This window comes from Planotetraspora mira (assembly GCF_016863275.1).
In the GTDB taxonomy this organism is placed as follows: domain Bacteria; phylum Actinomycetota; class Actinomycetes; order Streptosporangiales; family Streptosporangiaceae; genus Planotetraspora; species Planotetraspora mira.
On record NZ_BOOO01000019.1, the window covers coordinates 282,406 to 324,944 of the forward strand.

44 protein-coding genes and 1 pseudogene (1 of these 45 running past the window's edge) are annotated in these 42,539 nt (G+C 68.8%); 26 read left to right on the plus strand and 19 right to left on the minus strand.

The features are described 5' to 3' along the window. Nucleotides 1-671, plus strand: the 3' portion of a protein-coding gene (locus Pmi06nite_RS19320; protein ID WP_239114020.1) for a carbohydrate ABC transporter permease. Its footprint begins 256 nt before the window's first position; 671 of the gene's 927 nt are visible here — the last part of the coding sequence; its start codon lies beyond the left edge, outside the window; the stop codon is at nucleotides 669-671. A 2-nt stretch (nucleotides 672-673) separates the two neighbouring features. Next, a complete protein-coding gene (locus Pmi06nite_RS19325; protein ID WP_203954438.1) occupies nucleotides 674-1,570 on the plus strand; it encodes a carbohydrate ABC transporter permease in 897 nt (298 codons plus the stop codon). Between the two features lie 222 nt (nucleotides 1,571-1,792). Here the strand turns inward: Pmi06nite_RS19325 and Pmi06nite_RS19330 are convergent, their stop codons facing one another. The 3 genes from Pmi06nite_RS19330 to Pmi06nite_RS19340 form a co-directional block, all read right to left on the minus strand. After that, entirely contained in the window at nucleotides 1,793-2,416 is a 624-nt protein-coding gene (locus Pmi06nite_RS19330; protein ID WP_239114021.1) for an HAD-IA family hydrolase, read from the minus strand. Between the two features lie 99 nt (nucleotides 2,417-2,515). After that, on the minus strand, nucleotides 2,516-3,169 hold the full coding sequence (locus Pmi06nite_RS19335) for a response regulator (protein ID WP_203954439.1): 654 nt from the start codon (nucleotides 3,167-3,169) through the stop codon (nucleotides 2,516-2,518). A 4-nt stretch (nucleotides 3,170-3,173) separates the two neighbouring features. Then, nucleotides 3,174-4,250 (minus strand): HAMP domain-containing sensor histidine kinase, encoded by a 1,077-nt coding sequence (locus Pmi06nite_RS19340; RefSeq protein ID WP_308442509.1) that lies wholly within the window; start codon nucleotides 4,248-4,250, stop codon nucleotides 3,174-3,176. A 120-nt stretch (nucleotides 4,251-4,370) separates the two neighbouring features. Here Pmi06nite_RS19340 and Pmi06nite_RS19345 point away from each other — a divergent pair, with 120 nt between their 5' ends. The 3 genes from Pmi06nite_RS19345 (at nucleotide 4,371) to Pmi06nite_RS19355 (ending at nucleotide 7,160) form a co-directional block, all read left to right on the plus strand. Further along, nucleotides 4,371-4,979, plus strand: coding sequence for an SPFH domain-containing protein (locus Pmi06nite_RS19345; RefSeq protein ID WP_203954440.1), 609 nt, complete (start codon nucleotides 4,371-4,373; stop codon nucleotides 4,977-4,979). Nucleotides 4,980-5,154: 175 nt separating this feature from the next. Then, nucleotides 5,155-5,613: a CBS domain-containing protein gene (locus Pmi06nite_RS19350; protein WP_203954441.1), complete on the plus strand. Its 459-nt coding sequence runs from the start codon at nucleotides 5,155-5,157 to the stop codon at nucleotides 5,611-5,613. A 260-nt stretch (nucleotides 5,614-5,873) separates the two neighbouring features. Further along, nucleotides 5,874-7,160: an ArsB/NhaD family transporter gene (locus tag Pmi06nite_RS19355; protein WP_203954442.1), complete on the plus strand. Its 1,287-nt coding sequence runs from the start codon at nucleotides 5,874-5,876 to the stop codon at nucleotides 7,158-7,160. A gap of 38 nt (nucleotides 7,161-7,198) precedes the next feature. Here the strand turns inward: Pmi06nite_RS19355 and Pmi06nite_RS19360 are convergent, their stop codons facing one another. Further along, nucleotides 7,199-8,224, minus strand: a complete 1,026-nt coding sequence (locus Pmi06nite_RS19360) for a LacI family DNA-binding transcriptional regulator (protein ID WP_203954443.1) — start codon at nucleotides 8,222-8,224, stop codon at nucleotides 7,199-7,201. 267 nt (nucleotides 8,225-8,491) lie between these two features. Between Pmi06nite_RS19360 and Pmi06nite_RS19365 the strand changes: the two genes are divergently transcribed. The 5 genes from Pmi06nite_RS19365 to Pmi06nite_RS19385 all read left to right on the plus strand — a co-directional run bounded on the left by Pmi06nite_RS19365 (nucleotide 8,492) and on the right by Pmi06nite_RS19385 (nucleotide 14,682). Further along, on the plus strand, nucleotides 8,492-9,769 hold the full coding sequence (locus tag Pmi06nite_RS19365; RefSeq protein WP_203954444.1) for an ABC transporter substrate-binding protein: 1,278 nt from the start codon (nucleotides 8,492-8,494) through the stop codon (nucleotides 9,767-9,769). Beyond that, nucleotides 9,766-10,683: a carbohydrate ABC transporter permease gene (locus tag Pmi06nite_RS19370; protein ID WP_203954445.1), complete on the plus strand. Its 918-nt coding sequence runs from the start codon at nucleotides 9,766-9,768 to the stop codon at nucleotides 10,681-10,683. The genes Pmi06nite_RS19365 and Pmi06nite_RS19370 overlap by 4 nt, the downstream gene beginning before the upstream one ends. After that, the gene (locus Pmi06nite_RS19375) at nucleotides 10,680-11,486 is read left to right on the plus strand and encodes a carbohydrate ABC transporter permease (RefSeq protein ID WP_203954446.1); all 807 of its coding nucleotides are present in this window, start codon (nucleotides 10,680-10,682) and stop codon (nucleotides 11,484-11,486) included. The genes Pmi06nite_RS19370 and Pmi06nite_RS19375 overlap by 4 nt, the downstream gene beginning before the upstream one ends. A 38-nt stretch (nucleotides 11,487-11,524) precedes the next feature. Beyond that, the gene (locus tag Pmi06nite_RS19380) at nucleotides 11,525-13,474 is read left to right on the plus strand and encodes a glycoside hydrolase family 127 protein (RefSeq protein WP_239114022.1); all 1,950 of its coding nucleotides are present in this window, start codon (nucleotides 11,525-11,527) and stop codon (nucleotides 13,472-13,474) included. A gap of 278 nt (nucleotides 13,475-13,752) precedes the next feature. After that, nucleotides 13,753-14,682 carry an NAD-dependent epimerase/dehydratase family protein gene (locus Pmi06nite_RS19385; RefSeq protein WP_203954448.1) on the plus strand — a complete coding sequence of 310 codons (930 nt, stop codon included), beginning with the start codon at nucleotides 13,753-13,755 and terminating at the stop codon, nucleotides 14,680-14,682. Between the two features lie 75 nt (nucleotides 14,683-14,757). On the opposite strand, the gene Pmi06nite_RS19390 is transcribed toward Pmi06nite_RS19385, so the two are convergent. Next, the gene (locus tag Pmi06nite_RS19390; RefSeq protein WP_239114023.1) at nucleotides 14,758-17,616 is read right to left on the minus strand and encodes a discoidin domain-containing protein; all 2,859 of its coding nucleotides are present in this window, start codon (nucleotides 17,614-17,616) and stop codon (nucleotides 14,758-14,760) included. Nucleotides 17,617-17,859: 243 nt separating this feature from the next. Between Pmi06nite_RS19390 and Pmi06nite_RS19395 the strand changes: the two genes are divergently transcribed. After that, nucleotides 17,860-18,909, plus strand: coding sequence for a LacI family DNA-binding transcriptional regulator (locus Pmi06nite_RS19395; RefSeq protein ID WP_239114024.1), 1,050 nt, complete (start codon nucleotides 17,860-17,862; stop codon nucleotides 18,907-18,909). A gap of 34 nt (nucleotides 18,910-18,943) precedes the next feature. Here the strand turns inward: Pmi06nite_RS19395 and Pmi06nite_RS19400 are convergent, their stop codons facing one another. Both Pmi06nite_RS19400 and Pmi06nite_RS19405 read right to left on the minus strand, forming a co-directional pair. Beyond that, nucleotides 18,944-19,642, minus strand: coding sequence for a phosphatase PAP2 family protein (locus Pmi06nite_RS19400; RefSeq protein ID WP_239114035.1), 699 nt, complete (start codon nucleotides 19,640-19,642; stop codon nucleotides 18,944-18,946). Between the two features lie 2 nt (nucleotides 19,643-19,644). Beyond that, nucleotides 19,645-20,367, minus strand: coding sequence for a phosphatase PAP2 family protein (locus Pmi06nite_RS19405; RefSeq protein ID WP_239114025.1), 723 nt, complete (start codon nucleotides 20,365-20,367; stop codon nucleotides 19,645-19,647). 127 nt (nucleotides 20,368-20,494) lie between these two features. Between Pmi06nite_RS19405 and Pmi06nite_RS19410 the strand changes: the two genes are divergently transcribed. Further along, a complete protein-coding gene (locus Pmi06nite_RS19410; RefSeq protein WP_203954451.1) occupies nucleotides 20,495-21,388 on the plus strand; it encodes a diacylglycerol/lipid kinase family protein in 894 nt (297 codons plus the stop codon). Between the two features lie 32 nt (nucleotides 21,389-21,420). Here the strand turns inward: Pmi06nite_RS19410 and Pmi06nite_RS19415 are convergent, their stop codons facing one another. Next, nucleotides 21,421-22,623, minus strand: coding sequence for an MFS transporter (locus Pmi06nite_RS19415; RefSeq protein ID WP_203954452.1), 1,203 nt, complete (start codon nucleotides 22,621-22,623; stop codon nucleotides 21,421-21,423). 103 nt (nucleotides 22,624-22,726) lie between these two features. Between Pmi06nite_RS19415 and Pmi06nite_RS19420 the strand changes: the two genes are divergently transcribed. Then, nucleotides 22,727-23,326, plus strand: coding sequence for a TetR/AcrR family transcriptional regulator (locus Pmi06nite_RS19420; protein ID WP_203954453.1), 600 nt, complete (start codon nucleotides 22,727-22,729; stop codon nucleotides 23,324-23,326). A 19-nt stretch (nucleotides 23,327-23,345) separates the two neighbouring features. Here Pmi06nite_RS19420 and Pmi06nite_RS19425 read toward each other — a convergent pair whose 3' ends face one another. Continuing rightward, entirely contained in the window at nucleotides 23,346-24,182 is an 837-nt protein-coding gene (locus tag Pmi06nite_RS19425) for a class I SAM-dependent methyltransferase (RefSeq protein WP_203954454.1), read from the minus strand. A 76-nt stretch (nucleotides 24,183-24,258) separates the two neighbouring features. Here Pmi06nite_RS19425 and Pmi06nite_RS19430 point away from each other — a divergent pair, with 76 nt between their 5' ends. The 7 genes from Pmi06nite_RS19430 (at nucleotide 24,259) to Pmi06nite_RS19460 (ending at nucleotide 30,047) form a co-directional block, all read left to right on the plus strand. Next, nucleotides 24,259-24,891, plus strand: a complete 633-nt coding sequence (locus Pmi06nite_RS19430) for a TetR/AcrR family transcriptional regulator (RefSeq protein ID WP_203954455.1) — start codon at nucleotides 24,259-24,261, stop codon at nucleotides 24,889-24,891. A 140-nt stretch (nucleotides 24,892-25,031) separates the two neighbouring features. Next, a complete protein-coding gene (locus tag Pmi06nite_RS19435; RefSeq protein WP_203954456.1) occupies nucleotides 25,032-25,313 on the plus strand; it encodes a metal-sensitive transcriptional regulator in 282 nt (93 codons plus the stop codon). A 25-nt stretch (nucleotides 25,314-25,338) separates the two neighbouring features. Further along, nucleotides 25,339-25,551: a heavy-metal-associated domain-containing protein gene (locus Pmi06nite_RS19440; protein ID WP_203954457.1), complete on the plus strand. Its 213-nt coding sequence runs from the start codon at nucleotides 25,339-25,341 to the stop codon at nucleotides 25,549-25,551. Then, the gene (locus Pmi06nite_RS19445; RefSeq protein ID WP_203954458.1) at nucleotides 25,548-26,477 is read left to right on the plus strand and encodes a DUF8832 domain-containing protein; all 930 of its coding nucleotides are present in this window, start codon (nucleotides 25,548-25,550) and stop codon (nucleotides 26,475-26,477) included. The genes Pmi06nite_RS19440 and Pmi06nite_RS19445 overlap by 4 nt, the downstream gene beginning before the upstream one ends. A 27-nt stretch (nucleotides 26,478-26,504) precedes the next feature. Beyond that, complete coding sequence (locus tag Pmi06nite_RS19450) at nucleotides 26,505-28,757, plus strand: heavy metal translocating P-type ATPase (protein WP_203954459.1); 2,253 nt, start codon at nucleotides 26,505-26,507, stop codon at nucleotides 28,755-28,757. A 164-nt stretch (nucleotides 28,758-28,921) separates the two neighbouring features. Further along, nucleotides 28,922-29,383: a hypothetical protein gene (locus Pmi06nite_RS19455; protein ID WP_203954460.1), complete on the plus strand. Its 462-nt coding sequence runs from the start codon at nucleotides 28,922-28,924 to the stop codon at nucleotides 29,381-29,383. Between the two features lie 262 nt (nucleotides 29,384-29,645). Next, the gene (locus tag Pmi06nite_RS19460; RefSeq protein ID WP_203954461.1) at nucleotides 29,646-30,047 is read left to right on the plus strand and encodes a hypothetical protein; all 402 of its coding nucleotides are present in this window, start codon (nucleotides 29,646-29,648) and stop codon (nucleotides 30,045-30,047) included. An 81-nt stretch (nucleotides 30,048-30,128) separates the two neighbouring features. Here the strand turns inward: Pmi06nite_RS19460 and Pmi06nite_RS19465 are convergent, their stop codons facing one another. From Pmi06nite_RS19465 to Pmi06nite_RS19475, 3 genes are read right to left on the minus strand one after another with little or no spacing between them, the layout of a single operon-like run. Then, a complete protein-coding gene (locus tag Pmi06nite_RS19465) occupies nucleotides 30,129-30,323 on the minus strand; it encodes a ferredoxin (protein ID WP_308442510.1) in 195 nt (64 codons plus the stop codon). Further along, the gene (locus tag Pmi06nite_RS19470; RefSeq protein ID WP_203954462.1) at nucleotides 30,320-31,243 is read right to left on the minus strand and encodes a pyridoxamine 5'-phosphate oxidase family protein; all 924 of its coding nucleotides are present in this window, start codon (nucleotides 31,241-31,243) and stop codon (nucleotides 30,320-30,322) included. Before Pmi06nite_RS19470 ends, Pmi06nite_RS19465 begins: the two co-directional genes overlap by 4 nt. Before the next feature lie 58 nt (nucleotides 31,244-31,301). Further along, entirely contained in the window at nucleotides 31,302-31,754 is a 453-nt protein-coding gene (locus Pmi06nite_RS19475; RefSeq protein ID WP_203954463.1) for a VOC family protein, read from the minus strand. 139 nt (nucleotides 31,755-31,893) lie between these two features. Here Pmi06nite_RS19475 and Pmi06nite_RS19480 point away from each other — a divergent pair, with 139 nt between their 5' ends. Further along, entirely contained in the window at nucleotides 31,894-32,487 is a 594-nt protein-coding gene (locus tag Pmi06nite_RS19480; protein ID WP_239114026.1) for a CGNR zinc finger domain-containing protein, read from the plus strand. Between the two features lie 99 nt (nucleotides 32,488-32,586). On the opposite strand, the gene Pmi06nite_RS19485 is transcribed toward Pmi06nite_RS19480, so the two are convergent. After that, nucleotides 32,587-32,982, minus strand: coding sequence for a VOC family protein (locus tag Pmi06nite_RS19485; protein WP_203954464.1), 396 nt, complete (start codon nucleotides 32,980-32,982; stop codon nucleotides 32,587-32,589). A gap of 100 nt (nucleotides 32,983-33,082) precedes the next feature. On the opposite strand from Pmi06nite_RS19485, the gene Pmi06nite_RS19490 reads away from it, so the two are divergent. Both Pmi06nite_RS19490 and Pmi06nite_RS19495 read left to right on the plus strand, forming a co-directional pair. After that, nucleotides 33,083-33,469 (plus strand): winged helix-turn-helix transcriptional regulator, encoded by a 387-nt coding sequence (locus tag Pmi06nite_RS19490; protein ID WP_239114027.1) that lies wholly within the window; start codon nucleotides 33,083-33,085, stop codon nucleotides 33,467-33,469. Nucleotides 33,470-33,581: 112 nt separating this feature from the next. Beyond that, nucleotides 33,582-34,337 carry a sporulation protein gene (locus tag Pmi06nite_RS19495; protein WP_239114028.1) on the plus strand — a complete coding sequence of 252 codons (756 nt, stop codon included), beginning with the start codon at nucleotides 33,582-33,584 and terminating at the stop codon, nucleotides 34,335-34,337. 46 nt (nucleotides 34,338-34,383) lie between these two features. On the opposite strand, the gene Pmi06nite_RS19500 is transcribed toward Pmi06nite_RS19495, so the two are convergent. Together Pmi06nite_RS19500 and Pmi06nite_RS19505 are read right to left on the minus strand one after the other, a co-directional pair. Further along, on the minus strand, nucleotides 34,384-35,013 hold the full coding sequence (locus Pmi06nite_RS19500; protein WP_203954466.1) for a DUF899 domain-containing protein: 630 nt from the start codon (nucleotides 35,011-35,013) through the stop codon (nucleotides 34,384-34,386). 149 nt (nucleotides 35,014-35,162) lie between these two features. After that, nucleotides 35,163-35,957, minus strand: a complete 795-nt coding sequence (locus Pmi06nite_RS19505) for an SDR family NAD(P)-dependent oxidoreductase (RefSeq protein ID WP_203954467.1) — start codon at nucleotides 35,955-35,957, stop codon at nucleotides 35,163-35,165. 90 nt (nucleotides 35,958-36,047) lie between these two features. Between Pmi06nite_RS19505 and Pmi06nite_RS19510 the strand changes: the two genes are divergently transcribed. Further along, nucleotides 36,048-36,998, plus strand: a complete 951-nt coding sequence (locus Pmi06nite_RS19510; RefSeq protein WP_203954468.1) for a LysR family transcriptional regulator — start codon at nucleotides 36,048-36,050, stop codon at nucleotides 36,996-36,998. Nucleotides 36,999-37,085: 87 nt separating this feature from the next. On the opposite strand, the gene Pmi06nite_RS19515 is transcribed toward Pmi06nite_RS19510, so the two are convergent. Next, entirely contained in the window at nucleotides 37,086-37,895 is an 810-nt protein-coding gene (locus Pmi06nite_RS19515; protein ID WP_203954469.1) for an MBL fold metallo-hydrolase, read from the minus strand. 138 nt (nucleotides 37,896-38,033) lie between these two features. After that, nucleotides 38,034-39,491 (minus strand): FAD-dependent monooxygenase, encoded by a 1,458-nt coding sequence (locus Pmi06nite_RS19520; RefSeq protein WP_203954470.1) that lies wholly within the window; start codon nucleotides 39,489-39,491, stop codon nucleotides 38,034-38,036. Nucleotides 39,492-39,587: 96 nt separating this feature from the next. Between Pmi06nite_RS19520 and Pmi06nite_RS19525 the strand changes: the two genes are divergently transcribed. Then, a complete protein-coding gene (locus Pmi06nite_RS19525; protein ID WP_239114029.1) occupies nucleotides 39,588-40,190 on the plus strand; it encodes a TetR/AcrR family transcriptional regulator in 603 nt (200 codons plus the stop codon). 85 nt (nucleotides 40,191-40,275) lie between these two features. Beyond that, nucleotides 40,276-40,635, plus strand: a complete 360-nt coding sequence (locus Pmi06nite_RS19530; RefSeq protein WP_239114030.1) for an MmcQ/YjbR family DNA-binding protein — start codon at nucleotides 40,276-40,278, stop codon at nucleotides 40,633-40,635. Between the two features lie 43 nt (nucleotides 40,636-40,678). Here Pmi06nite_RS19530 and Pmi06nite_RS19535 read toward each other — a convergent pair whose 3' ends face one another. Together Pmi06nite_RS19535 and Pmi06nite_RS42995 are read right to left on the minus strand one after the other, a co-directional pair. Beyond that, nucleotides 40,679-41,650, minus strand: coding sequence for an acyl-CoA desaturase (locus Pmi06nite_RS19535; RefSeq protein ID WP_203954472.1), 972 nt, complete (start codon nucleotides 41,648-41,650; stop codon nucleotides 40,679-40,681). A gap of 152 nt (nucleotides 41,651-41,802) precedes the next feature. Next, a pseudogene (locus tag Pmi06nite_RS42995) lies at nucleotides 41,803-42,296 on the minus strand (ester cyclase). Nucleotides 42,297-42,539: the final 243 nt, after the last annotated feature.

A 42,539-nucleotide genomic window follows, 5' to 3' on the forward strand; every position in this document is an offset into this window, starting at 1 on the left:
TCCTGGTGATGGCCGCCTCCTGGGCGTTCCAGACGCCGGCCAGCATCCTGATCGGCGTGTTCCTGGCAGGGCGCCAGCGCTACCGTGCGGTGCTCGCGGTGCTGTTCTTCATCCCCCTGCTGCTCAGCCAGGCGGCCATCGCCATCGCCTACAAGGCGCTGCTCGATCCGAACTTCGGGCTCGGCGCGGGGCTGCACATCGATCTGCTCTCACAGGACTGGCTCGGCAGGCCCGTCCTCGCCTTCAGCACTGTGATCTTCGTGGTGTCGTGGCAGTTCATCCCGTTCCACTCGCTGATCTATCAGGGCGGCGTGCGGCAGATTCCGCGCTCCATGTACGAGGCCGCCGAAATCGACGGCGCGGGCAGGGTGCGCAAGTTCTTCAGCATCACGCTGCCGCAGCTCAAGTACACGATCATCACGTCATCCACGCTCATGGTCGTCGGCTCGCTGACCTTCTTCGACCTGATCTTCGTGCTGACCGCCGGCGGTCCCGGAGACGCCACCCGGGTGCTCGCGCTCGACATGTACAAACGCGGATTCCAGGCCAACCTCATGGGACCGGCGAGCGCGATCGCCGTCATCCTCGTCCTCGTGGGCCTCGCACTGGCGTTGCTGCTGCGCCGGCTCGGCGGCCGCAACCCCGGCGCCAGCCAGCTGGAAGGGGCCTGAGCATGAGCGTGACCCAGACGACGACTAGGCGGGAGCCCACGGCCGAGCCCGGAACGCACCGGCGCCCGCAGGGCGCGGGTGGCGAGCGGCCGAACTGGCTGGGCGGGGCCGTGAGCTGGCTGTGGCTGGCCGTGGTGATCGTCCCGATCTACTGGATCGTCATCACCAGCTTCAAGGCGCAGAGCACCTACTACGCGTCGAACCCGCTGGCACCACCCGGTGAGCCGACCCTGGCCAACTACAAGATGGTCATCGAGTCCGACTTCCCGCTGTACTTCCTCAACAGCCTCATCGTCACCATCGGCGCGGTCGTCCCGGCGGTCGCGGTCGCGTTCATGGCGGCGTACGCGATCGTCCGGGGCGGCGCCGGCCGCTTCCTGCGTGGGGTCAACTCGCTGTTCCTCATGGGGCTGGCCATTCCGCTGCAGGCGACCATCATCCCGGTCTACCTGATCATCATCAGGCTGCACCTGTACGACTCACTGATGGGGCTGATCCTGCCGTCGATCGCGTTCGCGATCCCGCTGTCCGTGCTGGTCCTGTCCAACTTCATCCGCGACGTCCCCAAGGAGCTGTTCGAGTCGATGCGGCTGGACGGCGCAGGCGAGGTGAAGACGCTCTGGCGCCTGGCGTTCCCGCTGACCCGGCCGGCCGTGGTGACGGTGACGATCTACAACGCACTCACGATCTGGAACGGATTCCTGCTGCCGCTGATCCTCACCCAGAGCCCCGACAAGCGCACGCTGCCGTTGGCCCTGTGGACCTTCCAGGGGCAGTTCAGCGTGAACGTGCCGGCGGTGCTCGCATCCGTCGTGCTGACCTCGCTGCCCATCCTGATCCTCTACGTGGTGGGCCGGCGCCAGCTCCTCAGCGGCCTGACCGCGGGGTTCAGCAAGTGACGTCTCGTCGGCCGCCTGCCGGCGAGACGACACTCTCGGCCGAGAGAACAGCGGTGGGAAGGCGACGCCGCCCGGCCATCACGTGACGTCCTCCAGGGGCTGGGCCGAAAGCCCGGTCCAGCCCTGGTCGGCTCCGGTTGAGCATGTGGCGAACTTCCGGCAGTGTGCCGCCTTCCCGGCAGTGTGCCGCGGCCGCCGGCGGCGTCTGATCCTCGCGGCCGGTCAGGACGCCGTCCCACCGTTCAGCAGTGGGGCGAGGGCCTCCCGGAGATCTCGCGGACCCCGGTAGAGGACACCGGTCATGCCGAGTTCCTCCGAGACCCGCACGTTGTCGGCATGGTCGTCGATGAACAGGCAACGGCCCGTTGAGGCCCCGGCCCGCGCCGCGGCGATCTCGTAGATCCGCCGGTCGGGCTTCGCCACGCCGACGGCGGAGCTGTTGACGATCGCATCGACGGCGTCGAGCAGCCCCACTCGGGCGAGGTCGCGTTCCAGACGGGTCGTGGCGTTGGTGACCAACACCACGGGCACCCGCTCACGCACGCGTGTCAGCAGATCCAGCACCGGCGCGTCGACCCGGTGCGGCGCTTCGACGAAGGCCCGCACGAGTCGCGCGGCACCCTCCGCGGACCCGCACAAGGCAGTGAGCCTGTCCCTGATGGCCGCCTGCCACTCCTCATCGGTGATGTGACCGGTCAGGGCTCGATTCACCAGATCGGGAGCGAACGCCACGGAGGTGACGGTGCCCGCCTCCAGTCCGAAGTCGCGTTCCAGCGCCAGCCCGTCCGGATCGTAAATCCTCAGCACACCGTCGAGATCGCACAACACCGCGTCGAAATGCCTCACCAGGACTCCCTCGTGCCGCCTCGCGTTCCGCTCTACTGTCACCCGGCTCTACTGTCACCCGGCGCGAGCCTCCCGGCCAGAGCCGACCGTGCTCAGGTCTCAGGGTTCGATGAGGCCCGCTCGGATGGCGTAGCGGGTCAGTTCGAGCCGGTCGCGCATGCCGAGTTTCTGCAAGATGTTCGCGCGGTGCCGGTCGACCGTCTTCACGCTGATGAACAACATCTCGGCGATCCGTTTCGCGGAGTTCCCCTCGGCGATGAGCTTGACGATCTCTTCCTCGCGTGGGGTGAGGATGGTGTCGGGTAGGCGCTCTCCCTGCCGGTCGCGGGCCAGGTAGTCGCGGATGAGGGCGGTGATCGCGCCCGGATAGAGGAACGGTTCGCCGCGCATCGCGGCGCGGCAGGCCTCCAGGAGGTCCCGGTCGGCGACCGACTTGAGCACGTAGCCCGAAGCTCCCGCCTTGAGAGATTCGAAGAAGTACTGCTCGTTGTCGTACATCGACAGGATCAGGATGCGGATGCCGGGCGCCCGTCTGGTGATCTCGCGGGCGGCCTGAATCCCGGTCATCCGCGGCATCGCGACGTCCAGAATCGCCAGATCGACCTGATCGGGAGAAGCGGCCTCCACAGCCTCGGCGCCGTCGGCCGCCTCCGCGACGACCGTGAGGTCGGGTTCCGCCTCGAGGATCAGCCGCAGCCCACGCCGGACCAGTGCGTGATCATCTGCCAGCAGGATCCGTGTTATCGACGACACCCGTTCACCTCCCGCTCGTCGTGCCGGGGACGACCAGGCACACCTGGGTGCCGCCCCCGGGTGGGGAGGTGATGGTCAGGCGGGCGCCGATGAGCAGGGCCCGTTCGCGCATGCCGCGGATCCCCGCTCCTTCGCGGACCACGCCGCCCTTCCCGTTGTCCGTGATCCGCAGTCTCAGCGCGTCGCGCCCGGCCACGAGCGACAGTTCCACCCGCGTGGCGCCGGCGTGCCTGGCGATGTTGGTGAGGCTCTCCTGGGTGATCCGATAGAGGACCAGTTCGGTGTCACTGCTCAAGCCTGGCAGGTCCGGATCGACCTCTCGGATGACCGGAATCGCGCTGACCTGAGAGAAGTCGTGACACAGGGCGCTGAGGGCGCTGTGCAGCCCGAGGTCCTCCAAAACGCCCGGGCGCAGCCTGCGCCCGACCTGCCGCACCTCGTCGAGGCTGTCGCGGACCGTCTCCTGGACCGAGTGGAGCTCGTCACGTAGATCGGCGGGCGCCCGGTCGATCACCCGCTTGAGGCCCAGGAGCACCACGGTGAGGCCCTGGCCGACCTCGTCGTGCAGTTCTTGCGCGATGCGCCGGCGTTCTCCCTCCTGGGCGGCCAGCGCGTGGGCGCTGCTCTCACTGCGCTCGGCCTCGAGCCGGTCGAGCATCGCGTTGAACGTGTCGATCAAGTGATCGAGATCGCCGTTGCCGCTTTCGGTGAGCCGGTCGCCGGCCCGCAGCAGATCGACCCGCTGCATCAGCGAGGCGAGCGCGTCGAGCGGCGCGAGACTGGTGCGCACCAGCATCGCGTTGGCGGCCAGGATCAGCACCAGCCCGATCAGCAGGACCGACACCTCGGTCAGCAGGACCGGTGAGGACACGGTGGCGGGAGACAGCGCCAGCACGAGCGTCCCGATCGCGAACACCAACCCGTTGATCACGAACAGCCGCCGGAACAGCGGTCCCGCCGGGGTGCGCGCGGGCGGCCCGGCTCGCTGCCCGATGCTCCGCTGATCGGTGCCGTCGCTCATCTTCTCAGCCTCATCGTCGCCGAAATGTCTGTCCATGGGAGTCATCACCCATATCCGCATGCCGTCCCTCCATGTATGCCCCGGCCGAGATGGGTGCAGGACCCGATAGGAAAACGGCTTTGACCTGCGGAGACTTGAAGCAGGCAAGCGCCGGTCCGTGACAGGAGGAGGGAGGAGAGCGTGATCGTCACCAGTACGCACGGGCTTGTGGGCGCTCCCATGACCGCCGGAGTGCCACAGGTGGGGGCCATCGCGATCAGCCTGATCCTGGCCGCCGTCGCGGCTCACGCCTTCAGGTTCGTCCGAAGCGGCCATCGGCTGGTGGTGTTCCGGCCCGGTCGCCCCGCGATCGTCAAAGGCCCGGGTCTCGTCCTCGTACTGCCCGGCCTCGATCGTGCGGTCCGGGTCCCGTTGGGACCGGACCTTGTCGACCTGCCGTGGATCGAGGCCGTCACCCGGGACGGCGCGATGGTGACCGTCAACGGCGCCGTGCTGACATCGGTGCGGGATCCGGTCTCCTATGCCCGGAGCATGCCGCCGCCGCGGAGCCGGACGGCCGCGGAGGCGGAGACCGTGATCCGCGGGTACGTCGCGAAACGCGATCTGGCGGACCTGTCACACCTGTCGAGGGTCGACCTGCTCGTCTTGGCGGCCGAGATCGGTCACCACACCCGCGACTGGGGTGTCGAGGCGACGCGTATCGAGATCTCCCGTGTGGAGGTTCAGCTCACGCAGGGTCCCGCCGACGAGGTGCCGGCCCGGTCCGCGACGGCACGGCTCACGCCGTGATCAGCGGTTTCCACCCGCACCCGGAATCCAGGAATGGAGGCGTCATCCACATGGACATGATCCGCGGCACCGTCCCCCGCGCCGGGACGGTGCGACACCGCTTCGCCGACCACACCGTGCGGGCGCCGTGACCGCGCCCTGGACGGCCCGTCGCTCCGGACAACGGGATGGTGCAATGCAAGCTCGCGATATCGCCGTGAATCTGCCGACGGTGACCGTCCGCGACCCAGTGATCAAAGCGGTGCGGGTGATGGTGGTGGGCCGCCTGCCGGGACTGATCGTCGTGGACGGCCGGGGGCGACCCCGGATGGTCCTCCCCGGCACTCAGGTGCTGCGTCTCGCCCTGCCCGGTTCCTACCAGGAGGATCCGGCGCTGGCCCGGACGGTCGACGAAGCGCATGCCGACCTGTTCTGGCAGGAACTGGGCGGCCTCACCGTGGCGGACTGCCTGCCGCATCAGCCGGCCCGGCCGGTGACGGTGCCGGTCGACGCGACCCTTCTCGAGGTGGCCGCACTCATGGCGCGTCTGCGCAGCCCGATCGTCGCGGTCGTCGACGACGACGGTGCGCTGTTCGGCACGATCACCCTGGAACGGCTTCTCACCAGCCTGGCGGTCGAAGGCCCCGGCGGCTGAGAGCCCGCCGGGCGGGAGATCCGGCGCGGCCGGATCCGCCGCGTCACCGCCGCGGACGCCCGTGATCGTCCTCGCTCCGCCCGGCCGCTTCACCATGTCCGCTGTCTGGAGGTCATTCACATGTACCGCTCGTACGCTTCGCTCGCCGGCCGCGCACGGCGACCACGGCCCGGCATGACGCCGTCGACCGCCGCCCGTCCACGCCCGAACGCGGGACGTCTCCCGGCCCGTACTCCCGGCACGTCACCGGGACCCGGCCCATGACCGGCGTCGGCGCTCTCGCGATCTTCCTGACCGCGTTCTACTTCATCGCGACCGAGAAGGCGAACAAGGTCAAGGTGGTGCTCATCGCCGCCGGAGCGATGGCGGTCCTCGGGCTGATCCCCGGTGCCGACGTGTTCTTCTCCGAGCACGACGGCATCGACTGGAACGTCGTCTTCCTGCTGCTCGGCATGATGATCATCGTCGGCGTCATCAAGCAGACCGGCATCTTCGACTACCTGGCGATCTGGGCCGCGAAGAAGTCCAAGGGCGACCCCTACCGGCTCATGCTCATGCTCATGGGCATCACCGCGATCGCCTCACCCTTCCTCGACAACGTCACCACGATCATGCTGGTCGCCCCCGTCACCGTGATGGTGTGCGACCGGCTGCGCATCGCGGCCCAGCCGTACCTCATCGCCGAGATCCTCGCCTCCAACATCGGTGGAGCCGCGACACTCATCGGCGACCCGCCCAACATCATCATCGGCAGCCGCGCCGGGCTCACGTTCAACGACTTCCTCGTCCACATGGCGCCGATCGTCGTGATCGTCTTCGTGGCCTTCGCGCTGTTCACCCGCGTCCTGTTCCGCCGCTCCTTCCGGCACAGGCCCGACGACATCGACGCGGTCCTGGCCCTGCAGGAACGGCGGGCCATCACCGATCCCCGGCTCCTCACCCGATGCCTGATCGTGCTCGGCCTCGTCATCATCGCCTTCGGCCTGCACGCCGTGGTCCATGTGGAGCCGTCGATCATCGCCCTGGTGGGCGCGGGGACGATGTTGCTCGTGTCCCGCGTCGAGGTCTCCGACATCCTCCGGGAGGTCGAGTGGCCCACGATCATCTTCTTCATGGGCCTGTTCGTGATGGTCGGAGGGCTGTCGCACACCGGTGTCATCGCCGCGATCGGCGGCTGGATCGTCGGTGTGCTCGGCGACGACTACTTCATGGCCGCGACCAGCCTGCTGTTCGGCTCCACCGTGCTCGGCGCCTTCTTCGACAACATCCCCTACGTCACCACCATGGCCCCGATCGTGGAAGAACTGGCCGCCACCGCGCCGGACGCGCGGACCCGGCAGGCACTGTGGTGGTCCTTCGCCCTGGGCGCCGACTTCGGAGGCAACGGAACCGCCGTGGCGGCCAGCGCCAACGTCGTCGCCATCGGCATCGCCGCCCGAACCGGCCACCACATCACCTTCTGGCAGTTCACCAAGTACGGCATCATCGTCACCCTGCTGAGCAGCCTCATGGCATGGGTCTATGTGTGGATGCGGTACTTCCCGTAGCCGGCGCCGTCCTCGCGGACCGATGACCCCGCCGGCGATCAGCGGGGGGTGGGCGGCGCGGCCGAGTCTCTGATGACCAGACGGCACGGCATGCGGTGGACGCCGCTGGTTGCCCGTCCCTCTATCGCGGCGAACAGGTGCTGCGCGGCCGTACGGCCCAGCAGTTCCAGGTTCATGTCCATGGTGGTCAGCGGTGGCCGCGTCTCCTCCGACAACACCTCCCAGTTGTCGTAACCGACCACCGCGATGTCGTCGGGCACCCGCCGCCCCCGTTCGCGCGCCGCCTCGATCAACCCCGCCGCGATCTGGTCGCTGCCGCAGAAGACGGCGTCCACGTCGGGATCCGCGTTGAGCACGATCTCGGCCGCGTGCCGTCCCCAGCGTTGCGACCAGGCGCCGTAGACGACGCGGTCTCCCGACAGGGGAAGCCCCGCCGCCTTCAGCGCGCCCAGGGCCCCCTCCGCGCGCTCTCGTGCGGCCGTGTAGTGCGTCGGCCCCGTGACGTGGGCGATCCTCCGGCGTCCCAGCGCGATCAGATGCCGTACGGCCTCGCCGGAACCGGCCACGTCATCGGGGACGAACGACACGTCCTCCGGGTCGTCGGACGGCGCGTAGGCGTAGACGACCGGGATGGACAGGTCGCGGCTGATGGAGGGCCTCGGGTCGGTGCTCTCCCCCACCACGATCAGCCCGTCGACCCGCCTGGCGAGCAGCGTGCGCAGGTAGTGCTGCTCGCGGAAGGCGTCACCCCGGGCGTCGCACAGCAAAACCGCGGTCTCGCCTGAGCCGAACGCGTCCTCGGCGCCGAGCATGACGGGGATGCCGAATCGGCCGACGCTGTCGCTCGTCAGCAACCCCACCGTCCGGGTCTGGCCGGTCACCAGACTGCGGGCCAGCGGGTTCGGCTGGAAGGACAGCTCACGCGCGGCGGCGACCACCCGGTCACGAGTCTCCGCGCGTACCTGTCCCCGGCCGTTGAGCGCCTTGGACGCGGTCGCGATCGAGACTCCGGCCAGAGCCGCAACGTCATTGATCGTCACCGCGCGTGGTCGGTCAGAAGGCATCGCGAAAACCTTTTCTTCGGGAACATCACTGTCGCCAGAAAGCTCGATCGACCGTTCACGCAGACCATAACGGTCGTGCCGACATCACGGCAACCACCGGGACCGCCGCGCCCATTGACAGCTCATCAGATGACGTTTACGTTTCCGAAAACCTTTTATTTTGCTTCACGCCGGTGCGATCGCAAGCAGTTGCTTGGTTGGGGCGCGAGCACCGGGCATCCGCCGCCGTCATGGACGGCAACCCCCCAGAAGTGCAAGGAGCAGGACATGGCAAAAAGGTTTTCCGCGGCGATAGCCGCTGGGCTCTTGGTGACAGCGCTGGCCGCGTGCGGCGGCGGCGAGCAGACGGAGGGCGGAGCGTCCGGAGCCCCCGACAGCGGGACGACGATCACGATGTGGACCCGCGCGGCCACGCAGGCCCAGAGCCAGCGACTCGTGGACGCCTACAACAAGTCCCACAAGAACCAGGTCAAGCTGACCGTGATCCCGATCGACAACTACCAGCCGCGCATCGCCGCCGCGGCCGGCGCCGGGCAGCTTCCCGACATCTTCGCCGCCGACGTGATCTTCGTGCCGAACTACACGTCGCAGGGGCTCTACCTGGACATCACCGACCGGATCGCGAAGCTGCCCTTCAAGGACTCGCTCGCCGCCTCGCACATGAAGCTCGGCACGTACGAGAACCGGATGTACACCCTCCCGCACACGCTCGACCTGTCGGTCTGGTTCTGGAACAAGGACCTCTACAAGAAGGCCGGGCTCGACCCGGAGAAGGGCCCGACGACCCTGAAGGAGTTCGCCGCGCAGGCGACCACGGTCCAGGACAAACTCGGCAAGGACGGCAAGGTCCACGGCACGTTCTTCGGCGGCAACTGCGGCGGCTGCTACGTCTTCACCTTCTGGCCCTCGGTCTGGGCCGCCGGCGGCCAGGTCATGAACGAGCAGGGCACCAAGTCGCTGGTGAACCAGTCGCCGATGACCGACGTCTTCCAGACCTACAAGGACCTGTACGCCAAGGGCGTCAGCGGGCCGACCACGAAGGAGGAGCAAGGCGCCACCTGGACGGGCTTCTTCCCCAAGGGGGAGATCGGCGTCATGCCCATGCCGTCCACGACGCTGGGCTCCATGCCCGCTGACATGAACATCGGCGTCACCCCGATCGCCGGCCCCGACGGCGGCCAGTCCACGTTCGTCGGCGGCGACTCGATCGGCATCTCCGCCACCACCAAGCACGCGGACGCGGCCTGGGACTTCCTGTCCTGGACGGTCGGCGACGAAGCCCAGGTCGAAGTCCTCGCCAAGAACAAGGACGTGCTGGCCAGGACCGACCTCGCCAGCAACAAGTACTCCGAGGCCGACCCCCGGGTCGTCCTGATCAACTCCCTGGTCGCCAAGGGGCAGACGCCGTACGCCCTGCGCTTCGGCCAGACCTTCAACGACCCGCAGGGGCCGTGGCTGCGCTTCGCCCGTGAGGCCGTCTTCGGTGATCCCGCCAAGCTGGCCGAGCTCAACGTCGCCATCGACAAGTCGCTCGCCCAGTCATGACTCGACTCGCCCCGCCCCGCGCGGGCCGTGACCTTGACAAGGTCGCGGCCCGCGCGTCCCACGCCCGAGGCCGTCCCCGCTCGCGTCGATACATCGGGATGCTCTACGCGGCCCCGACCGCCGTCATCGTCGGGGTGCTGTTCCTCGCTCCCCTCGCGCTCGTCGTCTGGATGTCGCTGAACAAGTGGCCGCTGCTGGGCCAGGCGAGGTTCAACGCGCCGGAGAACTACACCAAGATCTCCGATGACCCGTTGTTCGTGGACTCGGTGTTCTTCACGCTGAAGTACACCCTGATCATCACGGTCCTGCTGTCGGCGGTGGCGCTCGGCCTCGCCCTGCTCGTGCAGAACCGCAGGCCAGGGGTCACCTTCTTCCGCACGGCCTTCTTCCTGCCGGGTGCGGTCGGCTTCGCGGCGGCCTCGCTGCTGTTCTACGGCATGCTCAATCCCGACTTCGGGCCCCTCGGGTTCATGGACGTGAAGTGGATCGGCACGCCGAACATGGCGCTGTTCTCCACGATCGCGCTGGTCCTGTGGAGGTTCGCCGGGTTCAACATGCTGATCCTGCTCACCGGTCTGCAGGCGATCCCGGTCCAGGTCTACGAGGCCGCCAGGACCGACGGGGCGAGCAGGTGGCAGACCTTCACCAAGATCACGCTGCCGCTGCTGCGCCCGACGATCGCGCTGATGCTGATCCTGAGCATCACCGGCTCGCTGCTGGCCTTCGACCAGTTCTTCATCTTCACCAACGGCGGCCCCGACAACAGCACGGTGTCCATGGTCATGGTCATCTACCGCAACGCGTTCTTCCGCTTCGACCTCGGCGGCGCCGCGGCGCTGTCGGTCGTTCTGCTGGCGGCGCTGGTCGCGCTGAACGCCCTGCAGTTGCGGGTTCTCAGGGGAGGCGACAAATGAGGCGCACCGGCTCGTATTCCGCCACGTCGGCGCTGGCCGTCCTGTTCCTGTTCCCACTGCTCTGGAGCGGGTGGTCGTCCCTGAAGGGGCAGCCCGGCAGCGGGCAGACCAACGGGTACGGCTTCGGCAACTACACGAGGATGGCCCACTTCGGCGAGGGGCTGACCTCCTACCTGACCAACAGCCTGCTGGTGTCGGCGATGACCGTCGCGGGGACGCTGCTGGTCTCGGCGCTGGGGGGCTACGCGTTCGCCAGGTTCGCCTTCCCCGGCAAGAACCTGCTGTTCCTGGCGACGCTGGCGATCCTGATGGTTCCGTACGCCACGATCCTGATCCCGCTCTATGTGCTGCTGGGCAAGATCGGCCTGCAGAACTCCCTGGTCGGGCTCAGCCTCGTCTTCGTCATGTTCCAGTTGCCGTTCGCGCTCTACATGATGCGCAACTCGTTCGAGGCGGTGCCGCGGGAGCTGGACGAGTCGGCGATGGTCGACGGATGCGGCACGTTCCGCGCCTTCACCCTGATCCTGCTCCCCGCAGTCCGGCCGGGCCTGGTCACCGTGGGGCTGTTCGCCTTCCTCGCTTCGTGGAACGACTTCCTCGCCCCCCTGATCCTGCTCAACGACGGGGCCAGCTTCCCGCTCCCCGTGGCCGTCTGGAGCATGACGCAGCGCACGTTCGGGGCGATCGACTACGGGATGCTCGAAGCCGGGGTCATGGTCATGGCCATTCCCTGTCTGCTCCTGTTCATCGTGCTCCAGCGCTACTACGTGCGCGGATTCATGTCAGGCGCGCTGCGCGGCTAGCGGCTTCTCTTCGCATGAGAACTCTGAAAAGGACAAATGTGACCGGCATCGTCGAAAGACACACCTCCCCTGTCGCCCCCGTCGTCCCGCGCGGCGGGGTGTTCACCCCGCTCGGTCTTGATGAATCCCGGCTCGCCGGAGGATTCTGGGGGGAGCGCCAGGAGCTCAACCATGACGCGATCATCCCGCACGCACTCCATTGGCTGGAGCGGGCGGGCTGGGTGGGGAACTTCGACAACGCGGCCTCCGGCCGGCCGTACGAGCACCGGGGCATGGAGTTCGCCGACTCGGAGATCTACAAGATCATCGAGGCGATCTCCTGGGATCGGGCGAGAACCGGCCCGGGAGGCGCCGACCTCCACGCCGAACTCGACGCCGCGCTCGACGGGCTCGTCGACCGGCTGGCGGCGGCACAGGACGCCGACGGCTACCTGCACACGCTGTTCGGCCGGGCCTGGCAACGCCCTCGCTACTCGGACCTCTCCTGGGGGCACGAGCTCTACTGTTTCGGGCATCTCCTCCAGTCGGCGGTCGCCAACGCGCGTGCGGGGGCCAACGCCAAGTACCTCCAGGTGGCGACGGCGCTGGCCGATCATGTCTGCGTGATGTTCGGGGAGAACGGGCTGCGCACGGTGTGCGGCCACGCCGAGATCGAGCTCGGCCTGGTCGAGCTCTACCGGCTCACCGGCGTGCGCCGCTACCTGGACCAGGCGGCCCTGTTCATCGATCGGCGCGGCGCTGGAACGCTCCCTCGCATCGAGTACGGCAGCGCCTACGCCCAGGACGACATGCCGGTGCGCGAGGCAACCGTGCTGCGCGGCCACGTCGTGCGGGCCCTCTACCTGTCGGCCGGCGCCACGGACGTCGCCGTGGAGACCGGCGACACGGAACTGCTGCATGTGCTCGAGACCCAGTGGGCCAACACCGTCGCGACCCGCGTCTACGTCACGGGCGGGATGGGATCCCACCACAACGACGAGGCGTTCGGCCTCGACTACGTCCTGCCGCCTGATCGTTCCTACTGCGAGACGTGCGCGGGCGTCGCCTCCATCATGTTCAGCTGGCGGCTTCTCCTCGCCACAGGGAAGAGCCGGTATGCCGACCTGATCGAGCGCACGCTGTACAACGTCCTGGCCGCGTCTCCCGCGCGCGACGGCAGGGCCTTCTTCTACGCCAACACGCTGCACCAGCGTTCGGTGAGCGTGCCGGCGCCGGTCAACGCCGACGGCCTGTGCCTGAGAGGCGCGAGCAGCCGGCGCGAGGCCTGGTTCGAGGCGTCCTGCTGTCCGACCAACCTGGCCAGGACTCTGGCGAGCCTCGGCGCGCTCTGGGCGACCAAGGACGCCGAGGGCGTGCAGATCCACCAGTACGGCGGCGCGTCCGTCGACACGGTCCTGGCGGACGGACGACGGGTCAGCCTCGATGTGGAGACCGAGTTCCCCCATGCCGGCACGGTCAGGATCACGATCCGGGAGTCCCCCGGCACCCCGTGGACGCTGTCGTTGCGTGTCCCCGAATGGGCGGAGGGTGCGAGCGTGTCGGTGAACGGGGTCGCGGAGGAGGCGGCGCCGGGGGCCGCCTCGGTCACGAGGCCGTTCGTCGCCGGGGACACGATCGTGCTGGAGTTGCCCATCGAGGCGCGGTTCGTCTTCCCGCACCCTCGCGTCGACGCGGTCAGGGGCTGCGTCGCGGTCCAGCGCGGTCCCGTCGTCTACGCCCTGGAGTCGGTCGACCTCCCCCATGGCTGGAGCACGGAGGCGACGGTCGTCGACGTGTCCAAACCGCCGATGTCGGACCGGGACAGCGTGCGCGTCCACCTCTCCTCGGCGGACTCCCCCGTGCGCGACTTCCCCTATTCGGTCAGCGCCGCGGACGTCACCCCTCACCTCACGGCCTCGGCCGAAGTGCCGCTGACGCCCTATCACGACTGGGCGAACCGGGGTCCCTCGACCATGCGCGTCTGGATTCCCGCGGGCACGGCCGAGTGATCGGTCGCACGGAATCGGGGGTCGCGACGGCGTGAGACGTGCGCCATCGCGAGATTGAACGGCCGGCCTCCGTGAGCCGCTGACGGGTCACTTGCGCAGCCTGTCGAGCATGGCTCGCGGATCGACCGGTTCGGACGCCCGGGGCCGGGTTCGCCTCTGAGCCCCGCCCCGGGCCGCCGTCCGCTCGGGATCGGTTTCCGCCGCGCGGCCGGCAAATGCCCTGGCGACCAGGCCTGGCGACAGGACGGAGATCTTGCCTGCCCTTAGGCTCCCTACTCATGCGCATACTTGTGACCGGCGGAGCCGGGTTCATCGGCTCCCACCTGACCGACGCCTTCCTGGCCAGGGGTGACGAGGTCGCCGTGCTCGACGACCTGTCCTCCGGCAGGCTGACCCGGTTGGATCCCCGGGTGGCGGCGCACAGGGCCTCCGTCGCCGACCCCGGCGCGATGGCGGCGGTCATCGCCCAGGTCCGGCCCCAGCTGATCTGCCACCTCGCGGCGCAGATCGACGTGCGGGCCTCGGTGGCCGATCCGGCGGGCGACGCCCAGACCAACGTCATCGGCACCATCAACGTGCTGGAGGCGGCGCGCGCCGCCGGGGCCCGGGTGCTGTTCGCCTCGACCGGCGGCGCCCTGTACGGCAAGGACGCGGTGATCCCCTCGGACGAGGATCAGCGGCCCGAGCCCGAGGCGCCGTACGGCACGGCCAAATACTGCGCCGAGCAGTACATCGGCCTGTCCAACCGCCTCCACGGGACCGCCCACTCGGTTTTGCGGCTCGGCAACGTCTACGGCCCGCGCCAGGACCCGGCCGGGGAGGCGGGAGTGGTCGCCATCTTCTGCGGCAAGGCCATGCGGGAGGAGCGGCCCGTCATCTACGGCGACGGCACCCAGACACGGGACTACGTCTACGTCGGCGACGTCGCCGCGGCCTTCCTCGCCGCGGCCGGCTCCTCCGCCGCGGGGGTGTGGAACGTCGGCACCGGCATCGAGACCAGCATCCTCACCCTGGCCGACGTCATCGGCCAGGTCACGGGCCGGAGCATCGAGCCGGAGTTCGGGCCCGCGCGGCCCGGGGAGCTCCGGCGCAGCGCGCTCGATGTGGCACGCGCCGCCGGTCAGCTGGGCTGGAAGGCGGCCACCTCACTGTCCGAGGGCGTCGCGAGCACCTACGCGTGGGTGCGGGACGGCGGGCCCGACAGATAGGGCTCGGGCCGCACGCGGAGTGGAGTGGCGGAGGAGGGGTGACCTCCTCCGCCACGGGAGCGGACCGCCGTTACCTCAGCGGTTGTAGATCTTGATTTCGGTGAGACCCGACTTCGCACCGGAGGCGTTGGTCATCAGCACCCGCACCCGCTGCGCGCTGACCGGCGTGAACTGGACCACGTTGTAGTTGCCCTGCGGTGTGCTCGGTGTCTTGACCTGGGCCGCGGCGTTGGTCCAGGTGCTGCCGTTGAGGTACTGGATCTGGTAGGCGGACGGCGGACGGTAGGTGGCGCTCGCCGGACGGCTGTCCTTGAAGTAGAGCCGGACCTCGTCGAGGGTCTTGGCGCTGCCGAAGTTCACCTCGTACCAGTCCTGGGCGTTGGGCGAGCCGCCCGCACCCCAGTAGGGCTCGTTGACGGGGTAGCCGTCCACCGCGCCGCCGGTGCTGGTGCCGCCACCGGTGTAGGAGGCCGACACGGTGGCGCCCTGGGCGAGGTTGGTCAGGTTGGCGGTGAGGTCGACTCCTGCCTTGGCGAGCTCGTCGACGACGCGCGCGTCGGACTGGACGACCTGCTGCGGCGACCGGAGACCGGCGATCGCGGTGCTGAAGGCCACGGTCCCTGTGGTGCCGCTGAAGGTGACCGCGCCGGTGTCGGGGTTCCACACGAAGGGCACGAGCTGGTTCACCGTCGCGGCGCGGGTGCCGTTGATGTAGATGGAGTACCCCTGGGGCACACCGGGGTACTTGACGACGCCGTCCGCCGGGTCGTCCCAGACGATGGACAGGTCGGCGTTGCGGTAGCGGATGTTGTTGACGGCGAAGTTGGCCCATCCGATGTTGATCGGCGACAGCTCCACCTTGTTGTCGTTGCGGGGCCGCAGCCCGGCGACGTCCTCGATCAGCGTCCAGTTGCTGCTGCCGAGGATGTTGTGGTGGATCCACGAGCGGTAGGTGATGGACGAGCCGTTCCAGTTGGCCCAGAACTCGTTGGCGTCGGGCCACTGGGTGTTGCCCCCGACGTACTGGGCCCAGGTGTTCCAGTAGAGCAGCTTCTTGTAGTCGGTGGTGGTGATGTAGGAGCTGGGGTAGTTGCGCAGAGCGGACGAGAAGAGCCGGAACTGCACGGTGGAGTTGATCGTGGAGAAGTTGTTGCTGCCCGGGTTGCCGGCCGCTGCGGCCGCCGCCTTGTCCTTCTGGTTGGCGGTGTAGAACGGGAAGACCGGGTATTCGGCCGGGTCGGTGAACAGCCGCAGCGCCTCGCGGTAGGTCGCGGTGTTGGGCATCAGCCCCACGGCGTACGGATAGAAGTTGTTGATCTCCTTCCACGGGTCCAGGGTGTTGGTGGACACGTGGCGGTGTTGCAGCACGCGCGCGGTCGGGTTCCACAGCACGTTGACGACCGCGTTCTGCACGCGGGTGGCGAGCGTGCGCATCTCGGCCGCCTTGGTGGTGTTGCCGATCGCGTCGTACGCCTGCGCCGCGGCGAGGGCCCCGCTGTAGACGTACGCGGACTCGGTGCGATCGAGGTTGCCGCTGCGCCAGTGGAAGGAGACGGCGTCGGCGTCGTTGCCGGTCAGCGCGCCCCAGTCGTACTCGATCAGGCCGTTGTTGTCATGGTCGTAGAAGCTGAGCTGGCCCTTCGCGTCGCCTTCCGCGTACTTGGCGAGGTTGGCCGCGATGCCGGGCTGACCGCCGTGGATCTGGTAGCTGCGCCAGGCCGCCTCACCGATGTACTGCGTGTAGCTGTTGGACCAGTTGGCCGGATCCCCGGGGTTGTCGAGGAACCTGCCGCCCTTGGAGACCTGACCGACCGAGAGCCAGTCGCCGTAGGCGTACAGCGGGGTGCGGAGGTACTTGAGATCGTCGATGTGCATCGGCTGGGTGAGCACGATGGCGTTGTTGTACCCGAGCGCGCCCTCGACCGAGGTGGGGAACTGGTAGGTCTGGCCGGGCAGGTTGGCGTCGAGGTTGTTGAACCTCATCAGCCACCACCGGTAGTAGTAGTTCTTCTTGATGGCCGGCTCAGGCGAGTCGAAGTACGGGATGTTCTGCGCCCACCACAGATTGTAGGCCCGCACGTGCGTGGCGAACGCGGTGGCGTTGGTGTAGCCCTTGTACGCGTTGTACTCGGTCAGCGACTCGGGGATCTCGTTGGTGACGAAGCCCATCACGACCTTGGCGGTGACGGTGGCGCCCGCGCCGACGGTGACCGAGCGGTTGAGTCCCCCGCTGGTGACGGTGAACCCGTCGCCCGACAGACGCGGGGACAAGGTGGTGAGGTTGTTGAACGCGCTGCGACTGCCGGTCAGCTCGTTGCCGCTGCCCGAGGTCGCGTACGGCGAGGTCGCCCGCAGCTGCAGGGTGGTCGCGGAGGTGCCCGAGTTGGTGATCGAGAAGTTCGCCACCGCGACGTTGTTCTGGGTGATGAACTTGGTCTGCTCGACGCGGACCGAGCCGCTGGTGTGCACGCTCTTGAAGTAGCTCGGCGCCTGCCAGCGCTGGGAGACCTGCTCGGTGAAGGTGCCGGGCGTGATGGCCACGGTGAACGCGCTCTGGTTGCTGATGCTCTCGATGTAGGCCACGTTGCCGGCGAAGCCGAGCGTCCCGGGGTTGTGGGTCTTCATGAACAGCGCCCGGCCGCGTGTCATCAGGATGCCGCCGTCGGCGTCGGACGGATCGCTGCCGGAGCGGCTGAGCAGCCGGTCGATCCAGAAGTTGGTGCCTGAGCTCTCCGAGTCGTAGACGGCCTGCATCATGTTGCCGGTGTTGTAGGCGACCGGCGGCGCGGGTACGGCGGGGCCGCTGAAGGTCGGGTATCCGATGGTCTGGGCCGCGGACGCTTGCCGTCCTGGGGCCACGAGCGCGCTGGCGACAAGGCAGAGTATGGCCACCATGACCAATGATCTCGACCTGGAGCGGGCGTACACCAGCATCGCGTCACCTCCTTCGGGGTGGGACTGGCGGGGGGGTGCGAAGTAGCGAGGGTCCGTGCCGACGCGCCCGGGATGCGCCGCTTCCGTTCACGATCGGCTCCGAAAAGGTTTTCGGCAACGTTAAATTTCGATAACGAGAGCCCGGCGACGAGGTGTTGTATCGGACGGATCTTCGACATAAGCTCAGGACACGCGCCCCTCCCGACTTTGTCGGCATCTCGAAACGCTTTCGAAAGGTTTTCGGTGGGCCGACGTCGTTCCGAACTGGTGACCCTGGCCGACGTGGCCAAACTGGCCGGGGTTTCCGTCGCGACGGCGTCCAAGGCGCTCAACGGACGGCCCGAGGTCGCGGACGCCACCCGCTCACGGGTACGCCATGCCGCCGCGGAGTTGGCCTTCCATCCCAACCCGCTCGCCCGCGGGCTGATCGGCGGCCGCACCCGCACCATCGGACTGCTCACCGACGAACTCGGCGGGCGCTTCTCCATGCCGGTGCTGCTCGGAGTGGAGAACGCCCTGGGCAACGAGGAGATGTCGGTGGTGCTCTGCGACGCGCGCGGCGACTCCATCCGCCGCCAGCACTACATCCGCACCCTGGTGGCCAGGCAGGTCGACGGCTTCATCATCCTCGGCGAGAGCAACGACCTGCGCCCGTCGCTGACCCGCGACATCCCGGTGCCGGTGGTGTACGTGTACGGGGAATCCAGCGACCCCGGGGATCTGTCGATCCTCGCCGACGACGAGGGAGGCGCACGCCTCGCCGCCGAGCACCTCATATCGCTACAAAGGCGTCATGTCGGGCACATCACCGGCCCAGAGTTGTACCGTGCCGCGCGTGACCGGGCGGCCGCGCTGCGCCGGGTGCTGCACGACTCCGGTCTGGACCTGGCCGGTGGCGAACCCTTCCACGGCGAATGGTCACGCCGCTGGGGCCGGCATGCGGCGCACATGCTGCTCACCGCGGACCCCGACCTGGACGCGATCTTCTGCGGCAACGACCAGATCGCCGACGGCGCCTGCGAGACGCTGACGAACCTCGGGCGGCGCATCCCCGACGACGTCGCGGTGGTGGGCTACGACAACTGGGAGACGCTGGCGGCCGACTGCCGTCCGCCGCTGACCACCATCGACCTGAATCTGGAGCAGTTGGGCGCCATCGCGGTGGAGCATCTGTCCGCGGCCCTGGACGGACACCGCACGACCGGCGTCATCCGCCATCCGGGACGGCTGGTGGTCCGCGAATCGACCGGCCCGCCGTCCCTTCGCCCATCGCCGGCCGCCGCACACGGGTGAGACGCAGGGCTTACCGAGACACCGGCCACGGGGCTCACCGAGGCACACGGTGCGGATCACGCTCCGCCTCCTGGAGTTGCGGGCGCCGCTCCTCGCGCCGGTAGAGGATCGCACGCGCGGCGACCGTGACACAGCAGACGCCGAGCAACAGGCCCCAGATGACGTCGGTGGGGAAGTGCATGCCCCGGTACAGGCGAGAGAAGCCGACGATGAGCGGGACGGCGACGGCCACCGCCCAGATCGCCACCCGCGACGCCCTGTCGCGGATGTGCGAGGTCAGGATGAGCGCGATCGCGCAGTAGAACCCGACGGCGGCGCTGACGTGCCCCGAGGGGAAGCTGGAGGTGGGCGGGGCGGGGTCGAGGTGCCGCACCGGCGGCCGGTGCCGGCCGACGAGTTCGGTGGTGGCGAGGAAGACGAGCGACTGACCCCAGACGGACGCCATGAGGAAGACCGATTCGCGCCAGCGTTTGTGAACGAGCCTGAACACGATCACGCCCACCACGGTGAGCGCCACGATGTACGGCATGTCCGACAGGCTGGTGCCGTAGTCCGTGAGCGTGTTCAACAGCGAGGTGCGGTCGGCGGCCAGGCCCCTGTTAACGGCCGCCTCACCGGTCGGCCACCTGAGGATCAGCTCGCCCACGCCGTATGTCGCCGCGGCCAGCAGGAGCAGCGGCACGACGATCGACAACGCGTAGTACCGCACGTGCCCGGTCATGGCTGTGGGCATCTTCACCGGCCCGGCTCCATTCCCTCGCTCAGCGGCGCGGCCGGCCTGCGGCCCTGCTCTCGCCGCCACGTCTCGAATGCCGCCGCGGTGGCGGCGACCACGGCTGTGCCGAGCGCGATCCCGGCGATCACGTCACTGACCCAATGCACGCCGAGGGCGATCCTGGTGTAGCCGACCGACAGGACCAGGAGGCACGCGAGGGCCCAGGCGACGCGCCGCCCCCACCGGGAAAGCATGGGCAGGACGAGCAGGACGATGACGCCCGCCCCCAGCGTCACGTTGACGGCGTGGCCCGACGGGAACGACTCACCCGGTGCCAACGCGACGGGATCCGGAAGGTTCGGCCTGGCCCGGGCAACGATGACCTTGAGCGCGAGGCCGAGCAGCCCGCCGACGGTCACGGTGGCGAGCGCCCATACGGCCAGCCTGGGCGCGCCCTTGTGCACCAGCCGGACGGCGAACGCGGCGACCGCGATGCGCCAGGGCCACGGCCCGAACAGGTCGGTCCAGACGATGAGCAGCCTGGTGACTGCGGGGTGGGCGAGCGCGTACACGTGCAGGTCCTCGGCGACCTCCGCGTCCAGCCGGTTGACCGGCATCTTGGCGATGACGAGCAACACGGTGAAGGGGACCATGGCGAGCGCCACGGCGAGGCCGGCGACCGTCAGGCGCAACCCCAGAGCGCGGTCACTCCCGGCGTACGCCTTCAACCACGGATGTGTCACCGTCCGGCTCCTTCGCGATCGGAGTGGCGCTTGATCGCACGGCTACCCGGGCAGAAGGCGCTGACTCCTGTTCTGCTCACTGGTGTGGATCATCTTTGAAAGCCGTCGTCGAGGGTAGCCGGGAAGCATGTCCCCCACCGTGGCGGTTGTCGCGCACCGCAAGAAGACCCTCGGCGCCGGCCTGGACAGGCTGCGCGTGCTGGTCAGCGAGCAGGACGTCGGCGACCTGCTCTGGTACGAGGTGCCCAAGAGCAGAAAGGCGCGCAAGAAGGTCCGCGACGCGCTCAGGCGCGGCGCCGACCTGGTGTTCGTCTGGGGTGGCGACGGCATGGTCCAGCGGTGCGCCGACGCGATGGCCACCTCCGGTGTGCCGATGGCGATCCTCCCCGCGGGGACCGCGAACCTGTTCGCGGGCAACCTCGGCATCCCCGCCGACCTTGAGGAGGCGGTGCACATCGGCTTCCACGGCCGTCGGGAGAAGCTGGACCTCGGGCTGCTGAACGGCGAGCATTTCGCTGTGATGGCCGGTGCCGGATTCGAAGCCGAGATGATCGCCGACGCCGACGGGCAGGCCAAGAGGCGGCTCGGGAGGCTGAGCTATGTCAAGGCGGCCGTCCGGCACGTCGGCGGCCCGCTCGTGCCGATGAAGATCAAGGTCGATGGGGTGACCTGGTTCGACGGGGAGGCGAGTTGCCTGCTGCTGGGCAACGTCGGCACGATCGCCGGCGGCATCGAGGCGTTCGACGATGCCCGGCCCGACGACGGCTGGCTGGAGGTGGGCGTCTCCACGGCCAAGGGACCGGTGCAGTGGGCCCGGGTGCTCGGGAAGATGGCGACAGGACGCTCCGAGGAGTCCCCGTTCGTCCGGATCACCCGTGCCAGGACCGTCTCCGCCCGGTTCGGCTCACCCCTGATGTACGAACTCGACGGCGGCGAACGCGAGGCCACCACTCGGCTCAAGGCCAAGGCCGTCCCGGGTGCGCTGACCGTCTGCCTTCCGGAGACGATCGAGGGCTCCTGACGCGAAGGTGCGGGCGGTGGCGTCCGCGCCCTTCAGGACGTGACGTCGGATGCGGCCTCCGCCCGGGTGACGCCGGCGGCCCGCCGATCGCCCGTGCGGAGCACGCCCGCGAACACGGCGAGCCCGCATGCGAGCGCCGTCACCACTCCGAAGGACACCACGAGGCTGGTCGCGTCGGCGATCGTGCCGATGGCGAAGGGGGCGACGAGTCCCGAGGTGTAGGTGACGGTGGCGACGCCCGCGATGGCCTGGCTCGGGTTCGGGCCCTTTCGTCCTGCCGCGGCGAACGCCAGCGGCACGACGACCGCGATGCCGACGCCCAGCAACGCGAAGCCGGCCATCGCGACCAGCGGATGCCAGGCGGTCATCACCAGCAGGCCACCCGCGGCGGCGATGACACCGCTGGCCCGTACGGTCCGCACCGCTCCGAACCGGTCCACCAGGGCGTCGCCGGCGATCCTGGCCACGGCCATGGTGAGCGTGAAGCCCGTGGTCGTCGCGGCCGCCACGCCCGCCGAGGCCGTCAGGACGTCTCGCAGGTACACCGCGGACCAGTCCAGGCTCGCTCCCTCACCGAAGGTGGCGCAGAACGCGACCGCACCGATGAGCAGCGCCGACTTGGGCGGCAGCGCGAACCGCGGAGGCGGCTCCTCGTCCTGATCCGGCCGCAGGTCGAGCACGTAGTGGCACGCCACGAGTCCGACGACCATGAGGGTGCCGGCCGCCGCGGCGTGGTGCAGTTGGGCGCTCACCTCGAGGTGCGCGGCGAGCGTGCCCACCGCGGAGCCGATCAACGCGCCGACGCTCCACATGCCGTGCAGCCCGGACATGATCGACTTGTCGAGCCGCCTCTCGACGTCGACGCCCAGCGCGTTCATCGCCACATCGCACATCCCCGCGCTCGCTCCGAAGACGAACAACGCCATGCACAACGTCGGCATGTTCGGCGCCAGAGACGGCGGGATCAGGGCCAGCGTCCACAGGGTGAGGAGACCGCGGAGTGCGGCACGGGCCCCGAAGCGGTGGCTCAGCCGGGCGGCGAGAGGCATCGTCAACGCGGCGCCGATCGCCGGGAAGGCCAGGGCGATCCCCAACTGGCCCGCGCTGACCGCGGCATGTTCCTGAATCCACGGAACCCGGGTCGCGAAGGACCCGGTCACCGAGCCGTGGACACAGAACACGGCGGCAACCGCGTATCGGGCCCGCCGCACGGTGCGCTGCTCGTAGCGTGCCAACAGGAGACCCCCGCGTCCGATCGGCCCATATCGGCCGCCCCAGAGAACTGTAAGCTCAATACCGACCAAGTGGTAGGTATCTGACGCCGGAAGAGTGGAGACAGTGGCCACCGGGGCTCAGCATGGTTACGAGAAGGGCCGCGCCAAACGACGCGAGATCATCGACCGCGCCGTGACGCTGTTCGGCGAGGTCGGTTACCGCGGCGCCTCCCTGCGCGAGATCGCGGCCCGCTGCGGGATCTCGCATCCCGGCCTGCTGCATCACTTCCCGACGAAGGAGTCGCTCCTGCTCGCCGTGCTCGAGCACCGCGACGAGGTGGACGGGCAGTGGTTGTCGATCGACGGCGCCACCGGCATGGAGTCGCTGCGCCGGCTGGTCGGCCTCGTCTCGATGAACGCCGCACGCCGGGGCATCGTCGAGTTGTTCGCCGTGCTGTCCGCCGAGGCGACATCTGCCACGCATCCCGCCCACGACTACTTCGTCGAGCGCTACCGGACATCTGTCGCCACCTTCGAGCTGGCCTACACGCGGGCCCGTGACGAGGGGATCCTGCGGCCCGGCATCGATCCGGGCATGGCGGGGCGGCAGCTCGTCGCCCTCATGGACGGCCTGCAGGTGCAGTGGTTGCTGGACGACTGTGTGACGGACATGGCGGGCATCGTCCGGGCACACGTCCAGGGTCAGCTGACCGAGCCGCTCTGACCGGCCCAGGCCCGGAGACTCAGGGGCGGACGGCGCTCACCAGCCAGACGGCGCCGGGAATCCGGACCCCCTCTGAGGTCTCGTACGGCCCGAGCCCCGCCCGCAGTTCCTCCCTCGCCCGTGCGACGACAGACCGGTCGACCCCTTCCAGGTTGAAGCGGACCGGCCCCTGGCTGAGGATGAACTCCGCCGCGTCGGCGGCGTCGCGGCCGTAATCCATCAGCGCCTCGACCGGAGTGACACTCACGTCGGCGAACCCGGCCGCACCGAGCACCTCGTGGATGCGGGCCGAGTCGACCAGGGATCCCATCCCCCGCGCCGCGGGCGACGGTCCACGCATCAGCGGCTTCAGCGCCGCGGTGGCACGGGCGTAGTCGCTGTCGGGGGCGCCGCCCTGCGGGCCCATGAACACGAGTCGCCCACCTGGCCGCAGCCCTCGCTGGATGTTGGCGAAGCCGGCCACCAGGTCGCCGAAGAACATGACGCCGCCACGGCTGATCGCGACGTCGAAGCCACCGTCGGGAAAGTCGTGGACCTGGGCGTCTCCCTGCTCGAACCTGACGTTGGGGACGCCCTGCTCCGCCGCGTCGGCGCGGGCGCGCTCAAGCATCGGCGCCGAGATGTCGACGCCGAGGACGCGCCCTCGGGACGCCTGCCGTGCCGCCAGCAGCGTGATCTGGCCCGTCCCGCAGCCGACGTCGAGGACGCGGTCATCCTCGTGGATCGCAGCGACGTGGAAGAAGTCGTCGGTGAAGGCGGCGACTATCGCGTTGTAGCGGGCGGGATTCCGCGCCCAATGGACGCCTTCCCAACCGTTCCACGCTTCCGCGTGCCGGGTGTTGGCGATTGCCTGCATGGGTCCTCCTCCTGCGTTTCGCACACTCTCGCTAGAGCTGAACTCTAGTGTCAATATCTAGAGATAAGCTACAGCCATGGGTCAGGTCAAGGGCGAGGACAAGCGGGCTCGAAAGGCGAAGGAGACGCGCCGGCGCATGCTGGAGGCCGCGAGCGAGCTGTTCGTCCAGCACGGCTACGGCGCGACGACGCTTCAGGAGATCGCCGACCGAGCCGGCGTCGCCGTCCAGACGATCTACTTCACGTTCGGCAACAAGCGCGTGCTGCTCAAAGAGCTGATCGACGTGTCGATTGCGGGAGACCACGAGCCGATCGCGACGATGGATCGGCCGTGGTTCCAAGAGGCCCTCGCCGCGGAGACCGCCGGAGCGCAGTTGCGACTCCATGTTCAGGGCACGCGAGGGATCCTGGAGCGAGTGGCTCCGATCATCGAGATGTTGCGCGCCGCCGCCTCGGCCGACCCCGGCATCGCCGAGCTCTGGGACCAGGACGCCGACCCGAGGTTCACCGTCCACGCGGCGGCCGCCCGGTCTCTGACGACCAAGCCGGGGATCCACCAGGGGGTGACGGCCGAGCACGCCGCCGACCTGCTGTTCGGCCTGCTCAGCCCCGAGCTCTATCTGCTGTTCGTCCGCGACCGCGGGTGGTCGCCCGACAAGTGGGAGCACTGGTCGTACGACACTCTGGAATCCCAGCTCTGCTCGGGGTGAGACGGCCTTCGGCTCGTCGTTCCCAATGATCTTCTTCTACTGAAGGCGGCCAACGGTCATCCAGGACGTCCCCTGCCATCGGAATACCCTGCGGGGGTATGGTGTTCCATAATCGGGCAAACTGATTTCCAGGTGGAGAAATGGCCGGATACACGGGAAGCAAAGAAGACCATCTCAGGCGGCTGCGGCGCATCGAGGGCCAGGTCCGCGGCCTGGAACGGATGGTCGACGAGGACAAGTACTGCATCGACGTCCTCACCCAGGTATCGGCCGCCAACAGGGCGCTTCAGGCCTTCGCGCTGGAGTTGCTCGAGGCGCACTTGGCGCACTGCGTCGCCGATGCCGTCGCCAAGGGCGGGGCCGAGGCCGACGCCAAGGTCAAGGAAGCCTCCGACGCCATCGCCCGCCTCGTCCGTTCTTGATCGACATAGAGCAGGAGTTCTCGTGATGACCACCGCCACCTTCACCGTCAAAGGCATGACCTGCGGCCACTGTGTCAGCTCGGTCAAAGAAGAGGTCGGAGAGGTTCCCGGCGTCGCCGGCGTCCAGGTCGATCTCGCCACAGGCCTCATGACAGTGGAGAGCGACTCCCCGCTCGACGCGGCGCAGATCAGGACCGCCGTCGCCGAAGCCGGATATGAAGTGGCGGATCCGTCGTGAACGCCCCGATCAAGCTGAGCGTGTACGGTCTCGGCCTCGCGGTGATCTTCATTTCGGCCCTCGGCATCGGCAACGCGGTGGGCGCGGTCGGCCCGGCGCCGGCGCACACGGGCCACGGCGCTCATGTGACCTCCTCCCCCGACCGTCAGACCACGGAGCCCGTTCCAGGGGGGCTGCAGACGTCCCAGGACGGTTACACCCTGACCCCGGAGGCCACCTCGATCACGCCTGGTGAGCGCACGGACTTCCGGTTCACCGTGACAGGACCCGACGGCAGGCCGGTGACCGGCTTCCAGGTCGCACACGGCAAGAGGCTGCACTTCATCGTGGTGAACCGCGACCTGAGCGGCTTCCAGCACCTCCATCCCACCGAGACCGGCGACGGAGTCTGGTCGGTCCCCCTGTCGCTGCCCGAGGCGGGAACCTATCGCGGTTTCGCCGACTTCACCCCCCCAGGACGCGAAGGGCTCACCCTCGGCACCGATCTCTACGCCGCGGGCGACTACACCCCGCATATGCTGCCGCCCTTCGCCCGTACGGCCACTGTCGACGGCTACACCGTCGAACTCGACGGCGTTCTGACTCCGGGTACGGCCAGCAGGCTCACGCTGAAGGTGAGCAAAGACGGCACGCCCGTCACCGACCTGGAGCCCTACCTGGGCGCCTATGGTCACCTGGTGGCGCTGCGCGCGGGCGACCTGGCGTACCTGCACGTGCACCCCGAGGGCACCCCCGGTGACGGCGAGACCCCGCCTGGGCCGGCGATCACCTTCTACGCAGAGGTGCCGAGCGGCGGCACGTACGGGCTCTTCCTCGACTTCCAGCACGCAGGAACCGTCCACACCGCGGCCTTCGCCCTCCAGGCCGTCCAGCCGCCTACCGGCACGACACCGGTCGAATCCGACCACGAGCACTCCGGCCACTGACGCCCGGGTACGCGGAAAGGAGAGGTGATGACCTCCACCACGCATGACAGGCCGCAGGCCGCCGGCGGTGCGGTCGAACTCTCGATCGGCGGCATGACCTGCGCGTCCTGCGCCACCAGGATCGAGCGCAAGCTCAACAAGCTGGAGGGCGTGACCGCGTCGGTCAACTACGCCACGGAGAAGGCCAAGGTGACCTTCCCCGAGGAGCTCGACCCGCGGCAACTGGTCGCCGAGGTCGAGAAGGCCGGATACACCGCCAAGCTGCCCGACCCGTCCGCGCCGGAGCCTGACGACGCGGGGCGGGAGCCCGATGACGAGCTCCGGCCGCTGCGGACGCGGCTGATCACCTCGGTGGTGCTGGCCGTTCCCGTGATCGCGATGGCGATGATCCCGGCGCTGCAGTTCACGTACTGGCAGTGGCTGTCGCTGACGCTCGCCGCGCCGATCGTGGTCTACGCCGGACTTCCGTTCCACAAGGCCGCGTGGACCAACCTGCGGCACGGCGCGGCGACCATGGACACCCTGGTGTCGCTGGGCACGATCGCCGCGTTCGGCTGGTCGTTGTGGGCGCTGTTTTTCGGTACGGCGGGCACCCCCGGCATGACCCACGGGTTCGACTTCACCATCGCGCGCGGCGACGGGTCGGGCGACATCTACCTCGAGGCCGCCGCGGGCGTGACGGCCTTCATCCTGGCGGGGCGCTACTTCGAGACCCGATCCAAGCGCCGCGCGGGCGCCGCGTTACGGGCGTTATTGGAGATGGGCGCCAAGGACGTCACAGTGCTCCGCGATGGCGTAGAGGAGCGCATCCGCGTCGGCCGGCTGGCCGTCGCGGACCTCTTCGTCGTACGGCCAGGCGAGAAGATCGCCACCGACGGTGTGATCGAAGAGGGCACCTCGGCCGTCGACGCGAGCCTGCTGACCGGCGAGTCCGTCCCCGTCGAGGTCCGGCCGGGTGACGCCGTCACCGGCGCGACCGTGAACGCGGGCGGCCGGCTGGTCGTCCGCGCCACCAGAGTGGGCGCCGACACCCGGCTCGCCCAGATGGCCCGGCTCGTGGAGGAGGCGCAGACCGGCAAGGCCCAGGTCCAGCGGCTCGCCGACAAGATCTCGGCGGTCTTCGTGCCGACCGTGATCGCGCTGGCCGTCGGCACACTGGGCTTCTGGCTCGGAACCGGCGCGGGCGCGGGGGCGGCCTTCACCGCGGCGGTCGCCGTGCTCATCATCGCCTGCCCCTGCGCGCTCGGCCTGGCCACCCCGACCGCTCTGCTGGTCGGCACCGGCAGGGGCGCCCAGCTCGGCATCCTCATCAAGGGGCCCGAGGCGCTGGAGTCCACCCATGGGATCGACACCGTCGTCCTGGACAAGACCGGCACGGTCACCGAGGGCAGGATGACCCTGGTCCAAGTCGTCACCCGTGAGGGCGAGAACCGCGACGAGGTCCTGCGCCTGGCCGGGGCGCTGGAACACGCCTCCGAGCACCCGATCGCCCAGGCGATCGCCCGAGGCGCCGTCGAACAGGTCGGTGAACTGCCCGTCCCCGAAGACTTCGCCAACGTCGAGGGCCTGGGCGTGCAGGGCGTCGTGGACGGCCACGCCGTACTCGTCGGGCGGCCCCGACTGCTCGCCGAGTGGTCCCAGCATCTCCCTCACGACCTGGAGCGGGCGCTGCACGCCGCGCAGGACGCCGGCCGTACTGCTGTCGCCGTCGGCTGGGACGGCAAGGCGCGCGCGGTCCTCGCGGTCGCCGACGTCGTCAAAACCACCTCGGCCGAGGCCGTCTCCCGGTTGCGTGCGCTCGGCCTGACCCCGGTGCTGCTGACCGGCGACAACGAGACCGTCGCCCGGTCGGTCGCCGCCGAGGTCGGCATCGGCGAGGTCACCGCAGAGGTGCTGCCCGCCGACAAGGTCGACGTCGTCAAGCGACTCCAGGCCGAAGGGAAGGTCGTGGCGATGGTCGGCGACGGCGTCAACGACGCGGCCGCGCTCGCCCAGGCCGACCTCGGCCTGGCCATGGGCACCGGGACCGATGTGGCCATCGAGGCCGCCGACCTGACGCTGGTCCGCGGTGACCTGCGCGTCGCCGCCGACGCGATCCGGCTGTCGCGACGGACGCTCCGCACGATCAAGGGCAACCTCTTCTGGGCCTTCGCCTACAACGTGGCCGCCCTGCCGCTGGCCGCACTCGGGTTGCTCAACCCCATGATCGCCGGTGGGGCCATGGCGTTCTCCAGTGTGTTCGTGGTGAGCAACAGCCTCCGCCTGCGCCGCTTCCGATGATCCGGCCGACGGGCCTCCGGCAGTCGCTCCGGAGGCCCGTTCGTCGTGCCTGCGCTCGTATGGGTGACGCGGCCCTCACAGGAGTGCCGTCGTTCCATGTTTCGCGGGACTTTGATCATTAACGGAGTGCCCCATATGATTCGATCTTGCTTCCGAAAGGACATATGGTGAACCGAAACGCACTTCGTACCGTTGCCGTGGCGGGCGTCATCGCCGCCACCGCGACCCTCGCATCCCCCGCCAGCGCGAACACCTACATGGTCGGCACCTGCGGATCCGGCTACACCTTGCAGGAGGCGACTCCGACGAGCACAGCCAGCGCCGCCGCGACCGGAGCCGGAATCATCTTCCTTTACTACAGCAGCGCCACCGGCAAGAACTGTGCGATTCTGCGGCGCGATGTGGATTTCATCGCAGCTGAAGGCATGGGCATCACCTTGCGGGTCGACAACGGCCAGAGCGCCACGGATTCGAGCACCCTCTACCGTTCTTTCGCGGGCCCGGTCTACCTCCCCGCGCGTGGGCACTGCGTGAGTGTCAGCGCATGGACCCGCGGATTCTGGAAGGACAGCGCATACCTGTCCGACACCAACACCGGTGGGATCGCCTGGAGTCACTGCGGTTGAGATGACTCGACCGTGATCTTCGCTGCACCCAGGCGTACGGCTCGTCGGCCGTACGCCTGGGCAGGTAGCGGGGCCGGTGCCGGGCCGGCGCCGGGTTATCACCGGCATCGGTCGCCCGCGCATGCGGGGCCGTTCGCCTGAAGAAGATCGTCATCCTGCTCAGCCCCGGCGGGTGGCGCGGCCGGTTCCTGATTCGAGGACGCGATAATCGTCGAGTAGAGGAACGGTGACACCCAAGGAGGCATCCCCCAGCCGGACATCTGTGCCGCCGATCGACGACAGGAAGGCCGGACCCATGGTGCGCACGTACACAGCGCGGATCGTCGAATCAGGCGGCGAGGGGATACGCCTCGAACCCACCGGCGATTCCACAGTCCCGGATCAACCCAACGAGATCAATCTGCTCGGCCTGGCCGTCGCCCTCGCGCTGGGCAGCGCCGGATACGAACATCACCCGGAGCCGCGGAACACGGAGATCCAAACGATCGAGGGGTTGCTGGCCGGTACGGCCACCATGCCGTGGAGGGCCCGGCCCGCTGAGGCCACCCCTGTCAGCGGCGAAGAGGCAGGCGCACCGGAAACCGCGGCCTTCGTCGTTTGCGAGCGTTCGGACGCGGGCGTGTCGAAATGCAAGGTGGAGCACCGGCCTGTCACCACGCGGTAGGTGAGGCGGAACCGGGTGCCGGCAGTGCGCTCATCGCGAGGACCCAAGGCCCTGACGACAGGCGGGGAGGTGTCGCGTCGATCAGACCCAGTCCACGGTGATGGCCTGGACGGGACACGCACGGGCGGCCTGTTCGACCGCGGGACTCATGGCATCGTCAGGTGTGGCGTCGTACACGAGTTCGTCGTCCTCATTGAGGGTGAACACCTCCGGCGCGGCGAACACGCATTGGGCGTGCGTCTCGCACAGTGTCATGTCCACACGGACGCGCATCATGATTCCTTTCCAGCGAGGTGGGATTCCAGCTTTACGGCGGGGTTGAACCGGGAGTATCCGCCGAACGACCAGCGCTCCGGGAGGGCTCCGGTGATATGGACCACCTGGTCGATGTCGAAGTCGATGAGCCGGTGCGCACCGGGTGTCGCCGCCGCCCTGTCCTGGTCCCAGTCGGTACGGGCGCGGCCGGTCAGGTGCAGCGTGTGACCGTTCTCCCAGTCGAGGAAGAGCAGGCCGCAGCGTGGGTCGAGTTCGAGGTTGCCCAGGGTCATGTACATCGAGTTGCCGGTGTAGTCCGGCCACGTCAGCCGCCGGTCGCCGGTCATCGTGACGAACCCGGGGTTTCCACCGCGGTGTGAGGCGTCGGCGCCCAGGCCTGCGGCAAGAGTGGCGACGAAGAACGTGTCGGCGGAGCTGATCCATCGCCGATGGGCCGGGGTCGGCTCGCGGGTGACATATGTCGACGTGTTCGCCGTTCGGGCGTCGGTCTCCATGACCGTGCGCGTCTGGATGTACTTCGGGCAGTTCGAGTACACCTGCTCGGTATGGATCCAAAGCCGGTCACCGTCTGTGTGCGCTCTGCCGTTGACCCGCATCCGCCTGCGACTGGCCTGCTCGATGGCGAGCATGCCGATGTCCGCTTCGGTGGTGAACCGCCCGGCGAGCGGATCGCCCGCACCGGGCAACCGGTCGGCGACGATGGTGCGGTCGTCGGGTGTGGTGATGAAACCGGGCGGGCCTGTGAGCACACTGGCCCATACGGTGCCGTCGTCGACGGCGGCAGCGATCACCAACATGCGCTGCAGATTGAGGAACTCGGCGGCCACCGGCGGAATGACCGTGCCCACACCGGCCGACCCGTGGCCCCCGATCGTGACGCCGGCACGGCGCTGCACCGCGCGTTCGCCTGGATGGAACATGGGAACTCCTTACGGACGGCCGGACCACGCGGCGCGGCCCGGCCCGGCGAGCGGATTGTTAGAAGAAACCGCAGGTCGGCGCGCCCTGTGTGGGCGCGGGCGCGAGCCCTGTCGCGGCCGGGGCAAAGATCTCCAGACGGATGCCGTCCGGATCGGTGAAGAACACTCCACCCGAGGTCGCGGCTTCGCCGTGCGCGACGATGCCGTCGTAGATCAGTTCAGCGCCGATCTCGCGCAGTGTGGCCTCGGCCCGATGCACCGCTTCCAGGTCGGGGACCTGGAAGGCCAGGTGATGAAGTCCGGGCCGGCCGGTGGCGAACGTGCCACCGCTCTGCTCCCACAACGTGACCGTCGGCGTACCTGCCACACCGAGGAAGGCGAACTTACGGTCGCCGTCGCTCTGCTGTCCGATGATCTCGAAACCGAAGACCTGCCGGTAGAAGGTGATCGAACGAGCCAGATCGGTCACGTTCAACCCGACATGGCCGGTGTGCAAGCTAGCGATACCCATGGGGAAACCTCCGGGGATTCAAGTGATCGTCGCGAGGCAGGCACCACCGCCTTCACATCTTCTAACGGTTGATGCGCCTCCATACCGCTAGATAATGCCACACTTCTCATGGAGTCAATAGCCGAGTACCATTAGAAAAGTGGATGTGGCAGACCTCATCGATGGCGGAGCCCCCATCCTGGGGGAGCCGTTGCCGCTCGAACTCGGCAATACCGCATACGCGGTGCGAGGCCGCCCCCGGGATGGCCTGCAGACCGCCGAGCACCTCGCCGCCTGGCTGCGCGACGTGCGAACACGCCTGGAGCTTCGCCTCACGGACGCCGACCTGCTCGCCGTGACCGACGACGACGCGGTCTCCGGCAGGGAACTCCGCGACGCCATCCGGCTACTCGCGGTCGCGGCCGCGGCAGGTCAGAGCGCCGACCCCGGCGCGGTCGAGACGCTCAACCGTCATGCCCGGAAGACCCCGCGCTGGCACGAACTGCGCATCGCCCCCGAACCGCTCGTCACGGTGGGCACGGCGGGCCGGCCCGTCGCGGCCGTTCTCGCCATGATCGCCGAAGAGGCGATGCACCTGTTCGCCGGGCCGCTGCGCCTCGAGGTATGCGCCTGCCAGGGACCTGGATGCGTGCTGCACTTCGTCCGCGACACACCACGGCGGGAGTGGTGCTCGCCCGGCTGCGGCAACCGCGCACGGGCCGCCCGCCACTACGCCAAGGTACGGAAACCCTGAGCCGACACGGCCGTGCACGAAGATGGCCACCCCCGAGCCGGATCGCGCAGGCCCCGCCCAGTCGGTTGTCGTCCGCCTCCGGCCGCGAGAGGAAGGAAGTCACACCGCCGGGGGCAGGTGACGGTCTCCCACGATGCGCTGGACGAGATCGGGCATCCATTCCACGTACTCGATCTCGGCGCCGTCCGCGTGCCGGGCGTAGAGGAATCTTCCGGTCTCGGTCGTGGTCTCGGGAACGGTGATCCAGGCCCCGCCCGCCACGACCAGCCGGGAGGTCTCGTCAAGGTCGGAGACGACCACAGTCGCGGAGGCCGGATACTTGGCCCGTTCCTCCGCCGGCACGTCGATGACCAGGAAGTGCCCGACAGCGGCGGCCTTGACGTTGTCGAACGCGAAATAGATGTCCGGCTCCGCACCGACCAACTGCCGCAGGACGGGCAGGGCCTGATCCAGGTCGTCCACCCAGAGGCGGGCGTAGGTCCTGAGGACGCTCATCGATTACTCCATGAGGTTTGATGGCATTTCATACCTTTACGGTAGATAAATGAGTTTCAGTCCGGAAGAACGCACTTTTGGGTGAGAGAGGAACCTCGAGGTGACCAAGCAGATGAGCGACAGCATGGAGCCCGCCGAGGTGAAGCGGACCGAAGCACTGTCAGCCGAGATCTTCACCAACATCGCCAACAAGTGGGCGCTGCTGATCATCAACACGCTCGGCGAGGGCACCATGCGCTTCACCGAACTGTGCGCCGCCGTCGAGGGCGTCAGTCACAAGATGCTCGCGCAGACCCTTCGCATCCTGGAACGCGACGGCGTGGTGAACCGTCTCGTGCATCCGACGGTGCCGCCCCGAGTCGACTACAGCCTCACCGACGCCGGACTCATGCTGCGTACGACGGTCAACGCCATGTGCGTATGGACCCGGCAGCACGTTCACCACATCGACCAGGCCCGTCAGCGCTTCGACGAGCGCCAGGTCTGACCCTCGTCCACGGTCACGCAGGAGACCTGAAGGATGCCGGAACCCGACCGTGGCGTCGTCCGTTGATCGCGGCGAGAAGCCAAGTGAGGGGTGAATGGTGTTCCGGACGTTGATGACCGCATTCGGGGCCGGTGTCGAGGTGGACACGGTGCTGAGCACACCGCAGGTACGCCCGGGTGGGCTCCTGCAAGGCGAGGTCCGTTTCAAGGGAGGCTCCGCCGACCACAAGGTCGACGAGATCACCATCGACTTCACCGCCGTCGTGGAGGTCGAGCACGGCGACAGCGAGCATCACGCCACCTACACCTTCCTGAGATCCCGCGTCTCCGGTCCGTTCGAGCTCAGGTCCGGCGAGGCTCGGGCGCTTCCGTTCTCGATCCCCGTGCCGTGGGAGACGCCTCTCAGCGCGATCGGCGGGCGTCCGCTGCCGGGGATGCGGCTCGGGGTGGCCACCGAACTCGCACTCGCCGGGGCCCTCGACAAGGGCGACCTCGACCCGCTGTACGTCGAGCCCCTGCCGGAGCAGGGGCACCTGCTCGCCGCCCTTGACCGGATGGGCTTCCACTTCGGCCGCGCCGACCTGGAGAAGGGCACGCTGCGCGGCTCGTCGATGCCCTTCTACCAGGAGATCGAATATCACGCGGGCCCGGAATGGCGCCGTCACTTCAACCAGCTCGAGCTGACGTTCATCGCCGGGCCGTCCTCGATGGACGTGGCCCTCGAGGCCGACACGCGGGGCGGCTTCCTGACCTCCGGCCACGACGTCTACAACCGGTTCACGGTCCGGTACGGCGACCACCCGGGAGGGGTGGAGCAGTCGTTGCGCGACGGCCTCGCCGCCATGGCCCGCCGCCGCGGCTGGTTCTGACCGAACGGCCGTCTACTCGATCACCGGCTCAACGCCGCAGCCCCCATCATCCGTACGTGGGGCGCTGCGGCCAGCCGGGCGGGGAGTCCTCCCAGTCCTCCTGCCTGCCGTACGGCGTCAGGTCGAAGATGCTGTTGGCGAAGACGAGCCGATCCACCCCGCGCGAGGTGGTGTTGTACGTCCGGTAGACGTCCTCGCCGTCGCGGAGGAACACACTGAGCATGAAGCCGCGGCCTGCGCCGCAGTCGTCCGCGAACGACGTGCCGTGCGACGACACGAACGGCAGCGTCCAGCCCATCCGCGCCTTGTACGCCTCGATCTGGGCGAGCGGCATGTTCGACACGGTCACCCACGTGATCCCGCGCTCGGCCAGCCCGGCCACCCCGCCCACGGGGACGTTGTTCGTCAACCAGGTGCAGCCGGGGCAGTAGTGGTCGGGCCCGTTGTCCATGAACTGATAGACGACCAGCTGTCCCCGGCCTTCGAACAGGTCGAGCAGGCTCTTCGTGCCGCTGGGCGTGTCGAACGCGTACCCGTCGGCGAACTTGACCATCGGGAGGCGGCGACGCCGCGCGGCGAGCGCGTCCTGAGCCCGGGTGACTTCCTTCTCGGCCTTGAGCAGCTCGTCGCGGGCCTGCTCCCACTCCTCGGCCGAAACGATCGTTGGCTTCTCCATGCGCCGATTGTCCCTGTGGAGACCGACAAAATCCCGCCGACGCGATTGCCCGCGCTGAAGCCTCCCCGCGGACACCGCGTGGGGGGCGGCGGGATTTCGGACCCCGCGGCGGTCGACCCACGGTTACACGAGGCGGGTTGTCCCGAGGGTCAGCCGTTCGCCAGCAACTTTCCCGTCAGTTCGCTGAGACGCCGACGGTAGTCCGGGTCATAGGCCTCCTCGGAGGCACGCGCCTCCTTCTCGCCGTCGAAGTAGCGGCCGGTGACCTCGGCCAGTTCGGGCGCTTCCACCAGACGCCGGGTGGCCGCCACCCCCTTCTCCAGGGAGTCGACGATCTCCATGCCGGATCTCCGGGACATGGCCGTCGGCATGTACGTCGCGGGATGGACACTGTTCACCGTGACGCCGCTCCCGTCGAGTTCCTCGGCCAGATCGCGGGTGTGGCAGATGAGTGCGAGCTTGGAGCGGCAGTAGGCGGCGACGTCGGTGTATCCGCGTTCGAGTTGCGGATCGTCGAACTCGATCGGCTGCTGGCCGATCGAGGCGACGTTGACGATCCGGGCGGGTGCGGCTCGACGGAGCAGGGGAAGCAGTTCCCGGGTGAGCAGCACAGGCGCGAGATAGTTGACCGCGAGGCGCAACTCATGCCCGTCGGCCGACGACTGCCGGGCGGATCCTTCGACGTGGAAACCGATGCCGGCGTTGTTGACGAGGACGTCCAGCCGGTCGTGCGATTCGGCGATCTCCGCGGCGAGACGCCGTACGTCGGCGAGGGACGAGAAATCGGCCGTAAACGTTTCGCCTCCGGTGGCTTCGGCGACCTCGGCGAGTCGGCGGGCGTCTCGTCCGTGCAGCAGCAACCGGTGCCGCCCCTCGGCGGCGAGGTCCTCCGCCAGCGCACGGCCGAGTCCGTCCGAGGCGCCGGTGATGAGAATCAGTGCCATGTGTTCCGCTCTTTCCGGTAGATGGGTTGAGTACGTGGCAGGACGGATCGTAGGCCGCCCATACATAGGAAAACCAATAGTGTTAGCTCTATGAGCCATAGGCATGCTGATACCTCGGCCACTCCCCTGGGCGATGGGGCAGATGGTGGGCCGCTGGACCTGATGTTGCTGCGGACGTTCCTCGCCGTGCACCGCGCGGGTTCCTTCACCGCGGCGGGCGCACTGCTGGGGCTGTCCCAGCCGACGGTGACGAGCCAGATACGCGCTCTGGAGGCACAGCTCGATCGCCGGCTGTTCGAGCGACTGCCCCGGGGCGTGGTCGCCACGTCAGTGGCCGACGACCTGGCCGTGCAGGTCGCGGGGCCTCTGGACGAACTGGCCGTGGTGGCCGGACGAGGCCGCCCGGGCGGTGTGTCCTCCGAGCCGGTGCATCTCGGGGGACCGGCCGAGGTGCTGAGCGTCCGGGTCCTGCCCGCCCTGGCCCCACTGGTCGAGCAGGGTCTGCGACTGCGGGTCACCACCGGCCTCGCGGAGGACCTGCTCGACGGGCTGCGCGCGGGGCGTTTCGACCTGGTCCTGTCCGCGATCCGCCCACGCGGGCGCTCCGTGATCGCCGTGCCGCTCATGGACGAGGAGTTCGTGCTGGTGGCCGCGCCTGTATGGGCCGACAGGATCGGTCCCGTCGGCTGCGATGACGCCGGCCCCCTGAACGGCGCCCCGCTGGTCGCCTACGCGGAGGACCTGCCCATCGTCCGCCGGTATTGGCGCCACGTCTTCCACGCGCGTCTGACCAGGTCGCCCGCCGTGGTCGTCCCCGACCTGCGTGGAGTGCTGGCGGCCGTCGTGGCCGGAGCCGGAGTCACCGTGCTCCCCCGCTATCTCTGTGCCCGTGAACTAGGCACCGGCGAACTCGTGGCACTCCTCGACCCCGACGACCCGCCCATCAACACCGGCTTCCTCGCGCAGCGCCCGGGCGCGCCCGAACGCCGCCATGTCACTCTCGTCCGCGACCGACTGCTTCGTGCGGCCCGGTCCTGGTGAGCGTGCGCGCGGTCCCATTGCGCCCACCGGCTGCGGCACATCCGCTTCCAGGCGACTGCTGACAGTCGTCCGCCGTCGGTCCGAAGGTCAGGGCGCCAGCGCCGTCCACTCACCGTGATCGGCGCCGCGCAGGCGGGAGGTGAGCCCGGCGTCGTCGAAGGCCCGATCGATCTCGGCGCGTCCCTCGGAGAAATGAGCCCACCCGTCGTAATGCGCGGGAATGACGATGGGCGCGTCCAGGACGGCCGCGGCCGCGGCGGCACGCTCGCTGGTGAGCGTGAGAGGCCGGCCGCGTTCCTTCGCGGGCACCCGTGCCCCACCGATGAAGAGGACGGCCACATCGACGGCGCCCACCCGGCGGGCGATCTCGGCGACCGCTCCCATCGACGCGTTGTCACCGCTGACGTACACGGTGGGGAGGTCCTGGCCCGACAGCAGAAACCCGGTGACCTCGCAGTTCACATGACCGTCCTCGTCGCGGTCGCCGTCCTCCGGACCATGTACGGCAGGCAGGGCCTGGACCTTCAGGAGTCCCCCGCCGTCGGCCCGCGGGAGTTCATGGGTGGTCCAGGGAGCGAGCCCGACGGCGGGCGGGCCAAGCCTCCGGGCGCTCACGGGCCCGGTCAGCAGCACCGGTGCGGCCAGGGCGAACGCCCGGCCACCCTCGTCGAGGTTGTCCGGATGGAGGTCGTGGCTGACCAGCGCGGCGTCCACCGGGCCTACGTCCGCCTCGCATGCGGCGGGGCCGGTGAGTTTGGTCAGGTACGACTTCTGCCCCGGGTCGTCGAAGGTGGGGTCCGCGATGATCCGCAAGCCGCCGATGTCGATCACCGTCGTGGGCCCACCGAGCACGGTGACGGCGCACTTCTGCCGTGCCGGCCCGATTCGATCTGCCATAACGGCTCCTCCCAAGCTGACAGGACCTCTATATGACGCTCGTACGCCGCCATATATGCCCTGGCCACAGCTGCCGGCGTTGTCACACGATCGGTCACGCCGATCGCTCGGCGGCTGTGCTCCGACGGTGGTCGACGCTCAGTGCGTCGCCGGGAACCACGTCTGGAGTGCCTGCCGGAGCGCCGCAGGCTGGAGGTCCTCGCCCGGTGCGGCGGCCCAGGCGATCACGCCGTCCGGCCGGAGCAGGACGGCGGCGAGCCGCTCGTCGCCCAGCCCGTCGATCTGGACGGCGTCGACCCTGCCACCGGTGTCGATCTGCTTCGCCTGAGGGTGCAGCAAGAGCGGACGTCCGCCGGCGGCGACTTGGTCCAGTGAGACGATGCCGTCGATGGTCAACGGCGGACAGTGCGCGCCGACTGCCGGGTGCCCGGCCGGGTGGGGCAGCGGGTAACGGTGTGCGACGCCGGACAGCAGCCGACTGAGATGGCGGTTGACCTCCGGCAGGTCCATAAGGTCGCTGATGATGTCACGCAGCGCGTCGACGTGCGGGCCCGGCGCCAGCAGCGCCGACTGCGCCCGCGTGTTGTGCAGGACGGCGGCGCCGACCGGGTGCCGCTCGCTGGTGTAGGTGTCCAGCAATGAGTCGGGCGCCTCGCCGCGGACGGTCGCGGCGAGCTTCCAGCCCAGGTTCATCGCGTCCATGAGCCCGAGGTTGAGCCCTTGCCCGCCGTTGGGCGAGTGCACATGGGCGGCGTCGCCGGCCAGCAGGGTGCGCCCGCGCCGGTAGGTCTCGGCCTGACGAGCCTGGTCGGTGAAACGCAGCCCGCCGTGGAACGAGACGAACTCGACGTCGGCCCCCGCGACGCGGCGGACGCTGTCGCGGACCTCATCGGCGGAGAGCAGCGCCGAACGGCCGGGGGCGGTGTCGGCGAAGTCGAAGGTGGCGATCAGGCCGTCGTCGTGGAACAGCGTGCCGCCGGCCAGCCTGCCGGGTGGTGGCAGCAGGTCACGGTCGCGTATCTCGGCGTGGGCGTAGCGGACGGTCATCAGTGGCGGGGTGCCCGGGAACCCGAAGCCGGCGAGCGTGCGAACGGCGCTGTGCCCGCCGTCGCAGCCGACTGCAAAGGCTGCGGTGAACCGACGGCTGCCGGTCGAGGTCTCGACGGTGAGGTCGACCTCGTCCGGCCCCTCCTGCCGGCCCGTAACCGTGCAACCGTGGTGCACCCGAACGCCGAGGCCCTGTAGATGCTCGCGCAGCAGCCGCTCCAGCGCGGGCTGCTCGATCAGCGCGCCACGTCGACCCGGGTCGGCGGCATCCTGCTGGATCTTGTGGATCCATGCGAAGTGCGTCTTGGTGGTGCCGTGGTCGCGGGCCAGCGCCCGCAGGCCGCGCTCGTGCTCACGGTGGAGGTCCGCCCCGAGCCCCCGGCGGCGCAGCGCCTCAGCCGCAAGCACCCCGATGCCGCGAGCCTTGGGCTGCTCGGCCGGGGAGTCGAGGCGCTCCAGCACGATCGGCCGTACCCCGGCGAGCGCGAGTTCGGCGGCGAGCAGCAAGCCCACCGGGCCCGCCCCGACCACGACAACGTCGGCGTCCATGATCACATCCTTACAAAACAAGACGAGACCGTCTCGTCTTGTTGGACAATAGCGAGACGAGACGGTCTCGTCTAGGCACGGCGTAGGATGACCTTCGTGACCGGCGTTCCCTCCCAGGCCAAGCGACAGGCGATCCTCGAGGCGGCCACCGCGGCGTTCCTGCGCTCGGGGTACGCGGCGAGCGTCGACGACATCGCGGCCACTGCCGGCGTCGGCAAGCAGACCGTCTACCGCCACTTCGGCGACAAACAGGCGCTCTTCCTTGCGGCATTGGCCGCCGCCCGCGGGGCGGGCGAGGGCCGATCGAAGGCGGCCCCTCCGGACACCGGCGACCCGGCGAAGGACCTGACCCGGATGGGCGAGCAGATCCTCGTCGTGGCGCTGTCACCGACGGTGGCCGCGCTGCACCGCCTCACCATCGCCGAGATCGGCAACCACCCCGAACTGAGCCGTCACTGGGGCGACACAGCCGCCCCCTACCTCGACGAGGAATTGACCGGTTACCTGCACCGCTGCCACGACGCAGGCGTGCTGGACGTGCCCGACCCGGCCCGCACCGCCCGGCAATTCGCCTACCTGCTGATCACCGAGGGGCGGATGGCCGGCGCCTACGGCACAAAGCCGCTCACCGCCGGGCATCGCCACACCATCGCAGCCGAAACCGCCGACCTCATCGTGCGAGCCCACCGCCCGTCCTGATCGGTCAATGGGCTGCGGGCAATCGAGATCCATGAGACGAACGTGATGTCGTACTCACGACCGGACTGAAAGGGATGGTGGCCAGGTGGATGACGAAGACGTCATGGCGCGGCTACGGCGCATCTGTCTGTCTTTGCCGGAGGCGGTCGAGAAGCCGTTCGGAGGGCACACGGCGCCGTCGTTCCGGGTACGCGACAAGCTTTTCCTGATGACCGGCGAGGACGGCGGTTCCATGACGTTCAAGGCGGGTCCGGGTGTACAGGAGGCTCTGGTCTCCGCGGATCCCGAGCGCTTCTTCGTCCCGGCATACGTGGGAGCCAAGGGCTGGGTGGGGGCCCGGCTCGACGTCGAACAGGACTGGGACGAGATCGCCGGGCTGGTCGAAGACAGTTACCGGTTGATCGCGCCGAAGCGGCTCGTCGCGCTGATCAACCGCCCGGTGTGAGGCCGACCACGGCTCCGGCGCGGGTCTGAAGATCGATATCCGATCATCCGTCTCGTGCCTGCTCGCCGCGCGCGAGGCGGGCGAGCCGGGCCGGCGTCGGCCACCGCACGTCGTGGACGAGACCGAGCTTTTCGAAGATCCTGATGAGCCGGGCCGATATGTCGATCTGGCCGGGCCGTACACCGTGCCGGGCGGACGTCGGGTCGGCGTGGTGCAGGTTGTGCCAGGACTCGCCCATGCTCAGGATCGCCAGTGGCCAGAAGTTCGCCGACCTGTCGCGCGTGGTGAAGGGCCGGTCGCCGATCATGTGGCAGATCGAGTTGACCGACCAGGTGACGTGGTGGAGCAACGCGACTCGGACCAGACCGGCCCAGAAGAAGGCGGTCACCGCCCCCCACCACGTCCAGGTGAGCAGGCCGCCGAGGACGGCAGGCAGGATCATCGTGGCGGCGGTCAGCGGACCGAACAGCCGGTGGACCAGGCGAATGTCCCGGTCGGTCAGCAGGTCGGGGATGAACCGCTGCTGGTTGGTCAGGTCACGGTCGAGTACCCAGCCCATGTGGGCGTGCCAGAAGCCACGCGCCAACGCTGCCGGGGAGGTGCCGAACAGCCATGGTGAGTGCGGGTCGCCCTCCTTGTCGGCGAAGGCGTGGTGGCGTCGGTGGTCGGCGACCCAGTGCAGGATCGGGCCCTGCACCGCCATGCTGCCGACCACCGCCAGCGCGATCCGGAGGCCGCGGCGGGACTTGAAGGCGCCATGGGTGAAGTAGCGGTGGAAGCCGACCGTCACGCCGAGGCACGTCGCCGTGTAGAAGAACGCGGCGAGGATGACGTCGACCCAGCCGAGTCCCCACCCCCAGGCGACCGGCACGGCCACCAGCACCGCCAGCAGCGGCACCGCGACGAAAGCGTAGACCCCCACCTGTGCCGGGAGCGGACGCCTGCCGTCGAAGATCGGTTTCGGACCGGGCGCGGTCCCCTCGGAGAACAGTGGCTGGGCAACGACCTCGGCCATAAACGTCACCTTTGCTCCGCAGCGGTTATGGCAGACCATAGCCCGCCGGAGCGTCCGGCACTCCGCCGCCGGACGAACCCTGGCGGGTCAGCACATGAACGCACCGCACAGCCAGACCTATCGTCCGAACGATAGTCGACTCCGGCAGATGCTCACGCCCCCGTCGATGGGTGATCGTCGAAGACGATCTCGCCACCAAGCTGGCTGTACAGCTCCAGTTGGTCGTAGTAGATCCGATGAGTGATGATCTTGTCGTTGCCGACGGAGCAGGTGCTGGTGCCGCGAACGGCGACGGGACGGCCGGTTCCGTCCAGCACACCCCCGCCGGGCAGCAGGAAAGGCCCTTCGTGCGTGCCGGTGAGCACCCATTCGGTCACCACGGGATCGGCGCAGGACACCATGTGCCAGACCGTCATGCGCAGGTCGGGGACCCTTTGAAGACCTCCTCGTAGAACGAGGCGATCTGGTCATGTCCTTCCGCGACACCGCTCGGAGTGACCAGGACCCCGTCCCGGCTGTGACACTGAAGAACACGATCCAGATCGTGGGCGTTGAAGGCCGCGAGCAGCTTGTCCTTGAGCGCACGAGCGTCCGGCATGAGCGTCACCACCTCCTGAGGTTTCCTTCCGGCGAACAGACGCCTCATCGCGTCGCCGGCCCTCTTCGCCGGAACCGGCGCCGTGACGGCGTCGGCCCCGGCGGCGGTCCGGGCACCGCGTGTCAGCTGAGCTTGCCGGGATGGAGGACGACCTTGGTCCAGCCGAGATCCCGCCGGTCGAAATGCTCGTAACCCCGCGGCGCGTCGTCCAGGTCCAGTTCGTGCGAGACGACCCAGGACGGCCGGCCCTTCCCCTCGTGGATGAGCGTCATGAGCGCCCGGTTGTAGCCC

Bases quoted from the DNA above. Each gene is read 5' to 3' on its own strand.
- Pmi06nite_RS19325 (WP_203954438.1), top strand. From the start codon at position 674: ATGAGCGTGACCCAGACGACGACTAGGCGGGAGCCCACGGCCGAGCCC.
- Pmi06nite_RS19340 (WP_308442509.1), bottom strand. From the start codon at position 4,250: ATGCGGATATGGGTGATGACTCCCATGGACAGACATTTCGGCGACGAT.
- Pmi06nite_RS19350 (WP_203954441.1), top strand. From the start codon at position 5,155: ATGCAAGCTCGCGATATCGCCGTGAATCTGCCGACGGTGACCGTCCGC.
- Pmi06nite_RS19355 (WP_203954442.1), top strand. From the start codon at position 5,874: ATGACCGGCGTCGGCGCTCTCGCGATCTTCCTGACCGCGTTCTACTTC.
- Pmi06nite_RS19360 (WP_203954443.1), bottom strand. From the start codon at position 8,224: ATGCCTTCTGACCGACCACGCGCGGTGACGATCAATGACGTTGCGGCT.
- Pmi06nite_RS19365 (WP_203954444.1), top strand. From the start codon at position 8,492: ATGGCAAAAAGGTTTTCCGCGGCGATAGCCGCTGGGCTCTTGGTGACA.
- Pmi06nite_RS19370 (WP_203954445.1), top strand. From the start codon at position 9,766: ATGACTCGACTCGCCCCGCCCCGCGCGGGCCGTGACCTTGACAAGGTC.
- Pmi06nite_RS19375 (WP_203954446.1), top strand. From the start codon at position 10,680: ATGAGGCGCACCGGCTCGTATTCCGCCACGTCGGCGCTGGCCGTCCTG.
- Pmi06nite_RS19385 (WP_203954448.1), top strand. From the start codon at position 13,753: ATGCGCATACTTGTGACCGGCGGAGCCGGGTTCATCGGCTCCCACCTG.
- Pmi06nite_RS19390 (WP_239114023.1), bottom strand. From the start codon at position 17,616: ATGCTGGTGTACGCCCGCTCCAGGTCGAGATCATTGGTCATGGTGGCC.
- Pmi06nite_RS19400 (WP_239114035.1), bottom strand. From the start codon at position 19,642: ATGCCCACAGCCATGACCGGGCACGTGCGGTACTACGCGTTGTCGATC.
- Pmi06nite_RS19410 (WP_203954451.1), top strand. From the start codon at position 20,495: ATGTCCCCCACCGTGGCGGTTGTCGCGCACCGCAAGAAGACCCTCGGC.
- Pmi06nite_RS19425 (WP_203954454.1), bottom strand. From the start codon at position 24,182: ATGCAGGCAATCGCCAACACCCGGCACGCGGAAGCGTGGAACGGTTGG.
- Pmi06nite_RS19430 (WP_203954455.1), top strand. From the start codon at position 24,259: ATGGGTCAGGTCAAGGGCGAGGACAAGCGGGCTCGAAAGGCGAAGGAG.
- Pmi06nite_RS19435 (WP_203954456.1), top strand. From the start codon at position 25,032: ATGGCCGGATACACGGGAAGCAAAGAAGACCATCTCAGGCGGCTGCGG.
- Pmi06nite_RS19440 (WP_203954457.1), top strand. From the start codon at position 25,339: ATGACCACCGCCACCTTCACCGTCAAAGGCATGACCTGCGGCCACTGT.
- Pmi06nite_RS19450 (WP_203954459.1), top strand. From the start codon at position 26,505: ATGACCTCCACCACGCATGACAGGCCGCAGGCCGCCGGCGGTGCGGTC.
- Pmi06nite_RS19455 (WP_203954460.1), top strand. From the start codon at position 28,922: ATGGTGAACCGAAACGCACTTCGTACCGTTGCCGTGGCGGGCGTCATC.
- Pmi06nite_RS19465 (WP_308442510.1), bottom strand. From the start codon at position 30,323: ATGATGCGCGTCCGTGTGGACATGACACTGTGCGAGACGCACGCCCAA.
- Pmi06nite_RS19470 (WP_203954462.1), bottom strand. From the start codon at position 31,243: ATGTTCCATCCAGGCGAACGCGCGGTGCAGCGCCGTGCCGGCGTCACG.
- Pmi06nite_RS19475 (WP_203954463.1), bottom strand. From the start codon at position 31,754: ATGGGTATCGCTAGCTTGCACACCGGCCATGTCGGGTTGAACGTGACC.
- Pmi06nite_RS19485 (WP_203954464.1), bottom strand. From the start codon at position 32,982: ATGAGCGTCCTCAGGACCTACGCCCGCCTCTGGGTGGACGACCTGGAT.
- Pmi06nite_RS19495 (WP_239114028.1), top strand. From the start codon at position 33,582: ATGACCGCATTCGGGGCCGGTGTCGAGGTGGACACGGTGCTGAGCACA.
- Pmi06nite_RS19500 (WP_203954466.1), bottom strand. From the start codon at position 35,013: ATGGAGAAGCCAACGATCGTTTCGGCCGAGGAGTGGGAGCAGGCCCGC.
- Pmi06nite_RS19505 (WP_203954467.1), bottom strand. From the start codon at position 35,957: ATGGCACTGATTCTCATCACCGGCGCCTCGGACGGACTCGGCCGTGCG.
- Pmi06nite_RS19510 (WP_203954468.1), top strand. From the start codon at position 36,048: ATGAGCCATAGGCATGCTGATACCTCGGCCACTCCCCTGGGCGATGGG.
- Pmi06nite_RS19515 (WP_203954469.1), bottom strand. From the start codon at position 37,895: ATGGCAGATCGAATCGGGCCGGCACGGCAGAAGTGCGCCGTCACCGTG.
- Pmi06nite_RS19520 (WP_203954470.1), bottom strand. From the start codon at position 39,491: ATGGACGCCGACGTTGTCGTGGTCGGGGCGGGCCCGGTGGGCTTGCTG.
- Pmi06nite_RS19535 (WP_203954472.1), bottom strand. From the start codon at position 41,650: ATGGCCGAGGTCGTTGCCCAGCCACTGTTCTCCGAGGGGACCGCGCCC.